The sequence below is a fragment of the Flavobacterium profundi genome (assembly GCF_006491645.1).
GTDB classification, from domain to species: Bacteria; Bacteroidota; Bacteroidia; order Flavobacteriales; family Flavobacteriaceae; genus Flavobacterium; species Flavobacterium profundi.
Map to the genome: position 1 here is coordinate 1 of NZ_VDCZ01000017.1, position 57,671 is coordinate 57,671.

Genomic DNA, 57,671 nt, shown 5'->3' on the forward strand with positions numbered 1-57,671 from the left:
TTGTCGTTTAAATGCTTCACTATAAAATTGTGGAGCTCTCTTTAATTTTTGAGAATCTTTTAATGTTGACATAATTCTATTTTTGTAGTCAACTTTTTTCAGGACAAGACACCTAATTAAAAAAGCCGATTCATTGTAATCGGCTTTTTAATATCTTTTTTCGACTTCTATTCGATAACCGTGTTTGCTTTCGAGCCAAGTCCAATTTCTACCTTTTACATGCGAAAGAGCATCTTTTAAAGCGCTACTGCTTTCTTTTCCAAAACCCACACCATATGTAACTCTTTGGCATCCTTTTGAATCTGTAGTAACGGTGGAAATAATTACCAAGTAATTCCCCATGTAGCTACCCCAATCGATATTGTCTTTGCTTTCTACACTTTGCCAATCGGGATTATTTCGTTTTAATTCGGTAACCGCTTTCCTTTCCAATTCAGAGGAACTCGAAGCACCATAATACACTTGGTAACCTAAGTCGGTTGAATTACAACTGGTTGCTTTTTTTGCAATGGATACCACAATATTGGTTTGTTGCGCTTTCACAGTCAATCCTAATAATAGTGAGATGACACTCATAAAAATCAATTTTTTCATACTTTTACAATTTAAGTTTTGCCTTAGTTCATTTTTGGTTTTGTAATATTTCGATCTTAACCCAAAAGAGAAGGTGCAAATGTTAGTATATCATACTCAAATTTAGTCTTTTGGACTGCGGTCTACAATACAAACTTTTTGGTATTTTTTGAATATAGATTGTTTGTAGTTTAACACCTTAGTTTGGAATTTTCGAGTTGCTTTTATAATGAAAAGCAGCAATAATACGAACACATAAGAAGTAGAATAGGAGATAGATGAGATAAATACTTGTTTGTTTAAGAGTTTAATTTATATTCCTTTTATTCTTAATTATAATTAGCAAAACAATAAGTAAAAGATAAAGAATCGTTTCTCTTAAAAAAACAGTTGATGTGATTGTATTATTAATATAGGTATAAATTGACCACATAAATAGAAGCAATATTCCAAGAATTAGTATAAAAAAATATTTTTTCATAAACTGTTTAGGTTTATTAATAATAAATTTTAGTGTTGAGGTTTTATTTCTTTGAAAAGTTGTTATTCAAAATCAATGATACGAATTGAATTTCTACAAATATAACGAAAGTATAATTTTATGGCTAAGGTTACTAGCACGGATTACATGGAATAATTGAAATACACTATTTTTAGTAGTGGTTTAGAGATTTAAACAGCTAAATCACATTTGTCCATTTTTGTTTTAATTTCTTTTCTTTTAGCTAGAATTGCCAATCCAAAAGTTAAAACACCTAATCGACCGATAAACATGACCATTATTAAATTTATTTTTCCAAATGTGGTTAAGCTGCTTGTTATTCCGGTACTCAAACCAACTGTTCCTATGGCAGAAGTAGTTTCAAATAAAATTTTATCAAGAGGTAAATTTTCGGTAAGAGCTAGGAAGAAAGTAGATACAAATAATACGGAAGCATACAGTATGAATACCGAGGTAGCTACATAAAGCCTTTCAATTGGAATTACTTTTCCAAAGAAAGTAACTTGTTTGTTGTTTCGTATTCTATTCCACATTATCGCAATAAGTGCTGTCAATGTTGTAGATTTCATTCCACCACCTGTCCCTGATGGGGAAGCACCTACATACATTAGAAATATGAGTACAAGCTGAATTACTAAAGATAGTTTTCCAATAGGTATGGTATTGAAACCAACAGTAGTTAGAGCTGACATAGATTGGAAAAATGAAGCCATTAGTTTACTATCTTGTAAATTATTTATTGAAGGTTCAAAAAAATAAAACATGATAGTCCCAAAAGTAAGCAGCAAAGTAATTACTCCAAAAATTATTTTTGTGGTGTAGGTAATTGTTTTGTTTTTTCCTGAAAAACGATTCCAAAAATCGGTAACAACAATAAAACCTAATGAACCACAAATAGATAATACAGAAATTATAGTATTAATAGATGTATTGTCTGCAAATTGCTCGAAACTATCATTATAGAGTCCAAAACCAGCTGTACAGAATGAAGAAACACTGTGAAAAATACTACTCCACATTGCAAAATTATGTTCAACTCCTTCTTGAGTGAAAGCAATATAGAAGCATAATGCACCAAGAGTTTCAATTACTATTGTAAAGATAATTACAGATTTTAAAAAATCCTTTATTTCAAAGCCTTTTGGCATAGAAAACTCTGCATTTAAGACTCTTTGATGCCAATGTGTTAATGGACTTTTTTTAGATAATAAGACAAAAGAGGTAAAGGTCATATAACCAATACCACCAATTTGAATCAACAACATTACAATGAATTGACCCAACCAGTTATAAGAATCAAAAACACTTACAGTAACTAAACCTGTGGTTGAAATTGCCGAAGTTGCAGTAAAAAGGTTATCTGTTGGATTGACAAATTGTTTGTGACAAATGGGTAAACAAAGTAATATGCAACCAATAAAAGTGTATGTTAAAAAGCCATAAAGTAAGTTTTGTTGTGGAGATAACGATAATTGAAATTTTCTATATCTTTTAGTTATATTTTTCATGATTTTACTTAGTTGAAAATTCTTTTTTAAGATTTGAAAGATGGAGTTGTAATTGAGTAAGTTGAAGTATTATTTTGTCTTTGTTTTTTATTACAACATTTGAATCCTGGTATAACTCCAATGCTTTGTTAACGGAATGGATATATTCATTTGTTTTCAAATACATTTCATTCTCACTATCGATATTAATAAACCATTTGAATCCTTTTTTTATTTCTTCACTAATTTCAGATAGTTTTGAAGGGTTTTTTGGATGCTCTAGATCATAAAGTTTTGAAAATTCTGAGACATCAAAGCAGATTTTTACAATTTCACCTGCTATTTTTTCGGTCATGGGTATTTTATTATTCATTATTTAGAAGTCTAAAAATGAAATGTTTGGAAGGGATAAATGGATTTTTTTATTCAATCACCCTTTAACATCTCTTTGTTTTTGATACTACAAAGTTCCGTTGAAAGTGATAAATAAAAAATCAAGGTTTAATAGGGTTATATAAAGATTTTATAAAGATTATTCAAAACGATATCCAACACCGCTTTCAGTAATAATATGCTGTGGGTTATTATAGTTTTCTTCTATTTTTTTTCGCAATGTGCCTACAAATACTCTCAAATATTGTGTTTCAGTTTGATAGCCATATCCCCAAATTTCTTTTAGAATAAATTGATGCGTTAGAACTTTACCTTCATTTTTAGCAAATAAGATTAATAAGTTATATTCTGTAGAAGTAAGTTTTACTATTTCTCCTTTTCTTTTTACAATTCTAGCAACAAAATCAATTTCGATATCACCACAAACTATACTTGAATTATTAGTAGTGTTTTGACTTCTACGAATTGCAGAACGAATTCTAGCCAGTAATTCACCTGTTCTAAAAGGTTTGGTAAGATAGTCGGTTGCACCGTTGTCAAGCGCTGAAATGATATCCGTTTCATTATCTTGTACAGACAAGATAATAATTGGTTTGTTGTACCACTCTCTTAATTCTTTTAGAACTTCATGACCACTTTTATCAGGCAAACCTATATCAAGTAATATTACTTCAGGAGGATGATTTGCAGCTAATATTAAACCTTCTTTTCCATTGCTTGCTTGAATTACTTTATAATCATTACTTTCTAAGTTTATTTGAAGTAATTTTCTAATTTGAGGTTCATCGTCAATGATTAATATCTCTGCTTTATTCATTTTCTAATTCTGTATTTATTGAAAAATCACAAGGTATTTGAATTGTAAATTTGGCACCACCTTTAGATAAATTTTCTAATTGTATCTCTCCATTCATTGCTTCAACAAAACCTTTGACTATTGAAAGACCTAAACCAGTTCCTCCAGCAGCGGTATTATTTAAACGATAGAATTTATCAAAGACAAAAGCAATTTCATTTTCTGGGAATCCTTTGCCATTATCGAAAATTGTAATAAAACAATTGTCTTTGTTATAATCTAATTTAATTTTTATAGTTGAATTTGTTGGAGTGTACTGAAGTGCGTTATAAATTAAATTATAAACTATTTGTTCTGTTAAACCGGAGTCTATTTTAGCTAATGGAATTTCTTCATTAGGAGTAAATTTAATTATATGATACATTGACTCGTCTTTTAAAGTTCTTAAAACTGTAAAAATAAGCTCATTCAAATCACACCAATCTTTTCTAAGTTGAATAAAACCAGCTTCAAGTCGACTCATATTTAAAAGATTTTCAACTTGTCTATTTAATCTATTACTAGCAATTTCAATTTCAGTATATAATTCGTTTTTATTGTTTTCTGATATTTTGGTTTGATTATCTTTTATGGTATCAATTGCTCCAATAATTGTAGATATTGGGGTTTTTAATTCGTGCGAAAGTGAATTAAATAAGGTGTTGTATAATTGTATTGCTTTTACTTTTTCTTCTTCGTCTCTCTCTTTTCTTTCCACGTCTCTAACTTTATTCGTTAAAACCACATTTATCAAAGCAATTACAAAATACATAAGAAACATTAACCCATCTTCAGGAGAGCCAATATGTAAGGTTAATATAGGGGGTATAAAAAAAAAGTTCCAAATTAATGCGCTTAACAGGGCGGAAAGCATAACTGGAAAAATATCGAACAAAATTGCATTAAGCGAAACTGCTAAAAGTAAAATCAAAGCTACGGTTCTGAAGCCTATCATATCTACAGAAAGATAGCAAGCAATTGAGGTTAAAACAATAAGAAGAATACTTATAAAGTACTGATTCTTTTTACTGTAGGTTCTTGTTTTTAGTAATTCCAATTTTTTATTTCAAAGTTAATTATTCCAATATAAATATTTTATAAAAATTTAGATTTGAAAATAGAATTGTGAATTAATAATTAATTCTATTTAAGCTTCATAAACAAGTGGATAATTTTTACAGAATAGGGTGGAAGGCTCTTTAATCAAAAAGATATAATAAATTATAATTTATGGCTAAATGTTGGTTAAAGTAAAAATTAAAAAACCCTTACATATTGATTTTCAAGAGATAAGGGTTTTTATTCGTGACCTCGACAGAAAAAAAACTTGAAGCGTGAGCCCTTTAAAATCAAGGGTTTTATTCTTTATTGGGCAGTTTTTGGAAAGTTTTTATAAAAATAATTTAAATATATCTCCTTGAGCAGCTCCAACAACTTCCTTAGTATTTGACCCATCCCTATGATACATTTTATCATTATAATAAATCGGTGAATTTCCACATTGGATTTCAATCATAAGGATTGTTCTATTATGGTAAGTAATAGGAGTTATTGTTTTAGAAACTCTTTTTAATAACTCTTGTGGTAATGCTGATTTTGAAATTTTATCAGTTATCATGGTTATGTAATTGTCTAAAGTAACTCCTCTTAATTTTGCCTCTCTTTCTAAACCTACAACTCCAAAACCTTGATATCTAAAAACATTGTCTATTTTATCCAGTTTTTCAATTTGAGCAGTATCCTCTTCTTTATCACTAACACCTATAAAAAGGTAACCTTTTTTATCTTTACCTAGATTAGATAGTGCTGCTATACTCTTTATGATTTTATCTTCAAATGTTTTTTCAGAAAATTCTCTCTTTTTTGGGTTTAAAGTATATAAACCTTGTTTAAAATCATATATTGCTGATTCAACTTTAGATCTCATTAAATAATTTTGAAAGTCTAATGATAATGAAGTTCTACTTCTAAATGTATTCTTAGATTCTTTAAAATGAGGTTCTAGAAAGCTCTTACAAAGTGTTATGTTTTTAATTCTTCCGGCTGTTGTTGTATATTTTCTATCTCTTGTTAAACGTTTATGTATATTACTTAATGCTTTTTTAATTTCTAAATTATCAAAAGGGAACTTGTTATCATTAATAATTAATTGATAAAAAGCCATAAAAATTGTATAGAAATCTTCTTTAATTGGATTTCCTCCTGCCTTTGGATTTACAATTTTTTTTAAATTTTCATTTGTTAAGTAGTTATCGCAAAAACTTTTAATTTCAGAAAAAACTAATTTTATATCTTTTGCTAGATTATCTCTTCCTAATGCATTAATTTTAATTTCTATTTCGTTAGATTTATCATTATCTCCTGTACCATAATAATTATTAAATTCTATTTTACTTGAAGGAAAGGGTTTTTCTAAAGCAATTGAAAGAATAATATCTGCTATAAATTGTTCATCTTCACTTTCTCTTAAGTCAGTTATTCTTAAAATCCCATGTTTACACCAGATTGTATCTAGTGCGCTAATACCATATCCTAAAGGTTCTCTTGTATCAATACTGATACTTGGCATATTTGATAAAAGTAAAATGTTATTTGATGAATCACCTCTAATTTCAGCAGATATTTCTCTAACTAAATCTGCAAATTTTGTAATATTACCTGCTTGTCTTACTTCTTGAGGAGAAAGATGTCTGCCTCCTGAGTTAATTCGCCTAAAAGTTTCATTTATATCATCAATTTTTGTTGATTTAAAAACTGTTAGTGGAAATTGATATGAAATAAAATCTGAAACCTGTTCTTGAGTAATATATTTAGCTTCTGTTATTGGTTGAAATTTTCCTTCAGAAATTTGAGTTCTAGAGAAAGTGTAATCATTAGTATTGAAATATTTTTCTTCACCGTCGATTATAATTGGAAATTCATTTTCTATGAAACCAAAGAAAGCATTAAGCCTTTGCATTCCATCAATTATTTCAAAACCTTTATTTGTTTTTGTTAATAATATTAAAGGCACAGGATATTTTAATAAAATTGAATCTATTAAATTTTGTTTTTCTTTTAATGTCCATACAAGTTTTCTTTGATACCTTCTGTTTACAAATACTTGATCTTTTCTATAGTGTTCGTAAATTTGCATTATACTCATTCCGGTTGGAGATTCAATCATACTTTTCCTTTTTAAATTTAAATCTAATAAATATAAATAATTATAGTTTAATTAATATAAAGATGACAATAAAAATGTTTTTTAGCTGGTAATTTGTGGGCAGTTTTTGGGTAGTTATTGGGAATTTTGTTATTTTTTTAAAAACATAAAACATTGAAAAACAGATGTTTAAAAAAATAATTGATGTAAGTTTGAATTCCCAAAATATTAAACATAAAACCCTGTAAATCAATAATTTACAGGGTTTTGTAAGAATACTCTTGTGACCTCGACAGGATTCAAACCTGTAACCTTCTGAGCCGTAATCAGATGCGCTATTCAGTTGCGCCACGAGGCCTATTTGAGGGTGCAAATATAGGTATATTTGATTAATTTGCAAATCAAAAAATAAAAAAAATCAAAAAATATTAGGATCGCTTTTGTAGCCTTTTTTTGGTTTTAATCTAAACTCCTGATAGTGATGTAATAACGATATGCTAATAAGGCTTTTTGCCATTTGCTGGCTTTGGTAACATCTAGTTTTTGTTTGGTTAAACTAGGTAAAATTAGTTTGTTCAGTTTGGCCAAAAATTTATACATGTGTTTGTTTTTGACAAAGATACATAAAAAAACATCCTGTGTGTACAGGATGTTTTGATTGGCATATTATATTTTTTTTAATTCTTCCGCTCTTCTTTTTTGTTCGGCTTTGCTGCGTTCCATTTCTGCTTTCATTCTCATTTTCTCCGCTTCTAATTGCTGTTTCAATGCTTCTTTATGTGCTTTCATTTCCATTTTATGTGCTTCCATCGCTTCTTTATGCGCTTTCATCATGGCTTCCTGATGCGCTTTGTCTTGCACTCGGTACGCTTCTTTATCTTTCATTTTTTCTATCTTTTCTACGTAGACATAACGATTTTTCATCATTTTCTCTTGATAGGCCTCCATTTCTTTTTCAAACTTTTCCATTTGCTTTTCGAAAGCTTTCATGTCAGGTTCAAAACCTTCCATTTCCATTTCGTACTTTTCCATTTCTTTTTCGAATTGTTCCATTTGAGGTTGCATTTTTTTCATGCTCATTTCAAAAGCAGCCATTTTTTCTTCAAATTCTTTCATGGCTTTTTCACTAGTTAAGTCGGAAGGAACTGCTGGTGGAGCAGGAAAATTAGGTGGACTTGGTGGAGCAGGTAGGGCTTTCATTTTTCCTAATGCGGGTGGAGCTGGTGGAGCAGGAGGCGCTGGTATATTTTCGTCATCAAAAGCATAGGCCACAACGTCTTCTTCCTCTTCATTCTCATCGTTGTTTCGGTACACGTATACAGCGGGTTTATTTCCTGAATTACTTAAACTTTGGAACCCCATATTTCTTTTGCCATTGTGGTTGTTCATAAAAAAAACAAAAGGTTTGATAGGTTCGTCTCCAGAAATTTGAGAAGATCCAGAATTTCCTTTACCATCTTTGTAATCTACTTTTAAACCTACAATTTCATTAGCAGCATTTCTTTTAATTTTAGAAACTTTAACCGTTACATCATATTTTTCTTGTAGGTAAGTTGTTTCTTTTTTGATTTGTTCATCGGTCGAATTTTTGTCAATACGAAGCTCCACTTTTTCTTGTGATTGTTGTGCTTTTTGAGGAGTTTGTTTTTGATTTTCTTTTACCTGAGCGATAGTTTCAATTTGGAAACAGAAAATAAAACCTAGTATTAGCGGTAAAGCAATACTGTATTTCCAAAGTTGTTTCTTTGAAGAAGGATTGGTGTTTAACATAACGATTCGTTTTTTGATTAATGATTGATAAAATTGATTAGTAATTGATAATTGATTCGCACAAATAACCGCTTTCAATAAAGTTTTTTGGTATTCGTACGTTTTATTGGTTCGTGCAGAAGTTTGTTGGTCTGCAATAAATTCTAAATTTTCCAAAATAGCTTTTCGGTAACGCCAAACCATTGGGTTGACCCAAAAAATCAAACACAAGAGTTTACTGATTAAGACATCTATAGAGTGTTTTTGTAGAATATGGATTTTTTCATGTACCAAAATCAATTCCAATTCTTCAGGTGAGAAGTTTTGTTTGTTGATTACGAGGTAATTAAAAAAGGAAAAAGGATTCTGACTTTCATTGGTTTCTACCAAAACAATTTTCTCCGATTTAATTTTAGTTCCTTTTTTGATGATTCTAAAGAAAGAGAAGAGCTCTATCAAGAGTTTGCCCAAAAAGAAAATACAGACTAAAAGATAACAACTAAATAAGAACTGATTCCAGTTGAAGGGTTCTGCTTCTATCTGATTTTCGAAGGAACCTAATGGTAAGGTTTCATAAGTATAACTAGTAGCAAGAGGTTCTGGGTCTACCCAAATGATTGTAGTAAATGAAAGGAGTGGTAAAACGAATGAAGTAGCAATACCTAAAAGTAAAAAAATGCGATTACTTTGAAAAAAAGTCTCTTTTCTTAATAAAAAATGATAAGCGAAATAGAAAACCAATAGTAATCCATTTACTTTTAGAATATATAACATCAGGTTTTCCATATTACTTTTTCTTTTCTATGATTTCTAAAATTTCACGAAGCTCGTCTGCTGAGATTTTTTCTTCTTCAGCAAAAAAGGAAACTAAATTTTTGTACGAACTATTGAAATACGTATCAATAGCCGTATTCATGAATTTTTTTCTGTAGTTTTCAATACTTACAATAGGAAAATATTGATGTGTTTTTCCATAAGCCGTATAACCTACATAGCCTTTTTCTTCTAAATTTCGTACTATAGTAGATAGCGTATTGTAATGGGGTTTATCTTCAATAATTTCTTCCATGATGTCTTTTACAAAAGCTTTCTTCAGCTTCCATAAAATCTGCATGATTTCTTCTTCTTTATTCGTTAATTTTTGCATAACTCTTTTTTTGTTACACAAACCTATAACTATTTTTTTAGTTTAACAACTATTTTTTTAGTTATTTAACTATTTTTTTAGTTTTTAAAGTAATTGCTTTTTCTTTTCGAAGTAATACTAAGGTGAAGTAGCCTAATAGTGTTCCTATAATACCAAGGCTTCCCATAAAAAACCAATTGTATTGATAGCTATTGTAAAATTCAATAATAAAGAAACCAGTTTTGGCAGATAGAATATGCGCAAAACTATAACTCATGGTAAAAATAGCCATATAGCGACCTTCATGTCCTTTTGGGGCACGACTCATTGCAAAGGAATTGGAAAAAGGAAAAGCGAGCATTTCTCCAAAGGTCATAATGAACATCATTATCCAAAGCACTATTTCCCATTGATTAATTAAAAGGAGGTACATACACAATCCCATGATAAAAGTACCAATAGTCACTACTTTTACTTTATCAAATTTTTTACGTTCAATATAGCTTACAATTGGCATTTCCATAAAGAAAATAAGAATTCCGTTAAAAGCTAAGAGTAACCCTGTACGCAACTCGGTTAAGTTGAATTGTTCTTTATGATAAATAGGTAAGGTAGAGAATAATTGGAAAAAGATAATCCCATTAATCAAACACATAATCAAGAACGTCCAAAACGGACCATCTTTAAAAACAGATGCCGTCAAAATTTCTCCTGGATTTTCTTTGTTTAAATAAGAGGAATGTTGTTTTTCTTTTACCATAATCCAAAAGATAAGAATGGCAGCCACACAGGTAAAACCATCTACCCAAAACAATCCTTCGTAACCAATATTCATAATAATCAAACCGCCCAATGCAGGTCCGGCTGCGAAACCTAAGTTAACAGCCAAACGAACTAAGGTAAGGGCGCGTGTGCGATTTTCTGGTTTAGCATAAGCCGCCAAAGAAACGAACATAGCGGGTCGAAACATATCCGCTATGGTCATGATTAAAAAAATAGCAACTAATAACCCTTCATAAGTGGTAATGTGTTGTAAACCAAAAAACATGAGTCCGCTTGTAAGCAAACTGAAAATCATTATTTTATAGAAACCAATTTTATCTGATAATTTTCCACCTAACCATGAGCCTAACATCGAACCACAACCAAAACTAACCATAATCCATCCTACTTGATCTAGAGTGAAATTCAGGTCTTCTTTTAAATATTTGGATAAGAACGGTAACACCATAGTTCCAGCTCTATTAATGAAGGTAATTAAGGTTAAAATCCAGATTTCTCTAGAAAAACCTTTAAAGTTCTCGATGTACTTGAAAAATGCTTTTTGTATCATGATTGGGATTGATTTTCAAAGGTACGAAATCGGTTTTTTAAAATTATATAAGTCAAAATATATATTTTTGCAAAAAAAAGAGATGTTGAGAATTGGGATAGTTTTGTTATGGATAAGTTTTTCTTTCGCACAAAATAGTGAAGTAGAAGCTGTATATGAATTTCAAAAAAAGATGAATGCTGAATTTGCAGATGCTGAAGAGAGTCCGTTAACAGAAGAAGATAGAGCGCAGTTTAAAGGGTTGGATTTTTATCCGATTAACGAAAAACTAATTGTTGAAGCGACCTTTAAAAAAGCAAAAAAAGAAAAACCTTTCAAAATGAAAACGTCTACCGATAGAACACCGATGTATGTGAAGTTTGGTACGTTGTATTTTGAATTGGAAGGGAAAGCATTTCAATTGAATGTGTATCAAAATATGGAGTTGTCTAAAAGACCTGGTTTTAAGGATTATTTGTTTTTGCCTTTTTCAGATGCAACATGCGGTAAAGAGAGTTATATAGGTGGACGTTACATAGACATGCGAATTCCAACCACAGATAAAGTTATGATTAACTTTAATAAAGCGTATAATCCGTATTGTGCTTACAATCATAAATATTCCTGTCCGATTGTTCCTTTAGAAAATGATTTGAATATAGCTATCGAAGCTGGAGTAAAAAAATTTCATGACTAATGCAATTTATTAACTTACATACACATTCCTTTACAAATGATACTTCTGTTTATGAAGTAGTCAATCAATATCCTTGGGAATTTCAAGAAAGTATTCCTAACTATTCCATCGGGATACATCCTTGGTATATTGATGAAAATAGAATCGAAACAGATTTAGCTTGCATTGAAGAGAAATTGGCTTCAGCAAGTTGTATTGCTTTAGGAGAGTGCGGTTTAGACAAACGCATCGAAATTCCTCTGGAAAAACAATTAGAGGTTTTTAAAGACCAATTAGCATTGGTACAAAAAACAAATAAACCTGTAATTTTGCACTGTGTAGCTGCCTATCAGGAAGTAATTGCCGTGAAAAAGGAAATGAATATTCAAAATCCAATGATTATTCACGGTTTTTCCAAAAATGAGCAAGTCGCGCAATCGCTTTTAGATAATGGATTTTATTTGTCTTTTGGTAAATATTTATTACGAAATCCAGAATTAGAAAGTGTGTTTCAAAAAGTACCCATGGATCGATTTTTTTTAGAAACCGATACTATTGAAGAAACCATTGCTCAAGTGTATGAAAAAGCTTCAGAAATGAAAAATATACCTATCAATGAACTCAAACAAATAGTGAAGAACAATTTTGAAGCAACATTTAAAAGAGAATTTTAAACCTTTAAACAATTAAAAAATTTAAACAGAAAGATAAATGGCAAAGTGGCAAGAACGAGCAGTTTTATTATTTAAAGAAGAAGGAATGCATAAGTTAACCCATGCAAATGTATTGGTAGTAGGTTTAGGTGGTGTTGGTAGTTTTGCTGCCGAATTTTTAGCACGTGCAGGAGTAGGAAGCATGACTATAGTGGATGGTGATACAGTTGATATTACCAATATAAATCGTCAGTTACCTGCTTTACACTCTACAGTGGGTGAACCCAAAGTGAAAATAGTAGGTGATCGTTTATTAGATATTAATCCAGAATTGAAATTGACGCGTATTCAAGAGTTTTTATCTCCAGAAAGAGCTTTTGAATTAGTTACACCAGAATTTGACTATGTTTTAGACTGTATTGACAGTGTAACTCCAAAGCTAAACTTAATTATTGCTTGTAAAAGGAAAAAAGTAAAAGTGATTAGCAATATGGGAGCAGGAGGGAAATACAATGCAGAGAATGTAAAGGTCAGAGATATTAGTAAGACCGAATATTGTCCGTTAGCTAAAAACGTGAGAAAGCGTTTAAAAGCTGAAGGAATTTCAAAAGGAGTAAAAGTGGTATATTCAGACGAACGTCCGGATTATACAAGTATTAAAACTACCGATGGAACCAATTTTAAAAAGTCTTTTTATGGAACCAATAGTTGGATGCCTGCTTTATTTGGTTTGTATGCTGCTGAAACTGTAGTTAAAAATTTAATCAAGTAATTAAGAAGTTTCTATCTGAGCAGATAAATGTTCAGATAGAAACCTATTTTATTTAAATAAATCCATACCAGGAATATCTGGCATGCCTTCCTTCGCTACTGCTGCTAACTCCGCTTCGTTTACATTAGTCGCTTTTTCAATGGCTTTGTTTAAAACCGTTACTAAATAATCTTCAAGCATTTCTTTGTCTTCTAATAAAGTATCGTTAATTTGTATCGATTTAATACTGCGATTAGCAGTTAACGTTACTTCAAGTAGTCCGTCGCTACTTTTTTCATCAATTAAAACGGTATCCAAACGTTTTTTTGTGGCTTCTACTTTGGCTTGGGTTTCTTTAATTTTACCCATCATTCCCATAAGGTCTCCAAACATAATTTTTAATTTTTTTATTAGTACAAAAATACTAAATTAGCTGTTAACTTTAAATGTATAACTTCATGAAAAAAATCTCTTTTTTTGTTGCCATTTCTATTATTTTTGCCACTTCATGTAAAGACAAACAGGAAGAAATGAAAACAGAAATTCAACCACCTATTGCAAAAATAGTTCCGCATACGTTAGAAAAACACGGTGACATTCGTACAGATAATTATTTTTGGTTAAACCAAAGAGAAGACAAAGAAGTTATTGATTACCTGAATAAAGAAAATGAATACTATGAAGCTATGACAGCTCATACCAAGCAACTTCAGGACGATTTATTCAAGGAAATGAAAGCTAGAATTAAGGAAGATGACACTTCGGTTCCTTATTTTTATAATGGATATTATTATATTACACGTTTTGAAACAGGTAAAGATTATCCTATTTATGCTCGTAAAAAAGGAAGTTTAGAAGCCAAAGAAGAAATCATGTTCGATTGTAATGAATTGGCTAAAGGACAAGCGTATTTCAACTTAAGCGGCTTGAGCGTGAGTGAAGATAATAAATGGGTGACTTTTGGAGTGGACTTGGTTTCTAGAAGACAATATATGATTCAAGTTAAAAACTTAGAAACAGGTGAAGTTTTATCTGAATTAATTGAAAATACAACTGGAGGAACTACTTGGTCAAGTGATAATAAAACTTTTTTCTACACGAAAAAAGATCCGAAAACCTTGCGTTCGGACATGATTTACAAACATGTATTACATACAGATGTGAAACAAGACGAATTGGTTTATCATGAAAAAGACGATACATTTTATTGTTTTGTTTACAAAGAAAAATCAAAAAAATATATTGTAATTGGTTCTTCAAGTACGTTAACTTCGGAGTATCAATTTTTAGAAGCCGACAAACCGAATGGTACTTTTACAATGTTTCAAAAAAGAACGAGAGGTTTAGAATACAGTATTTCTCACTTTGGTGATAGCTTTTATATTGTAACCAATAAAGATAAAGCAACCAATTTCAAACTGATGAAAACTCCTGAAAATGCTACTGGGATGGAAAATTGGGTAGATGTAATTGAACATAGAGAAGATGTGCTTTTAGAAGGAATTGATATTTTTAGAGATTTCCTAGTGGTAGAAGAACGTTCTAATGGATTAAATAAAATTCAAATTAGACCATGGAAAGGGGAAGGCGCTTATTATTTACCTTTTGAAAGTGAAACCTATACCGCTTACACAACTACCAATCCAGATTTTGATACGGATATATTACGTTATGCTTACCAATCCTTAACAACTCCTTCTTCGGTAATTGATTTTAATATGAAAACCAAAGAGAAAGTGGTTTTAAAAGAACAAGAAGTTTTAGGAGGTAAGTTTGATAAAAATAACTATGTAGAAGAACGAATTTGGGCTACAGCAACCGACGGTACCAAAGTGCCTATTTCTATGGTGTACCGAAAAGGAATGAAAAAAGACGGGTCTAATCCATTCTTATTATATGCGTATGGTTCGTATGGAGCGTCTATGGATCCTTATTTTTCAACTACACGTTTAAGCTTATTAGATAGAGGCTTTATTTATGCCATTGCTCATATTAGAGGTGGAGAAGATTTAGGAAGACAATGGTATGAAGATGGTAAATTATTGAAAAAGAAAAATACATTTACTGATTTTATAGATTGTTCTAAATATGTCATCGCTGAAAAATATACATCACCTGAGCATCTATATGCAGAAGGTGGTTCTGCTGGAGGACTTTTAATGGGGGCTATTGTAAATATGGCGCCACAATTGTATCATGGAGTAATCGCCCAAGTACCTTTTGTGGATGTAGTGACCACCATGTTAGATGATAGTATTCCTTTGACAACTGGTGAATATGATGAATGGGGAAATCCAAATGAAAAAGAATATTACGACTATATGAAGTCCTATTCACCTTATGATAATGTAGTGGCTCAAGCGTATCCAAATATGTATGTTTCCACAGGTTTACATGATTCACAAGTGCAATACTGGGAACCAGCAAAATGGGTTGCCAAATTAAGAGTTACAAAAACTGATAAAAATTTATTATTCTTGCATACTAATATGGATGCTGGGCATGGTGGTGCTTCAGGACGTTTTGAGGCCCTTAAAGAAGTGGCTAAAGAATTTAGTTTTTTGTTAGATTTAGAGAATATTAAGAAGTAGTTAATTTTTTTTTGTTAAATTTGCAGGGTTTTGGGGTTGTTAAAACACGATAATTTACCTCAAATATAATTTAGTTTTTATGAGAGAAGAAATAAATGCCTACAACAATGTTTTAGAGTTAATCGGTAATACACCTCTAATTAAATTAAATAGAGTAACTGAAAATATAGAGGGCAATTTCTATGCGAAAGTAGAGGCTTTTAATCCAGGTCATTCTACAAAAGATAGAATCGCATTATATATTATTAATGAAGCAGAACGAAGAGGTATTTTAAAACCAGGCGATACCATCATTGAAACGACTTCTGGTAATACAGGATTTAGTTTAGCAATGGTTAGTATTATCAAAGGATACGATTGTATTTTAGCGGTAAGTTCCAAATCATCTAAAGATAAAATAGACATGCTTCGTACAATGGGAGCTAAAGTATATGTTTGCCCAGCGAATGTTTCTGCAGATGATAAAAGATCATATTATAGTGTTGCAAAGCGCTTACATGAAGAAACCAAAGGTTCTATTTATATCAATCAGTATTTTAATGACTTAAATATTGATGCTCATTATAATACTACAGGGCCAGAAATTTGGGAACAAACCAAAGGTCAAATTACACACTTAGTAGCCTGTAGTGGAACAGGAGGAACTATTTCAGGAACAGCTCGTTTCTTAAAAGAAAAGAATCCGAATATCAGAATCTTAGGCGTAGATGCTTACGGTTCAGTATTGAAAAAATACCATGAAACCAAAGAATTTGATAGTGAAGAAATTTACCCATACCGAATTGAAGGTTTAGGAAAGAATTTAATTCCTACAGCTACTGATTTTGATATGATTGATAAATTCATCAAAGTTTCTGATGAAGAAAGTGCGCACACCGCTAGAGAGATTTCAAGAAAAGAAGGGCTTTTTGTAGGATATACTTCAGGTGCTGCGATGCAAGCTGTAAAACAATTTGCAGAAGAAGGTGAATTTACAAAAGATAGTAATATTGTAGTAATCTTCCCAGATCACGGTTCAAGATACATGAGTAAAATCTATAGTGATGAATGGATGGGAGAACAAGGTTTCTTTGATAGTGTAAATATTGAAGAAGCTCAAAAAATTGAAATTATTAAATAGTACAATTACTTTTTCAACATAATAAAAAACTCCGAGAACATTCTCGGAGTTTTTTATTTTATAAATTATATAAGGTTATTTCTTGAAGTATTTTTTATATTTTATTGAAGCTAATATACCAATAACAATCACTCCAGCGAATATGTATAAATAATAGGTAACATTTTGTCTCTCACCCGAAGCATAAGAGTGTAACCCACTTAAGTGAAAGTTCACTCCTACATAGGTCATTACAATTGAAGCAAAAGCCAAAACACTGGCAAAGTTGTAGAACCATTTGCCTCTTAATCCTGGTACTAATCTAGCATGAATGACAAATGCATATACAAAAATACTAATTAATGCCCAGGTTTCTTTTGGGTCCCAACCCCAATAGCGTCCCCAACTCTCATTGGCCCATTGACCACCTAAAAAGTTACCAATTGTTAACATAACTAAACCTACAGTTAAGGCCATTTCATTGATGTAACTTAATTCGTCTATTGCTAATTTTGTTTTTTTGGTGTTATTTTTATTGGTAAAAATCATTAAAAACAAGGCAACTAAACCTAATATCATTCCTAAAGTAAAAGGTCCATAACTCGCCACAATAACGGCAACATGTATCATTAACCAATATGAATTTAAAACGGGTTGTAAATTTCCAATTTCTGGATCCATCCAACTCCAGTGTGCAACCATAAGCAACATCGAAGTAACAAAAGCTGTTGCAGATAATGTTAATTTGGACTTTCTACTGAAAGCTACACCAAAAAACATAGTTGACCAAGCTACATAAATCATACTTTCATACGCATTACTCCAAGGTGCATGACCCGACACATACCAACGTGCTATTAAACCTAAAGTGTGTAATGAAAATAAGAGTACTATAGTTACATGAAAAAAGTTTACCGTATAATGAATCCATTTAGCAGATGTGAATAATTGATAAATCGCAAAACCTAACATTAAAACTCCGGCTAGCATGTAGAGGTAGAATAATCTTTTGAAAATATCATATTTATTATACATTACCTCCGCATCAATTTTTTGATCAGAAAGCATTACAGCGCTACCATATTTTTTTTGATAGGCTTTTAATCCTTTTAAAATAGAATTAGGAAGTTTGTAATCTTTACTTTGGCTTGCTTTGGAAACGGCATCTAAATAAAAAGGAACAATATTTTTGATGCTATCTAAAGCTGTTTTAGTAGAATCATTCACTTCTAAATAGGAAATCCATTTGTTGTTTTTATCATTTGGTATAGGGAAAACACGTAAAATTTTGCCACTTAACGCATCATACAAAAGATTTACTTTTTTATCTGCTTCTATAAAATCTTTTTGAAAATTATTAGGAACTTGCGCTTCATACGCATCATCTAAATAAGGAGCTAATTTATAATTTCCTTTAGCATCAAAAAAGTCAATTAAAGCAGCAAATTTTGCTGCTTTATCAATGCCTGCAATTTTTCGAATACTGTCATTCCCTCTTTTTAAATAAATAATGGGAACAGTATACCAATATTGCGGAAATTGTGTCATGGAAATAAATGCCTGATCCGAATTCATTCCATTATATGTATCACTTTTAGATACTTTTCTTAGAAGTTCAGATGAAAAAGTATTAATAGGCTTCATTCGACCACCTTGATCTTGAATGACCATTTTTCCAAATTCTGTGGCATGTTCTTCAGAAACTTTATACTTTGAAAGAAATTCAAATGCTTTTTTAGCATCAGTTGTTTCGGTTTCATGAGTATGTTCTTGGGAAAAACCTAAAGCACTAATAAAGAATAAAAGCACTGTCATTAAACTGTTTTTCTTTTCTTTAATTTTATTTATTTTCTTTTTTAAATCTCCAAATCGTGTGTTTTTATCAAATAAAATCACCATTAAACCAATGTATAATAAGAAGTAACCAATGTAAGTAGTCCAAGTTCCCAATTGATCGTGGTTCACTGATAAATGAGTACCTTTTTCATCTCTATCATAACTCGCTTGGAAAAGGCGATATCCTCTATAATCTAAAACATTATTCATGTAGATGCTGTCTCTAAAAATGTTATTTTTTTCTGTATCTTGAATTTCAACTTTACTTTTAAAAGCAGAAAAACTTTTCTCACTTCCAGGGTATTTGTCAGCAATAAAATCTTCAAGCTTAACTGCAAAAGGGGTTTCATAGATTTTACTTCCATAAAACAAAGTAAAGTCTAAATCTCCAATAGTAACGGTTTGTGGAACACCTTGTCTTCCTTTGGAACCTAATAAAGTAACTTTTTCTTCTTTACCTTGACTAATAACTTTAACAACTAAAGCGTCTTGAGTTTGTTTGTCGCTATAATTATTATTAGATTGATATGTGATGGTACCTTTTTTAGGTGCTTCTGGAAAAACAAATTGGCTGCCTGCAAGATTGTATAAAGATCGAAGTTGCAAAGATTGAATGGTGTCTTTGCTTACGATACCTTGTGATTGGTCGGCCATTTTCATATAATTACCAGCAAATGGAGTTTTCAAAGTCAAGCTATCATTCGCATAGAAGATATTAATAGCTCCATCTGTAGGTTGGTTGAAAGCATATAAAATGTTATGAATATTTTGAACTTGACCTTCTTTTAGGTAATGTTCGTGTCTTGAGCCATCACTAGATTCTACTAATTTTAGATAATACATTCCTTTAGTATCTTCTTTAATAGATTCACTAGCATTCATAATGAATTGTTCGTATTCTATTTTAAATGGAATTTGATTAAAATCTCCTTTAATAGTAAAATCATTTGAGAACAAAGGTTTTAAATACGAAGCTACATCTTCTGGAGCAAAATAATTACTTTTCTCAAAAGAACGTCTCCTCATTTCACCATTGTATTTACCGTCTACGAAACCATATACAAAAGTTTTGTCAGAATAAAATTTATTTTCGGTTTCACCTTCACGAATTAACATCATGCCTTCAAAACTCACATAGCGTGTAATAAAAGCTCCAATTAAAATAAATAAGAATGAAAGATGTAAGAGAAAAGTAGCCCATTTTTCTCTTTTGTACAATTGATATCTTTTTATGTTTCCAGCAAAATTAATGACAAAAAATGCCATAATAACCTCAAACCACCAAGCGTTGTAAACTATAATTCGAGCGGTTTCCGTATTGTAGGCATCTTCTATAAAAGTTCCAGCGGCCATTGCTGCTGCAAATACTATAAATAAAACAGCCATTAAACGTGTAGAGAATAAAAAAGAGAATATTTTTTTGTCCATTTCTGTTGTAGTAATTTAAAACGTTTGCAAAAGTACTTAAAAACAAAAACTTTATTGCAATGTTTAACAAGTCTTTGTTAAGTTTTAAGAATTTGGATTAGTACAACATTTTTATTTCTTTAATATCGTATTCATTAATGATGTCATCTTCAAGTAATACGATTAGTTTTCCAAAACTAGAAACGCCTTGAATGATTCCCATAAATTGTTTTTTTGAAGTATCTTCAAAAGCAACAGGTGTCCCTTTTTTATAGAGGTACAAATGATATTTTTTCCAAAGTAAATCGGAATGTTGTAATTGATGATAATGTTGTTTTAAAGATGTTAAAACTTCATTTAAAAGAACCTCTTTATCAAAAATCGTATTTTTTAAAATTGCCATGGAGGATGCTTTTGGTAAATTTTCAAAAGCCATTTGATTCACATTTAAGCCTATACCAATAATGCAATGAATACTTCCGTCTGATTTAATTGTATTTTCGATTAAAATGCCACAAATTTTTTTATTTTCTGACAAAATGTCGTTTGGCCATTTGATATGCAATTGTGTCAATTGATGTTTTTTTAAAACTTCTACTATTGCTATTGATGCCACAATGTTGAAGGTGAATAGTTCGTTTGTAGATGCCGAAGTGTGATTTATAAATGTGCTAAATGTTAGGTTTTTACCATCTTCAGAGCTCCAAGTGGCTCCTCGTTGACCTTTTCCTTTTAGTTGGTTTTCGGTTACAACAGTAGTGAAGTTATCTAAGATTTGAGTAGCTGACAATTCTTTTAAAAAATTGTTTGTGGAGTCTATGGCATTGAGTTTGATAATATTCATTTACAAAAAATGTAAAGTTTTATTTTTAATCTTATGTTAAGGTTCAAAAATAAAGACAAAAATTGGTAACTTTGCATAAACTTATAAAATTTAAATGGCAAAAAATAATAGTAACGACGATTTAGTAGTAAATATCATTAAGGGAATTGAAGATGTAAAAGGAGCTGATATAGATATTTTAGATCTTAGAGAAATTGATAACACAGTATGCGATTATTTCATTGTTTGTAATGGTAACTCTAATACCCAAGTAGTTGCAATCGCAAATTCCATTCAAAAAGTGGTGTCTAAAGAACTGAAAGAAAAACCGTGGCATGTGGAAGGTTTAGAAAATGGGGAATGGGTGTTGATGGATTTTGTAAATGTAGTAGTGCACGTTTTCCAAACACATATCCGCGAATATTATAATATAGAGAGCCTTTGGGGTGACGCAAAAATAACTTCAATAGAAAGTAAATATTAGAAAGAAATTATGTCTGAAAATAAAAGTCCAAAAGTAAAAATTAGTCCGTGGTTGATATACGGACTTATTCTTGGTGTGTTCTTATTAATCAATGTATTTGGTAATGGATTTAACTTTAGTAATCCAAAACCAACCACTTTATCTAAATTCTATGAGTTTTTAGATTCGGGTCAAGTGGATAAAGTTGTTTTTAGTAATACCAAAGCTCAAGTATTTCTGAAAAAAGAAGCTTTAGGAAATAAAGAGCACAAAGATGCTAAAAACGATGTGATGGGTAACCTAAATGAAAAAGGGCCTCATTATTATTTTGAAATTGGTGATTTAAAGACTTTTCAAGAAAGTTTAAAAGCAGCTTACGATAAAAAATTATTAAATACTTATGCTAAAGAACCCGAAGGTATTTGGGGTGATATTTTGTCTTTGTTGCTTCCTTTCCTTTTGTTAGCAGGTCTTTGGATTTTCATGATGCGAAGAATGTCAGGTGGTTCTGGAAGTGGAGGCGGTCAAATATTTAGTATTGGAAAATCCAAAGCAAAACTATTTGATGAAAAGAATGATGTTAAAGTAACTTTTGAAAATGTTGCTGGATTAGAAGGGGCAAAAGAAGAGATACAAGAAATTGTTGAATTTTTAAAAAATCCTGAAAAATATACATCAATTGGTGGTAAAATACCTAAGGGTGCATTATTAGTTGGTCCTCCAGGAACTGGAAAAACATTATTGGCTAAAGCAGTAGCAGGAGAAGCAAAAGTGCCTTTCTTTTCTTTATCTGGTTCAGATTTTGTGGAAATGTTTGTAGGTGTTGGAGCGTCACGCGTGAGAGACTTGTTCAAACAAGCAAAGGAGAAATCACCAGCGATTATTTTTATTGATGAGATTGATGCGGTTGGTAGAGCCCGTGGGAAAAATAATATGTCTGGTTCGAATGATGAAAGAGAGAATACGTTGAATCAGTTATTAACTGAAATGGATGGTTTTGGTACCAATACTAATGTTATTGTTTTAGCAGCTACCAATAGGGCAGATGTGTTGGATAAAGCGTTGATGCGCGCTGGACGTTTTGATAGACAAATTTATGTTGATTTACCTGATATTAGAGAGCGTAAGGAAATATTTGAAGTACATTTAAAGCCAATAAAAAAATCAGAAGAATTAGATACGGAATTTTTAGCAAAACAAACTCCTGGATTTTCTGGAGCTGATATTGCAAATGTATGTAATGAAGCTGCTTTAATTGCGGCTAGAAAAGATAAAAAAGCTGTAGATAAACAAGATTTCTTAGATGCTGTAGATCGAATTGTAGGTGGTTTAGAGAAAAAGAATAAGATTGTTACTCCAGAAGAAAAAAGAGCTATTGCTATTCATGAAGCGGGTCACGCAACGGTAAGTTGGATGTTAGAACATGCGGCACCTTTAGTGAAAGTAACGATTGTTCCAAGAGGGCAAAGTTTAGGAGCAGCTTGGTATTTGCCAGAGGAGCGATTAATTGTGCGTCCAGAACAAATGTTAGACGAAATGTGTGCTACTATGGGTGGTCGTGCGGCTGAAAAAGTCATATTTAATAAGATTTCAACTGGAGCTTTGAGTGATTTAGAAAAAGTTACCAAACAAGCTCGTGCTATGGTTACAATTTATGGATTAAATGATAAGTTAGGAAATATAACGTATTATGATTCTTCAGGTCAAAGCGAATATAATTTTTCGAAACCCTATTCTGAAGAAACTGCAAGAGTAATCGATGATGAAATTTCATTATTAATTGAAACACAATATAAGAGAGCGATTCAATTATTAGAGGAAAATAAAGATAAATTAATTCAGTTAGCTGATATTTTAATTGAAAAAGAAGTTATTTTTAAAGATGATTTAGAAACCATATTTGGAAATAGACCACACGAAAAAACGATTGAAATCACTACAGAATAGGTTGTTATAAATTACAGACGAGTCGATTTTAAAAAAACTTGGTTCTTTATCCGTAAAGAACTAAGTTTTTTTTTATCTTTGGTTCGCGCAAGAATCAATCACCTACTAAAAATACATGAGTCTTTTTAGAAAAATTTTTGGAAACTCTGGCCATACATCAAAGGGCAATAAAGATGATGAAAAAAGCCCATATGCACCAGAAGTTAAATTACCCATTGATGAAATGTTTACCCACCACTTTAAAAAAAATGGTGGGAAGTTTATATATTGTGAAAATTTAAATGAAGTAAGTGAAAATTTTATCAATATTTTAGAAGAAAATGATTGGTTTGAAAGTGAAGTCATGTGCTATGAACCTCAATTATTTCATTTGTTAGAGGAAAATAAGTTGACTTACAAAAACCCTTCAAATGGGGCAAAATTTTATTTTTCAACTTGTGAAAACTTAATTGCTGATGAAGGATCTGTACTTTTTTCTTCCAATCAATTAAAGCATTATAGACCTGCAGATTTACCTACTAATATGGTTGTTTTAGCTACTACGAGTCAATTAGTGGCTAATAAAAGCGAAGGATTGCGTCATATTAAGAAAAAGTATGATAAAGAATATCCAACTAATATTACTACAATAAAATACTTCGAAAAAGTAAAGGAAGAAGATTTTTTACACTATGGCAGTAGTCATAAAAATTTATACTTGCTTTTATTAGAAGATCTTTAATATGAATGAAACATTAAAGAGGGCAATTTCAGGTACTGTTTATATTGTCTTGTTATTAAGCTGTATCCTATATTCTAAAGAGAGTTTAGCTATTCTTTTTGGTGTTTTTTTGATTATTGCAGTATATGAATTCTGCAAATTAGCTAACTTAAATTATTTTATAAGTGTACCAATAGCTTTGTTGCTGTATTATTTCTTATGGAATAAAAATAAAATTGATATATGGATTTGGACCGCAATTAGCTTATTTTCTATAATTATGGCAGTAAAGCTATTGCTGTATCTTTATGATGCTCAGAAAACCAATTTTAAAATAGGTACGCGTTATGTATTGTTGTTGGGCTATGTGATTATTCCATTTATATTGACAAATTATATTTGCATTGGAAAAGGCAATAAATACAACGAAAAAATTTTAATTACTATTTTTATTTGTATTTGGACAAATGATACTTTTGCTTATTTAGTAGGTAAAAATTTTGGTAAAAGAAAATTATTCCCTAGTGTTTCTCCTAAAAAGACAATTGAAGGTTTTGTTGGGGGAATGCTTTTTACAATTATTTGTAGTGTAATCTTATCTAAATATTATATTGAAACAAAAAATATATACATTTGGATAATAATTGCTATAATTGTTAGTATTTTTAGTACACTTGGAGATTTAATAGAATCAAAATTGAAGCGTGTTGCTCAAATCAAAGATTCTGGAAATATTATGCCAGGTCACGGTGGAATTTTAGATCGTTTAGATAGTATTATATTTGTAGTGCCATTTATTAATTTGTTTTATTTAATTTTATATTATGTTTCATAAAGAAGGAGCCAAAATTATTTTAATAACGCTTATTTTAGTTGTAGCGGTTATTTTTGCATCAGATTTGATAACAATCCAATGGTTGAGAATTGGTTTGATTGTTCTTGCTCTTGTTTTTTTAGTGTTGATTCTTCAATTTTTTAGAAACCCAAAAAGAGAGGCAGACAATAGTGATAACCATATTTTGGCACCAGTGGATGGTAAAGTGGTAGTTATTGAAGAAGTGTACGAACCTGAATATTTTCAAGACAAACGATTAATGGTTTCTATTTTTATGTCTCCTATAAATGTACATGTTACCCGTTATCCTGTTAATGGAGTAGTAAAGTATAGTAAATACCATCCTGGTAAATATTTGGTGGCTTGGCACCCAAAAGCGAGTGAAGAAAATGAACGTACGACCGTTGTGATCAATAATCGCATATATGGAGAAATTATGTACCGTCAAATTGCTGGTGCTTTAGCAAGACGAATTATTAATTATGCGAAAGAAGGAATGCGAGCAGTTCAAGGAAAAGATGCTGGATTTATTAAGTTTGGTTCAAGAGTTGATATTTACTTACCACTTGGAACAGAAGTTAATGTGAAATTAGGAGAAAAAGCAATAGGTGCTAAAACCGTTATTTGTAAAAAAATAAATGAGTAACAAAGATTTAGATACTTTATTTAAAGAAGCATTTGCAAATGCACAATTGGTACCACAGGAATCGGTGCCTCAAGATATACAATTGGTTTTATATGGATTGTATAAACAAGCAACAAGCGGTGAGTCTAATATTTCTATTCAAAATCCACAAGATTTAATCAATGCCTTTAAGTTGAATGCTTGGATTCAAGTCAAGCATCTTACAATTGATGAAGCAAAACAAAAATATATCGATATTATTAACGAATTAATGAGAGAACGTAATTTATGAGAAAACTTTACTCTTGTATAATTCTTGTTTTATTTATTTTTTCCTGTAAGGATAAAAGCAATCTAGTAGAAGTACAACTTCCAGAACCAGAAGCAACAGTTTCTGTTTCATTTGGTAATCCAAATGAGGTAAAAGCAAAAGGTAAAAGCTTTCAAATGATGCCTTTGACATATGCTTATGATGCATTAAAACCAGCTATTGATGGAAGAACTATGCAATTGCATTATTCAAAACATTATTTAGGATATACTTCCATTTTGAACAAGCAAGTAGATGGTAATAAACAATGGGAAGGAAAAACAATAGAGGAAATCTTGTCAAAAGTTGGTCCAGATGAAATAATTCTTAAAAATAATGCTGGAGGTTATTATAACCATTCTTTGTTTTTTGAAATTCTAAAACCAAAAGGAGCTAAATCACCATCTGGTGAAATTTTGGAAGCTATCAATGCAAACTATAGTTCTTTTACGAATTTTAAAACTAAATTTCTAGCAGAAGGAAACAATCATTTTGGTTCAGGTTGGGTATGGTTGATAGTGACTAAAAATAAAGAATTGAAAATCGTTACAACATCCAATCAAGATAATCCATTAATGAATGATGCTAAAAGTAAAGGAACTCCTATTTTAGGTATTGATTTATGGGAACATGCTTATTATTTGCAGTATCAAAATAATAGGAAAGAGTATTTAGAAACTATTTTTGACAATATTAATTGGACAGTAGTATCAAAAAAATATAGCGAAGCTTTAGAAAATCAGATGAAGCAACCTGTGTTTGTTACTCCTGTTAAAAATGAAAATAGCGTAAATACTGCTGTGATTGTTACAGAACCCAAAAAGATAGAACCTGCAAAAGAAACGAAAGAATAAATTTATATAAATAAATACTAAAAAGGGGTTGTGAATTACAACCCCTTTTTAGTAGTATCTTATTAACTAATTTATTTTTCAAAATCTTTTAAAGTGTTAATAATGATTCCTACACAATCTAACAATTGGTATTCTGTCATTACTAATGGAGGTGCAAAACGAATAATGTTGCCATGCGTTGGTTTTGCCAATAAACCATTTTCAGCAAGTTTCACACAAATGTTCCATGCAGTTTCGCTTTCTTCACTATCATTTATAACGATTGCATTTAATAATCCTTTTCCTCTTACCAAAGAACAAATAGAACTGTTAGCAATGTATTTGTTTAATTCTGATCTGAATAATTGTCCTAAAGCTTCAGCATTAGACGCTAAATTTTCCTCTTTAACGACTTCTAGAGCAGCTATCGCAACTGCTGCAGCAACTGGATTTCCACCAAAAGTAGAACCATGTTGGCCTGGTTTGATCACATCCATGATGGAATCATTGGTTAAAACTGCTGATACTGGATAAGCACCTCCTGATAAAGCTTTACCTAAGATTAAAATGTCAGGTTGAACATTTTCATGTTGTACCGCTAATAATTTACCAGTTCTAGCAACTCCAGTTTGTACTTCATCCGCAATGAATAAAACATTATTGGCTTCACATAATGCTTTGGCTTTGCTTAAATAACCTTCGTCTGGGACATACACACCAGCTTCTCCTTGTATAGGTTCAACAAGAAAACCAGCTATGTTTTTTGAAGAAGTTATTGCCTTTTCTAATGCATCAATATCGTTATACGCTATTTTGATAAAACCAGCAGTGTAAGGTCCAAAGTTTTTACGTGCATTTTCATCATTAGAAAACGAAATAATTGTTGTGGTTCTTCCGTGGAAATTGTTTTCGCAAACAATAATTTGAGCTTCATTTTCAGGAATTCCTTTCTTTTCATAAGCCCATTTTCTACAAATTTTCAGGGCAGTTTCAACAGCTTCTGCACCAGTATTCATTGGTAATACTTTGTCAAAGCCAAAATATTCGGTAATGTATTTTTCGTAAACGCCTAATTTGTCATTATAAAACGCTCTAGAAGTTAAAGTTAATGTTTGTGCTTGCAAAGTCATTGCGTCTATAATTTTTGGATGGCAATGTCCTTGATTTACTGCAGAGTATGCAGATAAGAAATCATAATATTTCTTTCCTTCTACATCCCAAACAAATACTCCTTTTCCTTTACTTAAAACCACAGGTAGTGGATGATAATTGTGTGCACCAAATTTGTCTTCTAGTGCAATAGCTTCTGCCGAGCTCATTTTTTGTAAAACTGACATGATAAATTTATTAGATTATTAATCTTCAATTCCTTCTTAAAAGTGGAGAGAAATCATCCGTATTACAAATGTAAAAATTTTACTGCATCTAATCTTGTTTTATGCTTTTTTCTTCGCTTTTATAAAGCAAACAACCTCCATTTATCAAATAAATAGAGGTTGTTCTATGATTTGGGTTAATTGGGTTTTATACCAAAGTAGCCGATGATGAAATTTCAGTATCAAATAATTTTGAAATGGGACAATTTTCTTCTGCTTTTGTGACCAATTCTTGAAATTCAGTATCGGAAATGTCTTTTATTTTAGCTTCTACAGTTAAATGGGATTGAACAATTGTACCCTCTGTTAGTGTAATATCACATTTGGTTTTAATTTCATCAATAGTAAATCCTTTTTCACCAATGAAGGCAGATAATTGCATAGTAAAACATCCAGCATGAGCAGCAGCTACTAACTCTTCAGGATTAGTGCCTATGCCGTCTTCAAATCGAGTTTTAAAAGAATATTGGGTATTGTCTAAAGTTTTGCTTTGTGTTGAAATTGTTCCTTTTCCAGTTTTGACATCACCGTTCCAAACGGCTGTTGCATTTCTTTTCATGTTAATTTTTTTTATGTTATTCCTTAAAGTTACTCAAAATAACCCAATATCTATTGTGATTAACATTCTTATATGCTACATTTAAAAAACAATTAACTTTTGTGTAAGCTAAATTTCCATTTCTTTATATAATTCTAACAATTTAGTAACGGTATTCCAATTACGAACGGTAGCAGTCACTTGTAATTTCTTTTCAATATATTTTTGATCAAATTTGGTTCTTCCAGCTCCTTTATCATATTTAATAAAAATCTTATTACCATCAATTATACATTCATCGGGTTTTACTTGACTCATTTTTAAATCATTTATCGCTTCTTTGGTTAGTGTTTTTGAAACAAAAGCAACATACAATTTTTTCGAATCGATATCTTTTTCTTGTAAAAACAAATTATTGGAAAAGCAGTCTTCTAAATCTTTTTTTTGAATGACAATTACTGGGACTTCATATCCGAAGGATTTAAAAATTTCTTGCTTAATTTGAAACCCTACTGCTGATGCATTTGTTTCTTCACTCTTTACAAATACATTTCCAGATTGAATGTATGTTTGAACCTCTTTAAAACCAATGTCTGTTAATGCTTTTTTTAGAGTATCCATTTTAATCATATTATGTCCTGAAACATTAATGCCTCTTAAAAGCGCTAAATGAGTTGTCATCTTTTCTTGTTCTAATTAATTTATGATATAATATAGGTATTAAATTTAAATAATTTTCTTCATATCATAAAAAATAGGTTTTAATTAATTGTTTTCAATGGATTTGAATTATAGAGTGTTTTTATTTTTTTGAAGTCGTATTTTCTTTCAAAAGAAATATAATTAGTAACGGTCCTAAACCATGACACAAACGAACCACTGTTTCAAAACCATATTGATGGAGTGTTTCTTGAGGAAAATCTGTTGAAAAATTTGCAACAACTCTAGCAAAAGCAGTTAGAAATCCCCAAAAAACAGCATAAATAGCAGTAGCTTTTGCTATTTTTTTAAGAAATAAGAAAGGAAGAATGAATAGGTCAATGATACCTGCAACCCATAGAAATGATCGGGCTTGCTTTTCTGTCACTCCTAAAATGGAAATGGTCATGTCTATAAAATTTCCAGGTACAGGATAAAAGCCTAAGGCATACAAACCATGACATAAAAAGGTGAGTCCAACTATCACTTTTAAAAAGACCAATGCTTTTGATATGGAAAAAGACTTAGAATAAGTATATAATAATAGAATAGGCATTCCTAATTGCAAACTGTGTTCAAAATATTGCCCTATTTGAAAAAAGGATTCTTTGGTAAACAAAAACACAACAAGAAATTGCCAAATTGAAATTATAGTTAGGACTACTTTAATCCATTTTTTAGAATTTTGGTTATATACAAGTACTAAGATTGAAGCTATAAAATAGAGTATTCCAATTCCTTTAATAATCCATTGAATTTTGGTGTCTGTTTCAGTATTACTAACAAAGTTTTCCCAATCAATCTGAAACCAACTGAGAATCGGACGCATGAGGTTTTCATACCATAAAATAGCTCTGTAAGGAACATCCCAAAAAAAATGTTGATACGCTCTTGCTATGAAAATGGTTACTACAGATAGTTTAAGAACAAAAATACTTTTAGAATTCATTGTTTTTTTGAAAGCAATGATACACTTTTGATTTTTCTAAAACATTATTGAAATATGTCTATTTTGTTAAATAATTTTTAAGATTATTATAAAATCATTAAGTTTTTTTCAATGCATATTTAGTTCTCTCAATCCAACTATTTTTACGTTGCAAACAAATAGAACAGTCATGAAAAAAAGTTACCTTTTATTTTTATTGTTAAGCTATCTTACGGGGTTTAGTAGCAATGACAAGTACCGTATTATCTTATCGGATAACCCAAGTTCCACCATTACAATTGCATGGAATCAAATTTCTGGTACTAATCCAACGGTGTATTATGGTACAACCGATTTTGGAACCAATTGGAATTCCTATCCTAATACTAAAACCGTAAATCGCTCCATTTCTTATAGAGGTATGAATAATCAATTTGCTAGAATAACAGGTTTATCTGCAAATACAGCTTATTATTTTGTAATCAAAGACAGTCAGGGAACAAGTCAGCGTTTTTGGTTTAAAACAGCACCTAATGATTTGAGTCGTTTGTCTTTTATTGCAGGTGGTGATTCTAGAAACAATAGAACACCTCGTCAAAAAGCAAATAAATTAGTAGCCAAATTAAAACCACATGCTGTTTTTTTTGGTGGTGACATGACAGATAGTGATAATGATGCACAATGGAAAGAATGGTTTGACGATTGGCAATTAACCATCGCTTCAGACGGGAGAATGTTTCCTATTATTCCTGCTAGAGGAAACCATGAAGGTGCTTCTACCATTTATAATTTATTCGATACTCCTACTTCCGATTCGTATTATGCCATCACATTTGGTGCTAATTTAATACGTATGTATTCTTTAAACTCTGAAATTTCAGTAACGGGAAATCAAAATACTTGGTTAAACAACGATTTGCAAAATCATAGCAATGTGATTTGGAAAGGTGCACAATACCATAAACCGATGCGACCTCATAATGCTGCGAAATCGGAAGGTACAAGCGTGTACAATGCTTGGGCACAAACTTTTTACAATAATGAAGTACGAATGGTGATTGATTGCGACTCGCATACAGTAAAATCCACTTGGCCTTTAAAACCATCCACACAATCGGGTAATGACGAAGGTTTTGTAAGAGATGATAATAACGGAACCGTTTATCTTGGTGAAGGGTGTTGGGGTGCACCTTTAAGAGCTAATGACGACAATAAAAGTTGGACTAGAAATTCTGGGTCTTTCAACCAATTCAAATTGATTTTTGTTGACCAAAATAAAATTGAAGCTAGAACGATTAAAATTGACAATGCAGATACGGTTGGGTCAGTGTCCAATTCTAATCCGTTTGTGTTACCAGCCAATTTAGATGTGTGGAATCCTAGTAATGGAGCTGTAGTCGAAATTTTTAAGAATACCTATCAAGCAGCACCTGAAATTGCATTGTCATCGATTACTAACGGACAATGTTATGATGACGGAAATAATATTGCTATAAATGTCAATGTAATTGAAGATGGAGGAGGAATTGTAGATGCAAAATTGTATATAAATGGAAATTATGTAGCTTCTGATGTTACTGCTCCTTATGCTTTTAACTATAATTTTGCAGCAGGTACACAAACGATAACCGTTGTAGTTACTGATACAACGAATAGAACAGCATCAATAGAAAAGTATATTTATGTAGAAAACTTTACCAACACGGAAACTTTCTCTATTCTTACAGGAGATGATGATGTGGAAGAAGCCCAAGATGGAAGGTTGTATACTGATAGTTCTGATTTGGAATTAACGTATGACAGTTATAACGGATTGTTATATCAAAATATCGGATTGCGATTTGTAAATATTCGTATTCCTCAAGGAGCAATTATCAATAGTGCTTACATTCAATTTACGGTAGACGAAGCCAATAGTGCTACTTGTGAATTAGAAATTGCAGTTGAAAATACAAGCGATGCAGCAGAATATGTAGAAGCTTTATCGTATGGAGTAAGTTCGAGAAACTACTATGGAACAACGGTGAGTTGGTCTCCCGTAGCTTGGCCAACAACCAATCAAAGTGGAGCCGGACAACGTACCCCTTCTTTGAAGAATTTAGTACAATATTGTGTCAATAAATCCAATTGGCAAAATGGTAATGCCATTGCTTTTAAAATAAAAGGAAAGGGGGTTAGTTTGACCAATACTGCTGCCAAACGTGTCGCAGATTCTTTTGAAGGAGGTTCTGCCAAAGCACCAAAACTAGTAGTAAGTTATACCTATGGTTGTAATACTTTGGCTAAAAGCCAATTTGAAAACCAACCAGAATTAAATGTGAAAACAAATCCTAATGATCTAATACTTGATTATGCTGACGAAATGGAATCGGTAGCGGTGTATGAAATTACAGGAAAATTAGTATGGCAAAAAGAAAGTATTCGTCAAACTTCGGTTGTAATTGAAGGCATTCCAAGGAAAAATCAAGTTTTATTGATTAAAGCACAAACTAAAGAAGGCAAAAGCATCACCAAGAAAATTATATTCTAAATAGAAAATTCTCTTTTTACTTTAAAACCCGATAGGTACTCTTACTTGTCGGGTTTTATTTTTTAATTCAGTTTTGGAAAATGTAGTTTTCCTTATAATCTATTTTTAAACAGTATTATTTATTCTAACTTTTTTAAAAATTTTAAAGAGTAATAGTTTTGGTTTAAACCAAATTAAATAAGTAATAAACCAAACTCGATTACTAATAAACCAAACTTAATACATAGTAAGCATCATCTAATTCATAGTAAACGAAACTCAATTACTAATAAGCATTATCTAATTCATAGTAAGCAAAACTTAATACATAGTATGCATTATCTAATTCATAGTAAACGAAACTCGATTCATAGTTAGCATCATTTATTACATAGTAAACGAAACTCGATTCATAATAAGCAAAACGTAATTTGTAGTAAGCATACTTAAATTTGGTTTATACCTTATTTCGTTAAAAGGAATCTCTTTAAAGATGCTATTTGGATAAAATAATAAAAAACGATATTTTTTTCTTAAACTATATCTATAAATGTACGCAATACTTTATTTTTGCGCTATGGGAAAAAAGAGAACAGAACGAATCGTATTCGAAAACGTAAAAGTCCTTGATGCAGGTGCAAAAGGCGTATCGGTAGCAAAAGCTCCAGATGGTAAGGTAATTTTTATACCTAATGTAGTTCCAGGTGATGTGGTAGATGTGCAAACCATGAAGAAAAGAAAAGCCTATTATGAAGGTAAAGCAACAGTCATTCATCAATTTTCTGAAGATAGAGTGGAAGCGGTTTGCCAACATTTTGGGGCTTGTGGTGGTTGCAAATGGCAAAATATGAACTACGACAAACAATTGTTCTATAAAAATCAAGAAGTATACAACAATCTCAAACGCATTGGTAAAATTGAAATGCCAGAATTCGAACCTATCTTAGGTTCTGAAAAGCAATTTTTCTATCGCAATAAAATGGAATTTGGTTTTTCTAATTCGCGTTGGATGACAGATGAAGAGGTGAGAAGTGGTGCTACTTTTGAACATAAAAATGCTTTAGGTTTTCATATTCCACGAATGTGGGATAAAATTTTAGATATTGAAAAATGTCATTTACAACAAGATCCTTCTAATGCCATTCGAAATGAAATTAAAGCATTTGCAGTGGCGAATGATTTAGAGTTTTATAATCCAAGAGCGCAAGAAGGTTTGTTACGTACGTTAATGATTCGTACCGCTTCTACGGGTGAAATCATGGTCTTGATTCAGTTTTTTAAAGAAGATAAAGCACAAAGAGAATTAGTATTAGACTTTTTAGCCGAACGTTTTCCCGAAATTACGTCCTTATTGTATGTAATAAATGGCAAACCAAATGATACCATTTACGATCAGGATATTAAGCTTTACAAAGGAAGAGACTACATTTTAGAAGAAATGGAAGGGTTGCATTTTAGTATTAATGCCAAATCTTTTTACCAAACCAATTCCGAACAAGCTTACGAATTGTATAAAATTACTAGAGATTTTGCTGGTTTAACTGGAGAAGAACTAGTGTATGACTTATATACAGGAACAGGAACGATTGCCCAATTTGTTTCCAAAAAAGCGAAAAAAGTTATTGGAGTAGAAGCTGTTCCTGAAGCCATTGCAGATGCCAAAGAAAATGCGAAACGCAATCAAATTACAAATTGCGAGTTCTTTGTGGGTGATATGAAAAATGTATTTAATGATACATTTATTGCAACTCACGGTCATCCAGATGTTATTATTACTGATCCACCTCGAGATGGAATGCATAAAGATGTAGTAGCACAAATTTTAAAAATTGCTCCAAGACGTGTGGTGTATGTGAGTTGTAATAGTGCTACTCAAGCGAGAGATTTAGCGTTGCTAGATGAGTTGTACAAAGTAGTACGTGTACGACCTGTGGATATGTTCCCGCAAACACATCATGTTGAGAATGTTGTACTTTTGGAAAAAAGATAATAAAAGACTAAATTGATGCCATGAAAAAAATAAGCGTAATAGTACTTATAATATTGGTTTTACTTTCTTTTTGGAATTGTGAAAAAGATGATTTATGTGCAGAAAGTACCCCTACAACTCCTAGAGTAGTAATTGAATTTTATGATGCTGTAAATCCTGATGTAGCTAAAAGTGTGACAAATTTAAAATATTTTGAAGTTAATGATGCAGATGAAGGAATTAGTGATACTTTAACAACTGCTTCAGGTACTAAAATTTTGATTCCATTAAAAACATTTCAAAATGAAAATACAGTAAGATTTAAACTTATTTTGAATGGTTCTGATGATGATGTATCTAATGATATAACTGACTTTGTTAGGTTTAATTATTCTAAGGAAGATATTTATATTTCAAGAGCTTGTGGTTATAAAACTATTTTTGAATTAAATGCTACGGATGGTTTTGAAAAAACAACAAATTGGATTCAAGTAGGAGGGATTGTAGATTACTCAGTAACTAATGAAAACGAAACTCATGTTAAAATATATTTTTAGTCTTACGATTCTTTGTGTTTCAATGCAAATGAGTGCACAAGATACTATTCAAAAATATCCTGAACGATATGGTTTGCGTGTGGGTGTCGATTTGCATCGTTTGGCAAAGTCTTTTTATGATGATAATTATAAAGGATTGGAAGTAGAAGCAGCATATCGTTTGACGAAGAAATTTTACATTGCTGGTGAAATTGGGAATGAAGAAAAAACGGTAGACGACGACCGATTTAATTTTACCGCTAGTGGTACCTATTTTAAAGCCGGTTTTGATTTTAATTCTTATGAAAACTGGCTAGATATGGAGAATTTAATTCACATTGGACTACGTTATGGAGTTAGTACTTTTAGTCAACAATTGAATTCGTATAAAATTTACGACCCAACAAATTTTTACGGAATGAATACGGTATATCCCAATCAAAAATTTAGTGGACTAAATGCGAGTTGGATTGAAGTGGTAGGAGGCGTAAAAGCGAAGATGTTTAATAATGTGTATTTAGGTTTTTCTTTACGATTAAACTATTTGGTATCGAATAAGAAACCAGAAAATTTTGATAATCTTTATATTCCTGGATTTAACAGAACCTATGACGGAAAGTTTGGTGCAGGATTTAATTATACCTTAAGTTATTTTATTCCGATTTATAAAAAGAATAAAACCACAATAAAAAAGACAACAAACCAATGATAGTTTGTTGTCTTTTTTAGTACTATTTTAATTAGTTACAGACTAAAATGACAGCTTACATCGACTGTCTTAGCTACTTTCTGACTTACCACACTTGGTATTTTAATATCAAAGTCTTCCGGTTTAACAGTAAATGTATTGTCTATAATAATCGTGTTTCCCGATTTTTTTATCATAGCAATAGAAACAATATTTTTGGTTTTACCATGTAATTCTAAAGTTCCGTTGATTGTAAATTTTTGTTCCTTTTCAGTTAATTTAGACACATCAAAGTTTTCAATTTTTCCTTTAAAAATAGCTTTTGGATATTTACTACTTTCAATGTAATTTTCATTAAAGTGTTCTTCCATTAAAGCTACTTTAAAACGAAATCCTTTCACTAAAGCCAATGAAGCAATGTCACCAGTTTGCGTATTTAAAATACAAGAAACTCCTTTGTTTGTAGCTTTTACTTCTTCAAAAGAAGGAACAGAGGCTTCAAAAGTAATTTCACCTGTTTTGGTCGATTTTTTTTCTTGAGAAAAGCCTAATAATGTGATACATAATAAGTATGCAATTAGAATTGTTTTTTTCATATCAGTTGTTTTTTATTGTTCAAGCAATCCATCGGTATACCATTTTTTCATAGCATCTATAGTGGTTTGAGGTAATCTTGGTCCTCCAAAAGGCATTGAAAAGTTAGGGTCAAAACTAGATATTCTGTCTAATAAACCTCTATTTATAACGGCATTTTTTACATCTTCATAAGTAGTAAGTTGCATCGGTGCTCCATTTTGAGGCGGACTTGTATGACAAAATAAGCAGTTTTCACTAACCACATTTTTTACATAATTATCATAAGTGACAACTTCTAGTTTTACAGGTTCACTTAAATCGGATTCAGAATCATTGGCACAGCTTAAAAGAAGAACTGTCAATACAGACAGTAATAAAACTGATTTTTTTTTCATAGCATTTGAAATTTATTATAGTAAAAATAGTTTTTTTAAGATAGAGATAAAAATTTTATTCTATTTTTGTTAAAAACAAATAACATTATGAAAAGAAATAAATGGATTTTAATACTTGTAATCCTCGTTTTAGCAGGTGTTTTTGGATACAATTATATTTACAAAAGTCATAGAGATATTAGTAAAGAAGAAGCAAGTTTTTCCATTACAGTGGGAACATTAATGACTGAGTTTGCTGCAGATGAAACTCAAGCTAATGAAAAATATTTGGATAAAACAATTGCTATTAATGGTAAAGTTACTTCTATTGACACGGAATCGAACTTGATAGTAATGGATGAGGTTTTATCGGCTACACTTTTGGAAAAAACCAATCAAGAAATTGAGAAAGGTCAAACGATTACAATAAAAGGGAGATTTATTGGTTATGATGAGCTTTTAGATGAGTTCAAAATGGATCAAGCCTCTTTAATTAAATAAATTGCTAAAAATCTATGAAAAAGTTTTTATTTGTTCTGCTGTTGCCGTTTTGTTTACAGGCACAAGATGATTTACTTTCTGAAATTGATACCGATTCTACTGAGGTACAAGTAACATCTGCTTTCAAATCTCTAAAAATTGTTAATTTAGAATCTACCAAATTAGCTGCAAAAGGAGATTTTTACTTTATTGTTTCGCATCGTTTTGGAACAATTAAGAATGGAATTGACACCTTTTTTGGGTTGGACGATGCCAATACACAAATTAAGTTTTTATACGGAGTAAATGATTGGTTAACGGTTCATGCTTCGAGAAGTGGGTTTCAAAAATCGTATGAAGGAGCTGTGAAATATAGATTACAGTCACAGATTGAGAATGGTTTTCCAGTAACTATTGTTGGTTTTAGTAGTGTGGTTGTAAATACAGAATTAGATAAGGAGTTATTACCTAAATTGACGTTTACAAATCGTTTGAATTATACTACGCAACTTTTAATTTCTAGAAAGTTTTCGGATCGCTTGTCACTTGAATTAGCACCAACTTTTTTTCATGAAAATTATGTTGTGAGCGATTATCAAGATAACAGTCAATATGCTATTGGAGCAGGAGGAAGGTATAAAATTTCCAATCGTGTTGCATTGACTATGGATTATGCAGCGCATTTGAATAGATCGGCAAGTTCATTGGCACATAACCCTATTTCTGTTGGTGTAGATATCGAAACCGGTGGACATATTTTTCAATTGCATTTTACCAATGCACAAGCAATGAATGAAACAGGTTATTTAGCGCATGGTTTAGGAAATTGGTCGAAAGGAGATATTTACTTTGGATTTAATCTCGTAAGAGTTTTTTAAATTATATGAACATAAAAAAAGTCCAATTTTAAATTGGACTTTTTTTACGCGTTTAAATATTCAATTAAAATCGGATCAGCATTTTTAAATGTTGGAGGCTGTTCTATAATACTGGCTACTTTTTTCTTATTAATTTTCATCGTAACGTCCTCTTCTATAGTAAACAGTAAGGCAGTTAGAAATGGATTTGTTAAATAAGGTGTTACTTCACTTTCTAAATTTTCCAAATCATGTACAGAAGTAATTTCTTTTTTTTCTCCATCATAGATTTTTTTTGTTAAAATAAATTTTAAAGTATTTTCTTCTACGATTAATTTTATATAAATATTTTGTAATTCGGGTTTACCAATGGTTTTAGCTAACGTTAATTTAGCGAAAGTTCCTTCAGCAATACTATCTTTAACTTTTTTAAAGAAACTGGAATACGTAATCTCGTTTGTCATATTATAAACCTAATTCTGTTTTTATTTTTTCATCAAAAATCATATTAAATAGTTGATTTTCTTTGTCTTTATTTAAAAATTTCCATTGATTACCAGTTAATTCGTCAGAAACAGCTATAAGGGTTGATCGCATTTCAATTTTAAATTCGTTTTTCTCCTTATCAAAGGTTACATTCATAGCATCCATAGATTTTTTAAAAATATCAGTCATTGCTTCTGCATCTTCCATAGGAGTTTTAAACTTCATCATCATCACGTTGTCATGGTCTATTAGACAGAATTTTTGTGTACCAATCGTTTTAATTTCACCAAATGAAAAATTAGGTTCAACTTCAACCAGTTGAATTGTGAACTGTTCATTATCCATCATCTGCTCAAACATTTCTTTCATTGACTCTTTAGGAATAATGTCAAATACTTTTGGATATGTTGTGTCAAATATTGCATCATAGTCCATGGAAGTCGTTGCTGTGTATGTTTTGAATACTTCTTTTTTTAAACTTTTCATGTCTTGTGAAAAGTTTGAAAAAGAGATAAAAAATAAAACAATAAATAATGTTATTTTGGTTTTCATTTTATATGATTTTCTCAAAGATAAAAAAATCCTCAACTCTGAATGGAATTGAGGATGTTTTTAACTTAGTTTTAAAGAATTATTGTGCTAAAACCCACTCACCAGAAGCGATTAAGTTTTCTGCTTTTTTAAATTTCATGGTTTCCGTTTTGCCACTCATAACGTGTTTGATAGTAACAGTGTCATTACGGTTGATTTTTGGAGTTTCTCTCACAATAGTTTCCGTAACTTGAGGACGATTTTGAGTTTGTTGACCCGCTTCTCTATTTCTAGCAGCCAATTCATCACTGTTCAAAACTTCTTCTTTACTTTCAGTGTAATTTTCTTTTCTTTTTACTTCTTTCGCTTCACTAATAGTATTGGCATTTTGAGAAGGTAAATCCGCTTTAAATAAGAATGAAATTACTTCTTTATTTACTTCATCCATCATACGTTTGAATAAATTAAATGCTTCAAATTTATAGATAAGTAAAGGATCTTTTTGCTCGTGAACAGCTAATTGAACGGACTGTTTTAGTTCGTCCATTTTGCGTAAGTGTTTTTTCCAAGCCTCATCAATAATAGCAAGTGATACATTTTTTTCAAAATCTGTTAATAAGGATTTTGCTTCAGAAGTATATGCTTTTTCTAAATTGGTAACCACATTTAAAGATTTAATACCATCTGTAAAAGGTACTACAATTCTTTCGTACTGACCGTTGTTGTTTTCATACACATTTTTAATCACAGGGAAAGCTTCTTTCGTATTGCGCTCTGTTTTATCTGTGTAGTGGTCTAAAACTGCTTTATAGGTTTTACCAATGATATCACGTTCTTGTAATTTTGTAAATTCTTCAGCAGTAATAGGTGCGCTAATTGAGAAATAACGAATTAATTCAAATTCATAATTTTTAAAATCACCAGCAGCTTTATTGTTTTGTACAATCACTTCACAAGTGTCATACATCATGTTTGCAATATCTACTTTCAAACGTTCTCCTTCAAGAGCGTGGCGACGGCGTTTGTAAACTACTTCACGTTGTGCGTTCATAACATCATCATATTCTAATAAACGTTTACGAACACCAAAATTGTTTTCTTCTACTTTTTTCTGAGCTCTTTCGATAGATTTGGTCATCATAGAATGTTGAATCACTTCACCTTCTTTTAATCCCATTCTATCCATTACTTTGGCTACTCTTTCAGAACCAAATAAACGCATTAAATTGTCTTCTAAAGATACATAGAATTGAGAACTACCAACATCTCCTTGACGACCAGCACGACCTCTTAACTGACGGTCTACACGTCTTGAATCATGACGTTCTGTACCAATAATCGCCAAACCACCCGCTTTTTTAACTTCATCAGATAATTTAATATCGGTACCACGACCCGCCATGTTGGTTGCAATGGTTACTACACCTGGTTTTCCAGCTTCTGCAACAATTTCAGCCTCACTTTTATGCATTTTAGCATTCAATACATTGTGCGGAATATTTCTGATTTTTAACATTCGGCTTAATAATTCCGAAATTTCAACAGAAGTTGTACCTATTAATACTGGGCGACCTGCTTGTGATAAACCAACTACATCTTCAATTACGGCATTGAATTTTTCACGAACAGTTCTATAAATTAAATCTTCTTTGTCTTTTCTGGCAATAGGCCTGTTTGTTGGGATTTCAACTACGTCTAATTTATAAATTTCCCAAAACTCACCCGCTTCTGTAACTGCAGTACCTGTCATACCAGCAAGTTTGCTATACATACGGAAATAATTCTGTAAGGTTACTGTTGCAAAAGTTTGTGTTGCGGCTTCAATTTTTACGTTTTCTTTGGCTTCAATTGCTTGGTGTAATCCATCAGAATAACGACGGCCATCCATGATACGGCCCGTTTGCTCGTCAACAATCATAACTTTATTATCCATGATTACATATTCTGTATCTCTTTCAAATAAAGTATACGCTTTTAGCAATTGAGTTAACGTATGAATACGTTCTGATTTAACAGAAAAGTCTTTATATAATTCCTCTCTTTTTTCTGCTTCTTCTTCGGTAGATAAGTTTTGTTTTTCAATTTTTGCAATTTCAGTACCAATATCCGGTAAAACAAAGAAATGTTCATCTGTATCTTGAGAAAGGAATTTAATACCGTTATCAGTTAATTCTACTTGATTGTTTTTCTCTTCAATTACAAAATATAATGCTTCGTCTACTTTTGGCATTTCACGATTGTTATCTGCCATGTAATGATTTTCCGTTTTTTGAAGCAATTGTTTGATTCCTTCTTCCGATAAGAATTTAATTAATGCTTTGTTTTTTGGAATCGCTCTATAGGAACGTAATAAGTAGAAACCACCATCTTTGGTATTGCCTTCTTTTATTAGTTTTTTAGCCTCTGTAAGACAGTCTGTAGCTAATTTTCTTTGTAAAGAAACTAAGTTGTCAACTTTTGGTTTTAATTCGTTAAATTCATGACGATCTCCTTGTGGTACGGGTCCTGAAATAATTAAAGGTGTACGCGCGTCATCGATTAATACAGAATCCACCTCATCTACAATAGCATAATTGTGCTTTCTTTGTACTAAATCTTCAGGTGAATGCGCCATATTATCTCTTAAATAATCGAATCCAAATTCGTTATTTGTTCCATAAGTAATATCTGCATTGTAAGCTTTTCTTCTTGCTGCTGTATTGGGTTGGTGATTGTCAATACAATCTACAGTTAATCCATGGAACTCAAAAAGAGGTGCTTTCCAAGTACTATCACGTTTTGCTAAGTAATCATTTACGGTAACCAAATGAACCCCATTACCAGTTAATGCATTTAAATAAAGTGGCAAAGTAGCTACTAAAGTTTTCCCTTCACCCGTTTGCATTTCGGCAATTTTACCTTGATGTAACACCACACCACCAATGAGCTGAACATCATAATGAATCATGTCCCAAGTAATGGCTTTTCCAGCTGCATCCCATGAGTTTGCCCAACTAGCATGCTCTCCTTCTATACTAATGTAAGGTTTTGTAGCAGATAATTCTCTGTCTTTTGCGGTTGCTGTTACAGTAATAGAAGTATTATCTTTAAAACGTTTTGCAGTTTCTTTCAATACAGCAAAAGCCTCTGGAAGTAACTCATTTAATACATTTTCAGAAATTTCATAGGCTTCTTTTTCTAGAGCATCAATTTCAGTATAAATGTCTTCTCTTTTATCAATATCTGTAGTGTTTTCAGCTTCTACTTTTAAAGCTTCAATTTTACTGTCTTTTTCAGCGCGAGCAACTTTTATCTTTTCTTTGAATTCAGTGGTTTTAGCTCTCAATTCATCGTGCGATAAAGAAGCTAGTGCAGTTTCAAAGGTTTTAACTTTGTTAATAAGTGGTTGTATGGCTTTTACGTCTTTTTGAGATTTATCTCCCACAAAAGTTTTTAATATAGAATTAATTAAACTCATAATAATTTTTATTCAAAAATTAGGTGTGTAAATTTACAAAAAAAAGCCTCAATGTGAGACTTTTTAAATGTTGTTATTTTATTTTTTAATACTCATCCTCGTTCCAAAGATAATCCTCGTCAGTTGGATAATCAGGCCAAATTTCCTCCATAGATTCATAGATTTCGCCCTCATCTTCAATTGATTGAAGGTTCTCCACAACTTCAAGAGGAGCACCTGTTCTGATTGCGTAGTCGATAAGTTCGTCTTTGGTAGCAGGCCAAGGAGCATCACTTAAATAGGATGCTAGTTCTAATGTCCAATACATTTTTCTATCGATTTAAATTTATGCAAAAATAATTTTTTAACTTAAAAAATCAAGTTTTTTTTGATTTATTTTTTATTATTTATAAGAACGTCTTTTTTTTAAGTAATTCGTAAGTCTTTTTTACTATTTTTTAATTCGTTTTTTAAACTACGAATTGTATAGTAGCGTTACGGTTTATCAGAGACTGAATACTAAAAAACTACTTCCTAGGTATCCATTTTACTTCCTCAGCCTTTACATCGTAGGACAACTTTCGTGCCAGTACAAAAAGATAGTCAGAAAGTCGGTTTAAGTATTTCATAACATAGGTATCTGTTGGTTCTATGTCATTCAAATGCGTCACTAAACGTTCCGCTCGACGGCAAACACATCTCGCAATATGACAATATGACACAGTAGTGTGTCCGCCTGGTAATACAAAGTGTGTCATAGGAGGAAGATTTTCTTCCATGGTGTCTATTTCTTTTTCCAAATATTCGATATCGCTTTCTTCGATACCTAATTGTTGCAAACGAGGTTGGCCATTCTTTAAGGTTTCTTTTTCCGGTGGTGTTGCTAAAATAGCTCCCAAAGTAAAAAGACGGTCTTGAATTTCAATTAAAACAGTTTTGTAGTGTGACTGTATCTCTTGATCACGGATTAATCCAATGTGAGAATTTAATTCATCAACTGTACCATAACTTTCAATACGAATATGGTGTTTAGGCACTCGTGTGCCACCGAAAAGTGCTGTTGTTCCTTTATCTCCTGTTTTAGTATATACTTTCATAAGAATTTAGAATTTAGAAACCTGATTTTTAAAGTTGAAATTAAGATTCTAGTTTTTTTGTTTGTCTTTGTTTTTGTTATAAGCAATTTGAAACGGCTTTCTATGATTTAAATTTTTTGATTTCTTTTTTTGTATCAATCGTAATACAATGTACAAAAATGCTAAAATTCCAACTAAGTAAAATAGTTTCATTTTATTTTCAAATTTACTGAATTAATTGCACTATTGCCTGAGTGAATTTTTGCAATGCGTTTGGAGCATAATCAAAATACAAATCGGGTTCGATGCATTCTACTTCCATTAAGTGAATGGTGTTGTTTTTTACAATTCCATCAACACGTGCATATAGTAATGGTTCTGGAAATTGATTGACAATTTCTTGCGCTTGCTGTATCAAAGATTCTGAAGGCTGTACTAAAGTGTATTGGCCCCCAAATTGTACTTGTATTCTAAAATCATTTGCAGCTGGTTTTTTATTGACCGCATGAGAAAATTCTTTGTTAAAAAAAATAAAAGAGGTTTCACCTAAGGAAGTAATTTCAGGTTGAAATTCCTGTAACAATAATTCTTTTTCTTGAGCAATTATTTGATATTCTTCTTCGATTTGTTCTATTTCACTTGGTTCGAATACTTTGGTTAAATAAGAACCCGCAGAAAAAGCAGGTTTGATAACTATTTTTTCCCAATGTGTTGGAATGGTATTTCTTAAATCGAGATGAACTGTTTTATTCTGAAAAAAGGTGGGTAAAATAGTAATTCCTTTTTGTTCCAATTCTTGTAAGTAGAACTTGTGCTTGTTTTGTTGAATAACTTCCAATGAATTAAGTGTAGGAATACCTAGATGTTCTATTTTAGTAAGCCATTGATTGAATGCTTCTTCTTTTTCATAATAATCCCATGTATTTCTAAAAACGAGATAAGCATACTGCGTCCAATCTTCTTTTGGATTATCCCAAATAGCAGCACGGGCTTCTATATTATGCTTTTTTAATTCAGGAATAAGTTGTTGGTCGGATGGTTTTAAGTCAGGTAATTTATCGCAAGTGAGCAGTGCAATTGTTGTCATGGATTAATTTTTGTTTTCCAAAGATAAGAGAATGTTATGATATAATTAAAAAAGGCTATTCAATGAATAGCCTTTTTTAATTATAAATTGAATGAAAACTTTAAAATCCAAAAATTTCATTTAAAGTTAGAATTTTTACTTCTCCTAACTTATTCATTTCTTCCATAGAAATATTTTTTTCTGATGCAACAATGGCATATGTATAAGGTTTGTTAGCAAGGAGATTTTTTTCAAAAGTAACTAAATCATCCATATTAATTTTAGTAACAGTTTGATAGATATCTTTTCTTATGTCTTTATCAACCCCTAAATCTTTTGCATTTAAATAAGTAAAAATGATATCATCTTGTGTTATTCTTTGTGTTTCAATATCTTTTCTCACTTGATTTTTTGCTAATTCCAAATTACCACTTATTTGAGGGGTGTTATTTAACAATTCATTCATACTAGAAGTGGCTTCTTTAAATTTGTCAACTTGGCTTCCTACATATCCAATGTAATAATAGTCTTCATTGCTTTTTTGAGGAGTAACGTAATATCCATATGTGCTGTATGCTAAGGCTTTACTTTCTCTTATCGTTTGGAAAACTAGTGAACCCATACCGCCACCAAAATAATTATTAAATACGTTAACTAAAGCTTCTTTATTTAAATTGTATTTTTCTGTATTTCTAATCCATCTCGTTTCAGATTGAACCATGTCATAATTTGTAAATAATACTTGATTTTTATTTTGTTGGATTTGTACAAATTCTTTTTTAGGATTAGGAGTTGAAAATTGGGTTGGCACCTTATGAAGTTTTTTTAACTGACTTGCAATTGTATTAATTTCAATTGGGCCGTAATATATAATAGTTTGTTCGTAATTATTTATTTTTTTAATACGTTCAATTAATTCTTTTGAAGTAATTTGTGTCAATTCTTCATTAGAAAGGTTGTAATTAAATTTATTTTCGGGTCCATACATTGCATAACTCGTTAATCCTTGAAGAATAGATCTTTTATTGGATTTGCTATCGTTTCTAGCTTTAAGATTTCTGGCAATTAACCCTTTTAAAGCTTCTTCATCGGCTTGTAAATTAGCAATAGTTTCTTCGTAAAGTTTTACCGCTTTTTCAAAATTTTCTTGTAATCCTTCAATATAGACAGTTGTATATTCTTCACCAGTTCTTACATAAAAATTACAAGCAATATTATAAAAAGCTTTTGCGATTTCTTCTGACGACATAGTATTTGTTCCTAAAAATTGAATATACTGAGAAGCTAATGCTAGTTTTAAATCATTTAGAGTTCCTATTTTATAACGATATCTTAAACGAAAAATCTGATTGTCTTTGTTTTGTACAGTAAGCAATTCGGCAGCACCTATTTTAGATTTTTGAATGTCTTTATTAAAGTCTAAAAAAACAGGTTTTGAATTATTACTAGCTATATTATCTATGCTTTTAACAAATTCAGATTGTTTATCTGCGTTAGTTTCAACTGGAGTTATTTGTGGTTTTTCGATTTTTTCAGTAAGTTGACTTTCTCCTTTTTTCTTTAAAATGGCAACATAATTATCTTTTAAATACTTATTTGCAAAATTTACAATATCTTCCTTTTTAATTGTTGATAAGTTATTGATGTAGGCAACTTGATTTTTCCAATCTAATTCAGAAGTAAAGGCATCCATTAATACACTTGCTCGATTAGAATATTTTTCACTTTCGTAAATTTTTTCTTTTTTAATGTTGTTAATAATAGCAGTAATTAGATTGTCATCAAATTTTCCATTTTTTAAGTTTTCAATTTCATTTAAAACTAATTTTTTTACTTCATCAAGTGACTGTCCTTCAGTAGGAGCAGCGTAGAAATATAAAATACCGTGATCAATTAAAGTGTAAGTAAAAGCACTTGCTCTTAATAAGCGTTGTTTTTTTACCAAATTAAGATCTAGTAAACCTGTTTTACCATTCGTTAATATTTTACCTACTAAATCGGCTAAAAGAACATCTTTGTCTTTATTTCCAGGTAATCTAAAACCAATTGTTACGCTTTCAGCATCTGGACCAACCACTTCTTTTATGATAGGATGGGTAAGAGGCTCTTCTTGTTGAAAAGTATATTTTTCAAATGCTTTTGGTTGCATATATGAAAAAGCTTTGTCTATTTTGACAATAAGTTCATCCGGATTAAAATCACCTGAAATAATTATTCCCATGTTATTAGGGACATAATATTTGTTAAAATATTTTCTGATTTCAATCAAAGATGGATTTTTTAAATGCTCAATCGTTCCAATAGTTGTTTGTAAACCATAATTGTGTTTTTTGAATAAATTACTGAATAATTCATCAAAGACTTTTTCAGAATCACTATCTAAGCTTCTGTTTTTTTCTTCGTATACAGCCTCTAATTCGGTATGAAAAATTCTAAAAACAGGATTTCTAAATCGTTCCGCTTGAACTGCTAAATATTTATCGATAGCACTACTTGGTACATCATCTGTATAAACAGTTTGTTCAAAAGAAGTAAATGCATTTGTTCCTTGCGCACCCATAGCAGACATCATTTTGTCATATTCATTTGCAATGGCATATTTACTAGCTACACCAGAAATTGAATCTATTTTTTTATAAATTTCTTTTCTTACTGTATCATCTTTCGATTTATTATACTGCTCATATAATGCATCAATTTTTTCTAATTCAATTTTTTCTTTTTCCCAATCCAGACTACCATATTTGTCTGTTCCTTTAAATAGCATGTGTTCTAAATAATGTGCTAAACCTGTATTAGTAGCAGGGTCAGTTTTACTCCCAGCTTTTATAGCAACATAGGCTTGAATTCTAGGATCTTTCTTCGTTGGGCTTAAAATTACGGTCAACCCGTTTTTTAAAGTATAAAATCTTGCTTTAACGGGATCGTTGGTAACATATTTGTATGTATAACCATTTTTTGATTCTTGTTTCCATTCAAATTGATTTTGCGCAATGGAAATGAAACTAATTAAAAAAAATAATGCTGATAAAGATTTTTTTTTCATGTGTTCTAACTAGAGATTTATAAAATTATATATATAGGTAAGATGTTTGTTATTGCAAGTAAGTTGCGCAATTTTTGTCATGGATTTATTTTTGTTTTCCAAAGATAAGGAGTTCCTGACAAATGAAGAAATGGAAAAATAACTAGCCCTGACAGTAGAAAGTAGCTCCCGATTTTTTCGGGACTACTTGGAATGGCAGGAAAAAGGATAGTCGATATAAACCAAGCCATTCGCTTCTAAAATTAACTTTTTGCGGTTTTGTTTTTTTGCAATAGCGCTAACAATAAAAGTCCTAATCCCGTTCCTATTAACAAACCATTGGTAAAGTCGTTTAATTGAAAATAATGCGTAAGAATTTGTGAAATGCTAACAGTTAAAATTCCTATTATAAAAAAAGCTTTGAATTTCATATTTCTATTTATTTAGATTGTCACTTTCAATAAGTCCGTCTCGTAAACGAATGATTCGGTGTGCATACGCAGCAATATCTTCTTCGTGTGTTACCAAAATAACGGTATTTCCTTTGGCATGAATTTCATTGAAAAGATTCATTATTTCTACCGAAGTTTTACTGTCTAAGTTTCCAGTGGGTTCATCGGCTAAAATAATGGCAGGTTTGTTTACCAAAGCACGACCTACGGCTACACGTTGTCTTTGACCACCAGATAACTGATTGGGTTTGTGATCCATACGATCAGCAAGGCCTACTTGCGTTAGAACTTCAGTAGCTCTTTCGTTTCTTTCCGATTTTGAAAAACCAGCATACACCATAGGTAATGCTACATTATCTAAAGCTGTGGTTCTAGGCATTAAATTGAAAGTTTGGAAAACGAAGCCAATTTCTTTGTTACGAATTTCTGCCAATTCATCATCGTGCATTTGACTCACTAATTTTCCATTCAGTACATAACTTCCTGAAGTAGGTGTGTCTAAGCAACCTAAAAGATTCATTAAGGTAGATTTTCCTGAACCTGATGGCCCCATTAATGCTACATATTCCCCTTTGTTAATAGTTAAATCAATTCCTTTTAACACATGAATGGTTTCATCACCTAATGGAAAATCTCTTGTAATGCCTTTTATTTCAATGATTGGTTGTGCCATCTTAAATTTGAATTTAGAATTTTGAACTCAGAAAGTTGAATTCTTAACTACACATAAGTAGAAAAAGCAAGTAATTTGTTACAATTAGATTTTAATTTTTTTAAATAGGTAGGAACTAAGGCTTCTTTTGGGATTAATTATGAAATGTTCTTTCAATTGTTCTTGTCTAAAGAAAACCATTCCCCATTGAAAGGTGTCTATGGTTACGGTTACTTTGGGATGTTTTTGTATTATTCTCCAGGCTTCTTCCATGTCTTTCGACCAATGAATGTCGTCAAAAATCCAAACACTGTCATTGGTAACGGTTGAGAGCAATGTTTCGAAATAAGCTAAGGTTGCTGTTTTAGAATGATTGCCATCGAAATAAATGAGTTTCCAATTTTGTTGTTTTCCTTGAGTATTCAAATAATTTGAAAATTCTGTAGGAATAAGTTGCACCGAATCAAGATTGAAATTTTCAAGTTGGGTTTTAGCTATGTTTAAAGTATTGGAACAACCCTCTAAAGAAGTTATTTTTGATGGTGTATCTAAAGATTGAGCTCCCAAAGCGAGGGCAGAAGTAGCTAATCCTAAAGAAGTGCCAATTTCTAAAATGGTTTCGGGTTGAAAATACTGGACAATACGAAATAATAATTGCGCATTTTTAGAACTAATTCCTGCATTTTTAGCAATAGCTGAGATGAACCTTGTGTTGGATTTAAAAACTCGTGAACCCGCTCCAAAGTCGGTTACTTCGATAGTGTTTTTATTTTCTAAAAGTGTTTTTCGATAGTTTTTTAAGGTTGCATATTCTGGATAATTTGAATTATTATAAAAGCATTTGGTTACCAAATCAAATACAAATGGAGAATGAATCCCATGTTCGCTTTTGGAATGGAATAAAAATTTTAGATAGGCTTTAACTAAATGATTCATTCAAACATTATTTATCTGACAAAATAGAGCAATTAATACATGTTTTTTTATTAAACTAAAAAATCACTCCATTTTAGAACTCAATTCAAACCATCTTTCTTCTTTTTGTTCTAACAATTGAATTACTTTTTGGAGTTCATTGGCTTTGGCTTCAATCTTATCATCAGCTACTTTTCCATCCTCAAATTCCTTTTCGATTTTAGCTTTTTCAATTTCTAAATCTTTTATTTCTCGTTCAATTTTATTGAATTCTTTTTGTTCATTAAAAGATAAACCCGAAGTAGTGGCATTTTTTTCTTTCCAATTGACTTTTTCGGTGCTTACGGCATTCAGTTCTTTGGGTTCAGCAGAATCTTCATATGTTCTAAAATCGGAATAATTTCCTGGGAAATCTTCTACTTTTCCTTCCCCTCTAAAAACAAATAAGTGATCTACAATTTTATCCATAAAATAACGATCGTGACTTACTACTAAAAGGCAACCAGGATAGTCTAATAGGAAACTTTCTAGTACATTTAAAGTTACAATATCCAAGTCATTGGTAGGTTCATCGAGAATTAAAAAATTCGGATTTTGAATCAAAACGGTACATAAGTATAATCTCTTTAATTCGCCTCCACTTAATTTTTCTACAAAATCGTATTGCTTTTTGGCATCAAATAGAAAACGCTCTAAGAGTTGAGATGCGGAAATAATTTTTCCTTTAGTTAATGGAATGTATTCTCCATATTCTTTAATGATGTCGATTACTTTTTGCCCTGGTTTTGGATTGATGCCACTTTGGGTGTAATATCCTAATTTGATAGTGTCTCCAATAATTACTTTTCCTGAATCGGGTGGCGCAGTTTGCGTTAGAATATTTAGAAAGGTAGATTTTCCTGTTCCATTTTTACCAATAATTCCAATACGTTCTCCTCGTTGAAAAGAATAGGAGAAATCATCCAGTATGGTTTTTTCAGGGAATTTTTTAGTCACTTTTACCATTTCAATGATTTTGCTCCCCATTCGCTCCATGTTGATTTCCAGTTCCACTACATTTTCTTTTCTACGACTTTCGGCTTTTTCTTTAATTTTATAAAAGTCATCCTGACGCGATTTGGATTTGGTAGTTCTTGCTTTGGGTTGGCGACGCATCCAAGCCAATTCCTTAACAAAAAGGTTTTGTGCTTTATCGATACTTGCATTTTCAGAAGCAATTCGCTCTTCCTTCTTTTCTAAATAATACGAATAATTTCCTTTGTATTGGTATACTTTATTATTGTCTAATTCAATGATTTCATTACACACACGCTCTAAGAAAAAGCGATCGTGCGTGACCATGAATAAAGTGATATTTTCTTTAGCAAAATAATCTTCTAACCATTCAATCATTTCTAAATCTAAATGATTGGTCGGCTCATCTAAAATTAATAAATCGGGACGATTGATAAGAATGATGGCTAATGATAAACGTTTTTTTTGACCACCCGAAAGATTTTTAACTTTCAGTTTTAAATCGTCTAATTTTAATTTGGATAAAATTTGTTTGTATTGAGTTTCAAAATCCCAAGCATTGTAGCGATCCATGTCGTCAAAAGCCCTTTGGTACAATTCTTCATCTTCTGGGTTTTCCAATGCTTTTTCGTAGGCTTCAATTATTTTTAGCGTGTCATTATCTGATGCAAAAATGCTTTCTTCAATCGTTAATTCATCTTGTAAATTATTATTTTGAGATAAAAAAGCCATATTAATACCTTTTCGAAGTACAATCTGACCTGAATCAGGTTCGTCTAAACCGTTAATCATATTCATGATGGTAGTTTTTCCCGAACCATTTTTGGCAATGAATGCAATTTTTTGGTCTTTATTAATCCCAAAAGAGACGTTGTCAAATAAAACACGTTCTCCGTAGGCTTTCGATATATTTTCGACTGAAAGATAATTCATAAATGTAAGGTGTCAATTTTCAATAAAGGCAATATGCCATTTGTTTTGCAAAAGTAATTTTTTTGTTGAAGCTTTAAAGTTTAAAATCTAAAAGTTTTGAATTTTAAGTCATGTTGTAATTTGTCGATTTTATCAATAAAAAAAGCTGTCTTAAGACAGCTTTTTTTATTGATAAAATTATTTTAAAACATCTACTTCAATCGAACTATCGCTATACACTTTCATAAAGGCTTTGGTATAATCGTCTTTGGTAGCTAAATACGGATTTTCTAAGAAATTTTGAGGGTTTACCATCATTAAAGGATACCAAGTACTTTGAATTTGAATTTGAATTTTATGTCCTTTTTTAAAGGTATGTAATACATCTTGTAATCTAAATTCAATATCGGTTTTGGTATTTGGTTGTAATGCTTCAGGTTTTTCAAAACTATTTCTAAAACGAGCAGGCATAATTTCGCTTCGCACCATTTGATGATAGTTTGCATAAAGTACCTCTGGTTTGTCTTTGTTTTCAGGTTCGTCTAAAGGATAAATGTCAATTAATTTTACGATAAAATCAGCATCAGTAGCTTCGGTTGCAATTTTAAGTTTCGCCATGATTTCACCTGCAAGAGTAATATCTTCTTCTAAATATTCGGTTGTAAAAGTTAACACATCGGGGCGACTTGTAGCAAATCGTTGGTCTTCACTCATATAATTTCTAGGTGTAAAACCATTAAAGTCACCATAACTTTCACTACTTGGAACAGGTTTGTTTGGGTCACTAAAATATTCGCTAAAGTATATTTTTTGAGGTTTTCGTTGTACTAATTCTCCTGAAGCATATAAATAAAAATTAAGTTTAGTTGCTTCTTTTGGAGGCCAAGTTGTAAATTCTTGCCATTCTTTTTTTCCAGTATTATACATATAGGCTTCTGGTAAATCGACAGCTGTTTTAGTATCTCCTTTTAAGTAATGATTGAAGAATTTATATTCTATATTTTTTTGATAAAAAGTAGCAATACTATCTCCAAAATAGATGTCGTTATGATAATGTTTCCCATTTTCACGAGCCCAAGCACCGTGTGAAAAAGGTCCCATTACTATAGTGTTTTTAGCATTCGGACTTGTTTTTTCTATGGTTTTGTAAATATTTAAAGGCCCTGCTAAATCTTCTGCATCAAACCAACCACCCACAACCATTACGGCATGATTGATGCTTTTTAAATGAGGTAATAAATTTCTTTTTTGCCAAAAAGAATCATAATTAGGGTGTGTAACAATTTCCTGCATGAAAAAATTATCTGCATAATATTTGTCGGTTGCTTCTTTTATAGTTCCTAATTCATTATAAAAAACAGAACCGTCTTTTGAAGTAGGTTTAATATATTGATCCATATACCAAGCTTTATCTTCTGCTTTTGACTTTTGGACTCCAAAAACAGGAAAAGTCCTGAAATAACCCGTTACGAAAGCACCATTATGGTGAAAATCATCAAAAAAGAAATCAGAAATTGGAGCTTGAGGAGAAGAAGCTACTAAGGCAGGGTGATTGGCTAACGTTCCTACAGCCGTGTAAAAACCAGGATAAGAGGTACCGTATTGTCCCACTTTTCCATTATTGTTCTTGATGTTTTTTAACAGCCAATCTATAGTGTCGTAGGTGTCGGTACTTTCATCAACATTGGTTTTTGCAGTATGTTCTACTTGAGGCGTCATATTGGTAAAAGTACCTTCACTCATATAACGCCCTCTAACATCTTGGTACACAAAAATATATTTGTCTTTTAAAAGAAAAGCGTTAGGACCTAATGATTTTTTAAAGTTTTCTTCTCCATATGGAGCCACACTGTAGCAAGTGCGTTGCATTAAAAATGGATATTTATTGCTTTTGGAAATGTCTTTTGGAGTGTAAATTGCGGTAAATAATTTCACCCCATCACGCATGGGAATATACACTTCTTTTTTATCATATAATGAGGAAAGATCTTCTTGTGCAAAGGAACAAAAAGCGAGAAATAGAAAGAAAAATTGAATTATTTTTTTCATTTTTTATTGAGATTTTATTTTGCTGTTCGAAGATAGAGAGATTTTTAAATATGTCAAAAACTAATAGAGAATAGTTTTTTTAAATTTTATAAGAATATTTATATTCGCAGCATGCAACTCTCTGTTATTATTTTAAATTATAATGTCCGCTATTTTTTGGAGCAATGTGTGCGTAGTGTTCAAAAGGCATTGAATCACATGAGTCCCGAATTTTCTGGAGAAATTATTGTTATTGACAATCATTCATCGGATGATAGTTGTACTATGATGAAAGCGCTTTTTCCAGAGATTCTTCTTATAGAGAACCATCAGAATGTTGGATTTACAAAAGGAAATAATATTGGTGTTGCTAAAGCTAAAGGAGAATATATTTGTATTTTAAATCCAGATACTGTAGTAGCGGAAGATACTTTTTCTAAATTATTACAAAAAGAAAATTGGATTTCCAATACAGGTATAATTGGTTGTAAATTAATTGATGGTGTTGGAAAGTTTCTTCCAGAAAGTAAAAGAGGCGTTCCTACACCTTGGGTGTCATTTACAAAAATTTTTGGTTTATATCATTTTTTTCCCAAATCCAAATGGTTTAATCAATATTATGCTCAGCATATTTCCGAAAATGAATCTGGCCAAATAGCTATTTTGGTAGGTGCGTTTATGATGATGAAACGTGATTTATATTTGAATATAGGTGGCTTTGATGAAGATTGCTTTATGTATTCCGATGATATTGATTTAAGTTATAGAGTGCTTCAAGAAGGATTTAAGAATAAGTATATTTCTTCTACTACAATCATTCATTACAAAGGAGAAAGTACAGTAAGGGATGGAACATATTTCAAACGGTTCAGTAAATCCATGCAGTTTTTTTATAAAAAACATTTTAAAAAATCGCTTTTTTTTGATGTTTTTATGAAGTTAGGAAGCGTGGCTTTTACCGTTTTAAAAATGAAGCAACAAAAGAAAACTATTCGAAAAATAGAGGCTTATATTGTTTTTAGTAAAGAAGAGTTGAATTTAAAATTAGATGCAAGCGTTACGTATCTATCTTCAATTGAATTGTTTAAGGGTTTGATTGAAAAAGAAAATAAAAATGTTGAAATTATATTTAATACCAATGATTTCGATAATCGAGAAATTATTAATTTTATGCAGTCAAATAGAAACTCGAATTTTACGTATAAAAATTATATAAATCCTTCGGGTTATCTTATTGGAAGTAATGATTCTAATGATAGAGGCGAAGTTAAATTAGTTTAAAATAATATTAAATTCTTGATAAAAACATCTTATTTTTATTATTTTTGCAAAACAAATAAAGAAAAACAACTTTAGTTTAAAAATATGGCAAAGTTTGAATTGAAATTACCTAAAATGGGTGAAAGTGTTGCTGAAGCAACAGTGACTAACTGGTTAAAACAAGTTGGCGATACAATTGAAATGGACGAGGCAGTACTAGAAATAGCTACTGATAAAGTAGACAGCGAAGTACCTTCAGAAGTTGCAGGAACACTAGTTGAAATCTTATTTAATGTAGATGATGTAGTTCAAGTGGGTCAAACAATTGCAATAATTGAAACTGAAGGTGGTGCAACTGAAGCACAAAAAGAAAGTGTTACAGAAACTACAGTTGAAGAAACGGTTGCTGCAGAAATTACAAAATCCATTGATGCTGCGAAAGAATCTGTAACAACTATTGATTTTTCTGACTCAGCTAAATTTTATTCTCCTTTAGTACGAAATATAGCTAAAGAAGAAGGAGTCTCTATTGAAGAATTAGAGGTTTTGGAAGGTTCAGGAAAAGATGGTAGAATTAATAAAGAAGATATTTTAAATTATATAAAAGAGAGAAAAGCTAAATTCACTGTTCCTCAAAAGGAAACAAAAACAGAGGAAGTGGTTTCTCAATCAAAAGCAAGTGCTTCTGAAAATCAAATGGTTGCTACTGTAGCTCCTGTTTCCGTTAATGGAGCAGATGAAATAGTAGAAATGGATAGAATGCGAAAACTGATTTCTAAATACATGGTAGAATCTGTTCAAACTTCTGCACATGTTCAATCTTTTATTGAAGTAGATGTTACGAATATTGTAAAATGGAGAGATAAAGTCAAAGGCGCTTTCGAAAAGAGAGAAGGAGAGAAGTTAACTTTTACACCTATTTTTATGGAAGTAGTGGCAAAAGCTTTAAAAGATTTTCCAGGAATGAATATTTCTGTAGATGGTGATTACATCATTAAAAAGAAGAATATTAATTTAGGAATGGCTGCTGCTTTACCTAATGGGAACTTAATTGTTCCGGTTATTAAAAATGCAGATCAATTAAACTTGGTTGGTATGGCTAAAACGGTTAACGATTTAGCAAACAGAGCTAGAATTGGTAAATTAAAACCAGACGATACTCAAGGAGGTACTTATACTGTAACTAATGTGGGTACTTTTGGTTCTGTTTTTGGAACGCCAATTATTAATCAGCCACAAGTTGGTATTCTTGCTTTGGGAGCTATTCGAAAAGTGCCTGCAGTTATTGAAACACCAGAAGGAGATTTTATTGGAATTCGTCAAAAGATGTTTTTATCTCACTCTTACGATCATAGGGTTGTGGATGGAGCTTTAGGAGGTAGTTTCGTAAAAAGAGTAGCTGAATATTTAGAAGCTTGGGATAGTAATAGAGATATTTAAGAAAATAAAATTTGAATTTACCCGACAAGCTTACTAGGTTGTCGGGTTTTTATTTTTAAATTTTATCTTTGCAAAATAAAAACAAAACAAACAATGGAATTAAAACTCAATAGGCCCATTTGCTTTTTTGATCTTGAAACGACTGGAATTGATGTAGCAAGAGATAGAATTGTGGAAATTTCAATCTTTAAAGTATATCCTAATGGAAATAAAGAAAGCAAAACGTGGTTGGTTAATCCTACTATTCCTATTCCACCACAAACCACAGCAGTTCATGGAATAACAGATGAAAAAGTAGCTAATGAACCTACATTTAGTGAATTAGCTCCACACGTTTACAATATGATTAAAGATTCTGATTTGGCGGGATTCAATTCAGATCGTTTCGATATTCCTTTGTTGGCTGAAGAATTATTACGTGCAGGAGTTGATTTTGATATGAAGAATAGGGTTTCGGTTGACATACAAACTATTTTTCATAAGAAGGAAGAACGAACGCTAAGCGCAGCTTATAAATTTTATTGTAATCAAAGTCTTGAAAATGCGCATAGTGCTGAAGCCGACACGATGGCAACCTATGAAATTTTAAAAGCGCAGTTGGATCGCTATGAAGATTTAGAAAATGATATTAAATCTTTATCGGAATTTACAACACGAAAGAAAACAGTTGATTTTGCAGGTTTTATTGTTTTAAATAAAGATGATAAAGAAGTTTTTTCTTTCGGAAAACACAAAGGAGTATTAGTTGAAGAAGTTTTGGAAAAAGAACCGGGTTATTTCAGCTGGTTGCAAAATGCCGATTTTCCTCTATATACCAAAAAAGTCCTAACTGGAATTAAGCTTAGAAAGTTAAACACTAAATAAAACTTTCAAAAAAGTAAACAGTATTTTATTTAATGAATCAATAGAACAATGAAGATAATTTGTATTGGTCGCAATTATGTGGATCATATTTCAGAATTGAATAATGAAAGACCAACTGAGCCTGTTATTTTTTTAAAACCAGAAACGGCAGTCTTGCCTAAAAAGACCCCTTTTTATATACCTGATTTCACACAAGATGTACATCATGAAGTTGAGGTTTTAGTTAAAATCTGTAAAGTTGGTAAATATATAAGTCCGAAATTTGCTGGTAATTATTATGAAGAAATTGGACTAGGAATTGATTTTACAGCAC

53 protein-coding genes and 1 tRNA gene (1 of these 54 running past the window's edge) are annotated in these 57,671 nt (G+C 31.2%); 22 read left to right on the plus strand and 32 right to left on the minus strand.

The window, feature by feature from the left end; genetic code table 11:
- Nucleotides 1–147: 147 nt before the first annotated feature.
- From FHG05_RS16940 to FHG05_RS16990, 11 genes are all read right to left on the minus strand, one after another.
- Nucleotides 148–594: a hypothetical protein gene (locus FHG05_RS16940; protein ID WP_140999299.1), complete on the minus strand. Its 447-nt coding sequence runs from the start codon at nucleotides 592–594 to the stop codon at nucleotides 148–150.
- Nucleotides 595–1,245: 651 nt separating this feature from the next.
- The gene (locus tag FHG05_RS16945; RefSeq protein WP_140999300.1) at nucleotides 1,246–2,583 is read right to left on the minus strand and encodes a TrkH family potassium uptake protein; all 1,338 of its coding nucleotides are present in this window, start codon (nucleotides 2,581–2,583) and stop codon (nucleotides 1,246–1,248) included.
- A gap of 4 nt (nucleotides 2,584–2,587) precedes the next feature.
- Nucleotides 2,588–2,935, minus strand: coding sequence for a hypothetical protein (locus FHG05_RS16950; RefSeq protein ID WP_140999301.1), 348 nt, complete (start codon nucleotides 2,933–2,935; stop codon nucleotides 2,588–2,590).
- 159 nt (nucleotides 2,936–3,094) lie between these two features.
- The gene (locus FHG05_RS16955) at nucleotides 3,095–3,772 is read right to left on the minus strand and encodes a response regulator (protein WP_140999302.1); all 678 of its coding nucleotides are present in this window, start codon (nucleotides 3,770–3,772) and stop codon (nucleotides 3,095–3,097) included.
- Complete coding sequence (locus FHG05_RS16960) at nucleotides 3,765–4,847, minus strand: sensor histidine kinase (RefSeq protein WP_140999303.1); 1,083 nt, start codon at nucleotides 4,845–4,847, stop codon at nucleotides 3,765–3,767. Before FHG05_RS16960 ends, FHG05_RS16955 begins: the two co-directional genes overlap by 8 nt.
- 333 nt (nucleotides 4,848–5,180) lie before the next feature.
- Entirely contained in the window at nucleotides 5,181–6,956 is a 1,776-nt protein-coding gene (locus FHG05_RS16965; RefSeq protein WP_140999304.1) for a GmrSD restriction endonuclease domain-containing protein, read from the minus strand.
- 263 nt (nucleotides 6,957–7,219) lie between these two features.
- Nucleotides 7,220–7,293: transfer RNA gene (locus tag FHG05_RS16970), tRNA-Arg, on the minus strand.
- A 101-nt stretch (nucleotides 7,294–7,394) separates the two neighbouring features.
- Nucleotides 7,395–7,535, minus strand: a complete 141-nt coding sequence (locus FHG05_RS16975; RefSeq protein ID WP_140999305.1) for an SsrA-binding protein — start codon at nucleotides 7,533–7,535, stop codon at nucleotides 7,395–7,397.
- Between the two features lie 66 nt (nucleotides 7,536–7,601).
- Nucleotides 7,602–9,470 (minus strand): M56 family metallopeptidase, encoded by a 1,869-nt coding sequence (locus FHG05_RS18650; protein WP_140999306.1) that lies wholly within the window; start codon nucleotides 9,468–9,470, stop codon nucleotides 7,602–7,604.
- A gap of 1 nt (nucleotide 9,471) precedes the next feature.
- Complete coding sequence (locus FHG05_RS16985) at nucleotides 9,472–9,831, minus strand: BlaI/MecI/CopY family transcriptional regulator (protein ID WP_140999307.1); 360 nt, start codon at nucleotides 9,829–9,831, stop codon at nucleotides 9,472–9,474.
- A gap of 61 nt (nucleotides 9,832–9,892) precedes the next feature.
- Nucleotides 9,893–11,143: an MFS transporter gene (locus FHG05_RS16990; protein ID WP_140999308.1), complete on the minus strand. Its 1,251-nt coding sequence runs from the start codon at nucleotides 11,141–11,143 to the stop codon at nucleotides 9,893–9,895.
- A gap of 82 nt (nucleotides 11,144–11,225) precedes the next feature.
- Here FHG05_RS16990 and FHG05_RS16995 point away from each other — a divergent pair, with 82 nt between their 5' ends.
- The 3 genes from FHG05_RS16995 to FHG05_RS17005 are packed head-to-tail and all read left to right on the plus strand — an operon-like array spanning nucleotide 11,226 to nucleotide 13,223.
- A complete protein-coding gene (locus FHG05_RS16995; protein WP_140999354.1) occupies nucleotides 11,226–11,819 on the plus strand; it encodes a DUF1684 domain-containing protein in 594 nt (197 codons plus the stop codon).
- Entirely contained in the window at nucleotides 11,819–12,472 is a 654-nt protein-coding gene (locus FHG05_RS17000) for a TatD family hydrolase (RefSeq protein ID WP_140999309.1), read from the plus strand. Before FHG05_RS16995 ends, FHG05_RS17000 begins: the two co-directional genes overlap by 1 nt.
- 37 nt (nucleotides 12,473–12,509) lie before the next feature.
- Complete coding sequence (locus FHG05_RS17005; protein ID WP_140999310.1) at nucleotides 12,510–13,223, plus strand: tRNA threonylcarbamoyladenosine dehydratase; 714 nt, start codon at nucleotides 12,510–12,512, stop codon at nucleotides 13,221–13,223.
- A gap of 48 nt (nucleotides 13,224–13,271) precedes the next feature.
- On the opposite strand, the gene FHG05_RS17010 is transcribed toward FHG05_RS17005, so the two are convergent.
- The gene (locus FHG05_RS17010; protein ID WP_140999311.1) at nucleotides 13,272–13,595 is read right to left on the minus strand and encodes a YbaB/EbfC family nucleoid-associated protein; all 324 of its coding nucleotides are present in this window, start codon (nucleotides 13,593–13,595) and stop codon (nucleotides 13,272–13,274) included.
- Nucleotides 13,596–13,660: 65 nt separating this feature from the next.
- Between FHG05_RS17010 and FHG05_RS17015 the strand changes: the two genes are divergently transcribed.
- A complete protein-coding gene (locus tag FHG05_RS17015; RefSeq protein WP_140999312.1) occupies nucleotides 13,661–15,793 on the plus strand; it encodes a S9 family peptidase in 2,133 nt (710 codons plus the stop codon).
- Between the two features lie 79 nt (nucleotides 15,794–15,872).
- On the plus strand, nucleotides 15,873–16,913 hold the full coding sequence (locus FHG05_RS17020; protein ID WP_140999313.1) for a PLP-dependent cysteine synthase family protein: 1,041 nt from the start codon (nucleotides 15,873–15,875) through the stop codon (nucleotides 16,911–16,913).
- Between the two features lie 75 nt (nucleotides 16,914–16,988).
- Here the strand turns inward: FHG05_RS17020 and ccsA are convergent, their stop codons facing one another.
- Both ccsA and FHG05_RS17030 read right to left on the minus strand, forming a co-directional pair.
- Nucleotides 16,989–20,156 carry a cytochrome c biogenesis protein CcsA gene (gene ccsA / locus FHG05_RS17025; RefSeq protein WP_140999314.1) on the minus strand — a complete coding sequence of 1,056 codons (3,168 nt, stop codon included), beginning with the start codon at nucleotides 20,154–20,156 and terminating at the stop codon, nucleotides 16,989–16,991.
- Nucleotides 20,157–20,253: 97 nt separating this feature from the next.
- On the minus strand, nucleotides 20,254–20,979 hold the full coding sequence (locus tag FHG05_RS17030) for a biotin--[acetyl-CoA-carboxylase] ligase (protein ID WP_140999315.1): 726 nt from the start codon (nucleotides 20,977–20,979) through the stop codon (nucleotides 20,254–20,256).
- A gap of 94 nt (nucleotides 20,980–21,073) precedes the next feature.
- Between FHG05_RS17030 and rsfS the strand changes: the two genes are divergently transcribed.
- The 7 genes from rsfS to FHG05_RS17065 all read left to right on the plus strand — a co-directional run bounded on the left by rsfS (nucleotide 21,074) and on the right by FHG05_RS17065 (nucleotide 26,692).
- The gene (gene rsfS, locus FHG05_RS17035; RefSeq protein ID WP_140999316.1) at nucleotides 21,074–21,442 is read left to right on the plus strand and encodes a ribosome silencing factor; all 369 of its coding nucleotides are present in this window, start codon (nucleotides 21,074–21,076) and stop codon (nucleotides 21,440–21,442) included.
- Nucleotides 21,443–21,451: 9 nt separating this feature from the next.
- The gene (gene ftsH / locus FHG05_RS17040; protein ID WP_140999317.1) at nucleotides 21,452–23,368 is read left to right on the plus strand and encodes an ATP-dependent zinc metalloprotease FtsH; all 1,917 of its coding nucleotides are present in this window, start codon (nucleotides 21,452–21,454) and stop codon (nucleotides 23,366–23,368) included.
- Nucleotides 23,369–23,483: 115 nt separating this feature from the next.
- Nucleotides 23,484–24,089, plus strand: a complete 606-nt coding sequence (locus tag FHG05_RS17045) for an LUD domain-containing protein (RefSeq protein ID WP_140999318.1) — start codon at nucleotides 23,484–23,486, stop codon at nucleotides 24,087–24,089.
- A 1-nt stretch (nucleotide 24,090) separates the two neighbouring features.
- On the plus strand, nucleotides 24,091–24,903 hold the full coding sequence (locus FHG05_RS17050) for a phosphatidate cytidylyltransferase (protein WP_140999319.1): 813 nt from the start codon (nucleotides 24,091–24,093) through the stop codon (nucleotides 24,901–24,903).
- Complete coding sequence (locus FHG05_RS17055; protein WP_140999320.1) at nucleotides 24,893–25,549, plus strand: phosphatidylserine decarboxylase family protein; 657 nt, start codon at nucleotides 24,893–24,895, stop codon at nucleotides 25,547–25,549. The genes FHG05_RS17050 and FHG05_RS17055 overlap by 11 nt, the downstream gene beginning before the upstream one ends.
- The gene (locus FHG05_RS17060) at nucleotides 25,542–25,820 is read left to right on the plus strand and encodes an acyl-CoA-binding protein (protein ID WP_140999321.1); all 279 of its coding nucleotides are present in this window, start codon (nucleotides 25,542–25,544) and stop codon (nucleotides 25,818–25,820) included. Before FHG05_RS17055 ends, FHG05_RS17060 begins: the two co-directional genes overlap by 8 nt.
- Nucleotides 25,817–26,692 (plus strand): superoxide dismutase, encoded by an 876-nt coding sequence (locus tag FHG05_RS17065; protein ID WP_157504297.1) that lies wholly within the window; start codon nucleotides 25,817–25,819, stop codon nucleotides 26,690–26,692. The genes FHG05_RS17060 and FHG05_RS17065 overlap by 4 nt, the downstream gene beginning before the upstream one ends.
- Before the next feature lie 71 nt (nucleotides 26,693–26,763).
- On the opposite strand, the gene rocD is transcribed toward FHG05_RS17065, so the two are convergent.
- The 4 genes from rocD to FHG05_RS17085 all read right to left on the minus strand — a co-directional run bounded on the left by rocD (nucleotide 26,764) and on the right by FHG05_RS17085 (nucleotide 30,233).
- On the minus strand, nucleotides 26,764–28,008 hold the full coding sequence (gene rocD / locus FHG05_RS17070) for an ornithine--oxo-acid transaminase (protein WP_140999322.1): 1,245 nt from the start codon (nucleotides 28,006–28,008) through the stop codon (nucleotides 26,764–26,766).
- Between the two features lie 187 nt (nucleotides 28,009–28,195).
- Complete coding sequence (locus tag FHG05_RS17075; RefSeq protein ID WP_140999323.1) at nucleotides 28,196–28,606, minus strand: OsmC family protein; 411 nt, start codon at nucleotides 28,604–28,606, stop codon at nucleotides 28,196–28,198.
- Between the two features lie 108 nt (nucleotides 28,607–28,714).
- Complete coding sequence (locus tag FHG05_RS17080; RefSeq protein WP_140999324.1) at nucleotides 28,715–29,266, minus strand: DUF1697 domain-containing protein; 552 nt, start codon at nucleotides 29,264–29,266, stop codon at nucleotides 28,715–28,717.
- A gap of 121 nt (nucleotides 29,267–29,387) precedes the next feature.
- The gene (locus FHG05_RS17085) at nucleotides 29,388–30,233 is read right to left on the minus strand and encodes a hypothetical protein (protein ID WP_140999325.1); all 846 of its coding nucleotides are present in this window, start codon (nucleotides 30,231–30,233) and stop codon (nucleotides 29,388–29,390) included.
- A gap of 169 nt (nucleotides 30,234–30,402) precedes the next feature.
- Here FHG05_RS17085 and FHG05_RS17090 point away from each other — a divergent pair, with 169 nt between their 5' ends.
- The 4 genes from FHG05_RS17090 to FHG05_RS17105 all read left to right on the plus strand — a co-directional run bounded on the left by FHG05_RS17090 (nucleotide 30,403) and on the right by FHG05_RS17105 (nucleotide 35,935).
- Complete coding sequence (locus FHG05_RS17090) at nucleotides 30,403–32,742, plus strand: T9SS sorting signal type C domain-containing protein (protein WP_140999326.1); 2,340 nt, start codon at nucleotides 30,403–30,405, stop codon at nucleotides 32,740–32,742.
- A 556-nt stretch (nucleotides 32,743–33,298) separates the two neighbouring features.
- Complete coding sequence (gene rlmD / locus FHG05_RS17095; protein ID WP_140999327.1) at nucleotides 33,299–34,711, plus strand: 23S rRNA (uracil(1939)-C(5))-methyltransferase RlmD; 1,413 nt, start codon at nucleotides 33,299–33,301, stop codon at nucleotides 34,709–34,711.
- 20 nt (nucleotides 34,712–34,731) lie between these two features.
- A complete protein-coding gene (locus FHG05_RS17100; protein ID WP_140999328.1) occupies nucleotides 34,732–35,247 on the plus strand; it encodes a DUF6452 family protein in 516 nt (171 codons plus the stop codon).
- Nucleotides 35,228–35,935 (plus strand): DUF6048 family protein, encoded by a 708-nt coding sequence (locus tag FHG05_RS17105; RefSeq protein WP_140999329.1) that lies wholly within the window; start codon nucleotides 35,228–35,230, stop codon nucleotides 35,933–35,935. Before FHG05_RS17100 ends, FHG05_RS17105 begins: the two co-directional genes overlap by 20 nt.
- A gap of 35 nt (nucleotides 35,936–35,970) precedes the next feature.
- Here FHG05_RS17105 and FHG05_RS17110 read toward each other — a convergent pair whose 3' ends face one another.
- On the minus strand, nucleotides 35,971–36,510 hold the full coding sequence (locus FHG05_RS17110) for a YceI family protein (RefSeq protein ID WP_140999330.1): 540 nt from the start codon (nucleotides 36,508–36,510) through the stop codon (nucleotides 35,971–35,973).
- 12 nt (nucleotides 36,511–36,522) lie between these two features.
- Nucleotides 36,523–36,885, minus strand: a complete 363-nt coding sequence (locus FHG05_RS17115) for a hypothetical protein (RefSeq protein WP_140999331.1) — start codon at nucleotides 36,883–36,885, stop codon at nucleotides 36,523–36,525.
- An 87-nt stretch (nucleotides 36,886–36,972) separates the two neighbouring features.
- Here FHG05_RS17115 and FHG05_RS17120 point away from each other — a divergent pair, with 87 nt between their 5' ends.
- Both FHG05_RS17120 and FHG05_RS17125 read left to right on the plus strand, forming a co-directional pair.
- Nucleotides 36,973–37,365: an OB-fold protein gene (locus FHG05_RS17120; RefSeq protein WP_140999332.1), complete on the plus strand. Its 393-nt coding sequence runs from the start codon at nucleotides 36,973–36,975 to the stop codon at nucleotides 37,363–37,365.
- Between the two features lie 14 nt (nucleotides 37,366–37,379).
- Entirely contained in the window at nucleotides 37,380–38,222 is an 843-nt protein-coding gene (locus FHG05_RS17125; protein WP_140999333.1) for a DUF5777 family beta-barrel protein, read from the plus strand.
- A 44-nt stretch (nucleotides 38,223–38,266) separates the two neighbouring features.
- Here FHG05_RS17125 and FHG05_RS17130 read toward each other — a convergent pair whose 3' ends face one another.
- The 12 genes from FHG05_RS17130 to FHG05_RS17180 all read right to left on the minus strand — a co-directional run bounded on the left by FHG05_RS17130 (nucleotide 38,267) and on the right by FHG05_RS17180 (nucleotide 53,815).
- Nucleotides 38,267–38,665 (minus strand): hypothetical protein, encoded by a 399-nt coding sequence (locus FHG05_RS17130; RefSeq protein ID WP_140999334.1) that lies wholly within the window; start codon nucleotides 38,663–38,665, stop codon nucleotides 38,267–38,269.
- Between the two features lies 1 nt (nucleotide 38,666).
- Nucleotides 38,667–39,239, minus strand: coding sequence for a hypothetical protein (locus FHG05_RS17135; protein WP_140999335.1), 573 nt, complete (start codon nucleotides 39,237–39,239; stop codon nucleotides 38,667–38,669).
- A 79-nt stretch (nucleotides 39,240–39,318) separates the two neighbouring features.
- Nucleotides 39,319–42,675 (minus strand): preprotein translocase subunit SecA, encoded by a 3,357-nt coding sequence (secA, locus tag FHG05_RS17140; RefSeq protein WP_140999336.1) that lies wholly within the window; start codon nucleotides 42,673–42,675, stop codon nucleotides 39,319–39,321.
- A gap of 85 nt (nucleotides 42,676–42,760) precedes the next feature.
- On the minus strand, nucleotides 42,761–42,982 hold the full coding sequence (locus FHG05_RS17145; protein WP_002986941.1) for a DUF2795 domain-containing protein: 222 nt from the start codon (nucleotides 42,980–42,982) through the stop codon (nucleotides 42,761–42,763).
- Nucleotides 42,983–43,181: 199 nt separating this feature from the next.
- Complete coding sequence (locus FHG05_RS17150) at nucleotides 43,182–43,751, minus strand: cob(I)yrinic acid a,c-diamide adenosyltransferase (protein ID WP_140999337.1); 570 nt, start codon at nucleotides 43,749–43,751, stop codon at nucleotides 43,182–43,184.
- A gap of 205 nt (nucleotides 43,752–43,956) precedes the next feature.
- Nucleotides 43,957–44,817: an ATP-grasp domain-containing protein gene (locus FHG05_RS17155; RefSeq protein WP_140999338.1), complete on the minus strand. Its 861-nt coding sequence runs from the start codon at nucleotides 44,815–44,817 to the stop codon at nucleotides 43,957–43,959.
- A 100-nt stretch (nucleotides 44,818–44,917) separates the two neighbouring features.
- Nucleotides 44,918–47,842 carry a M16 family metallopeptidase gene (locus FHG05_RS17160; RefSeq protein ID WP_140999339.1) on the minus strand — a complete coding sequence of 975 codons (2,925 nt, stop codon included), beginning with the start codon at nucleotides 47,840–47,842 and terminating at the stop codon, nucleotides 44,918–44,920.
- A gap of 242 nt (nucleotides 47,843–48,084) precedes the next feature.
- Nucleotides 48,085–48,252, minus strand: coding sequence for a hypothetical protein (locus FHG05_RS18470; protein ID WP_157504299.1), 168 nt, complete (start codon nucleotides 48,250–48,252; stop codon nucleotides 48,085–48,087).
- 4 nt (nucleotides 48,253–48,256) lie between these two features.
- Nucleotides 48,257–48,946, minus strand: a complete 690-nt coding sequence (locus FHG05_RS17165; RefSeq protein WP_140999340.1) for an ABC transporter ATP-binding protein — start codon at nucleotides 48,944–48,946, stop codon at nucleotides 48,257–48,259.
- An 84-nt stretch (nucleotides 48,947–49,030) separates the two neighbouring features.
- Nucleotides 49,031–49,861, minus strand: coding sequence for an O-methyltransferase (locus FHG05_RS17170; protein ID WP_140999341.1), 831 nt, complete (start codon nucleotides 49,859–49,861; stop codon nucleotides 49,031–49,033).
- A 63-nt stretch (nucleotides 49,862–49,924) separates the two neighbouring features.
- On the minus strand, nucleotides 49,925–51,787 hold the full coding sequence (locus FHG05_RS17175) for an ABC-F family ATP-binding cassette domain-containing protein (RefSeq protein WP_140999342.1): 1,863 nt from the start codon (nucleotides 51,785–51,787) through the stop codon (nucleotides 49,925–49,927).
- Nucleotides 51,788–51,964: 177 nt separating this feature from the next.
- Nucleotides 51,965–53,815 (minus strand): CocE/NonD family hydrolase, encoded by a 1,851-nt coding sequence (locus FHG05_RS17180; protein WP_140999343.1) that lies wholly within the window; start codon nucleotides 53,813–53,815, stop codon nucleotides 51,965–51,967.
- 111 nt (nucleotides 53,816–53,926) lie between these two features.
- Here FHG05_RS17180 and FHG05_RS17185 point away from each other — a divergent pair, with 111 nt between their 5' ends.
- The 4 genes from FHG05_RS17185 to FHG05_RS17200 form a co-directional block, all read left to right on the plus strand.
- A complete protein-coding gene (locus FHG05_RS17185) occupies nucleotides 53,927–55,075 on the plus strand; it encodes a glycosyltransferase family 2 protein (protein ID WP_140999344.1) in 1,149 nt (382 codons plus the stop codon).
- An 84-nt stretch (nucleotides 55,076–55,159) separates the two neighbouring features.
- Complete coding sequence (locus tag FHG05_RS17190) at nucleotides 55,160–56,494, plus strand: dihydrolipoamide acetyltransferase family protein (RefSeq protein WP_140999345.1); 1,335 nt, start codon at nucleotides 55,160–55,162, stop codon at nucleotides 56,492–56,494.
- A 93-nt stretch (nucleotides 56,495–56,587) separates the two neighbouring features.
- Nucleotides 56,588–57,358 (plus strand): 3'-5' exonuclease, encoded by a 771-nt coding sequence (locus FHG05_RS17195; RefSeq protein ID WP_140999346.1) that lies wholly within the window; start codon nucleotides 56,588–56,590, stop codon nucleotides 57,356–57,358.
- Nucleotides 57,359–57,406: 48 nt separating this feature from the next.
- On the plus strand, nucleotides 57,407–57,671 hold the start of the coding sequence (locus FHG05_RS17200; RefSeq protein ID WP_140999347.1) for a fumarylacetoacetate hydrolase family protein. 347 nt of this gene lie beyond the right edge of the window; the window shows 265 of its 612 coding nt (coding positions 1–265); its start codon is at nucleotides 57,407–57,409; its stop codon lies beyond the right edge, outside the window.

Bases quoted from the DNA above. Each gene is read 5' to 3' on its own strand.
- FHG05_RS16940 (WP_140999299.1), bottom strand. From the start codon at position 594: ATGAAAAAATTGATTTTTATGAGTGTCATCTCACTATTATTAGGATTG.
- FHG05_RS16945 (WP_140999300.1), bottom strand. From the start codon at position 2,583: ATGAAAAATATAACTAAAAGATATAGAAAATTTCAATTATCGTTATCT.
- FHG05_RS16950 (WP_140999301.1), bottom strand. From the start codon at position 2,935: ATGAATAATAAAATACCCATGACCGAAAAAATAGCAGGTGAAATTGTA.
- FHG05_RS16955 (WP_140999302.1), bottom strand. From the start codon at position 3,772: ATGAATAAAGCAGAGATATTAATCATTGACGATGAACCTCAAATTAGA.
- FHG05_RS16965 (WP_140999304.1), bottom strand. From the start codon at position 6,956: ATGATTGAATCTCCAACCGGAATGAGTATAATGCAAATTTACGAACAC.
- FHG05_RS16975 (WP_140999305.1), bottom strand. From the start codon at position 7,535: ATGTATAAATTTTTGGCCAAACTGAACAAACTAATTTTACCTAGTTTA.
- FHG05_RS18650 (WP_140999306.1), bottom strand. From the start codon at position 9,470: ATGGAAAACCTGATGTTATATATTCTAAAAGTAAATGGATTACTATTG.
- FHG05_RS16985 (WP_140999307.1), bottom strand. From the start codon at position 9,831: ATGCAAAAATTAACGAATAAAGAAGAAGAAATCATGCAGATTTTATGG.
- FHG05_RS16990 (WP_140999308.1), bottom strand. From the start codon at position 11,143: ATGATACAAAAAGCATTTTTCAAGTACATCGAGAACTTTAAAGGTTTT.
- FHG05_RS16995 (WP_140999354.1), top strand. From the start codon at position 11,226: ATGTTGAGAATTGGGATAGTTTTGTTATGGATAAGTTTTTCTTTCGCA.
- FHG05_RS17000 (WP_140999309.1), top strand. From the start codon at position 11,819: ATGCAATTTATTAACTTACATACACATTCCTTTACAAATGATACTTCT.
- FHG05_RS17005 (WP_140999310.1), top strand. From the start codon at position 12,510: ATGGCAAAGTGGCAAGAACGAGCAGTTTTATTATTTAAAGAAGAAGGA.
- FHG05_RS17010 (WP_140999311.1), bottom strand. From the start codon at position 13,595: ATGTTTGGAGACCTTATGGGAATGATGGGTAAAATTAAAGAAACCCAA.
- FHG05_RS17015 (WP_140999312.1), top strand. From the start codon at position 13,661: ATGAAAAAAATCTCTTTTTTTGTTGCCATTTCTATTATTTTTGCCACT.
- FHG05_RS17020 (WP_140999313.1), top strand. From the start codon at position 15,873: ATGAGAGAAGAAATAAATGCCTACAACAATGTTTTAGAGTTAATCGGT.
- ccsA (WP_140999314.1), bottom strand. From the start codon at position 20,156: ATGGACAAAAAAATATTCTCTTTTTTATTCTCTACACGTTTAATGGCT.
- FHG05_RS17030 (WP_140999315.1), bottom strand. From the start codon at position 20,979: ATGAATATTATCAAACTCAATGCCATAGACTCCACAAACAATTTTTTA.
- rsfS (WP_140999316.1), top strand. From the start codon at position 21,074: ATGGCAAAAAATAATAGTAACGACGATTTAGTAGTAAATATCATTAAG.
- ftsH (WP_140999317.1), top strand. From the start codon at position 21,452: ATGTCTGAAAATAAAAGTCCAAAAGTAAAAATTAGTCCGTGGTTGATA.
- FHG05_RS17045 (WP_140999318.1), top strand. From the start codon at position 23,484: ATGAGTCTTTTTAGAAAAATTTTTGGAAACTCTGGCCATACATCAAAG.
- FHG05_RS17050 (WP_140999319.1), top strand. From the start codon at position 24,091: ATGAATGAAACATTAAAGAGGGCAATTTCAGGTACTGTTTATATTGTC.
- FHG05_RS17055 (WP_140999320.1), top strand. From the start codon at position 24,893: ATGTTTCATAAAGAAGGAGCCAAAATTATTTTAATAACGCTTATTTTA.
- FHG05_RS17060 (WP_140999321.1), top strand. From the start codon at position 25,542: ATGAGTAACAAAGATTTAGATACTTTATTTAAAGAAGCATTTGCAAAT.
- FHG05_RS17065 (WP_157504297.1), top strand. From the start codon at position 25,817: ATGAGAAAACTTTACTCTTGTATAATTCTTGTTTTATTTATTTTTTCC.
- rocD (WP_140999322.1), bottom strand. From the start codon at position 28,008: ATGTCAGTTTTACAAAAAATGAGCTCGGCAGAAGCTATTGCACTAGAA.
- FHG05_RS17075 (WP_140999323.1), bottom strand. From the start codon at position 28,606: ATGAAAAGAAATGCAACAGCCGTTTGGAACGGTGATGTCAAAACTGGA.
- FHG05_RS17080 (WP_140999324.1), bottom strand. From the start codon at position 29,266: ATGACAACTCATTTAGCGCTTTTAAGAGGCATTAATGTTTCAGGACAT.
- FHG05_RS17085 (WP_140999325.1), bottom strand. From the start codon at position 30,233: ATGAATTCTAAAAGTATTTTTGTTCTTAAACTATCTGTAGTAACCATT.
- FHG05_RS17090 (WP_140999326.1), top strand. From the start codon at position 30,403: ATGAAAAAAAGTTACCTTTTATTTTTATTGTTAAGCTATCTTACGGGG.
- rlmD (WP_140999327.1), top strand. From the start codon at position 33,299: ATGGGAAAAAAGAGAACAGAACGAATCGTATTCGAAAACGTAAAAGTC.
- FHG05_RS17100 (WP_140999328.1), top strand. From the start codon at position 34,732: ATGAAAAAAATAAGCGTAATAGTACTTATAATATTGGTTTTACTTTCT.
- FHG05_RS17105 (WP_140999329.1), top strand. From the start codon at position 35,228: ATGTTAAAATATATTTTTAGTCTTACGATTCTTTGTGTTTCAATGCAA.
- FHG05_RS17110 (WP_140999330.1), bottom strand. From the start codon at position 36,510: ATGAAAAAAACAATTCTAATTGCATACTTATTATGTATCACATTATTA.
- FHG05_RS17115 (WP_140999331.1), bottom strand. From the start codon at position 36,885: ATGAAAAAAAAATCAGTTTTATTACTGTCTGTATTGACAGTTCTTCTT.
- FHG05_RS17120 (WP_140999332.1), top strand. From the start codon at position 36,973: ATGAAAAGAAATAAATGGATTTTAATACTTGTAATCCTCGTTTTAGCA.
- FHG05_RS17125 (WP_140999333.1), top strand. From the start codon at position 37,380: ATGAAAAAGTTTTTATTTGTTCTGCTGTTGCCGTTTTGTTTACAGGCA.
- FHG05_RS17130 (WP_140999334.1), bottom strand. From the start codon at position 38,665: ATGACAAACGAGATTACGTATTCCAGTTTCTTTAAAAAAGTTAAAGAT.
- FHG05_RS17135 (WP_140999335.1), bottom strand. From the start codon at position 39,239: ATGAAAACCAAAATAACATTATTTATTGTTTTATTTTTTATCTCTTTT.
- secA (WP_140999336.1), bottom strand. From the start codon at position 42,675: ATGAGTTTAATTAATTCTATATTAAAAACTTTTGTGGGAGATAAATCT.
- FHG05_RS17145 (WP_002986941.1), bottom strand. From the start codon at position 42,982: ATGTATTGGACATTAGAACTAGCATCCTATTTAAGTGATGCTCCTTGG.
- FHG05_RS17150 (WP_140999337.1), bottom strand. From the start codon at position 43,751: ATGAAAGTATATACTAAAACAGGAGATAAAGGAACAACAGCACTTTTC.
- FHG05_RS17155 (WP_140999338.1), bottom strand. From the start codon at position 44,817: ATGACAACAATTGCACTGCTCACTTGCGATAAATTACCTGACTTAAAA.
- FHG05_RS17160 (WP_140999339.1), bottom strand. From the start codon at position 47,842: ATGAAAAAAAAATCTTTATCAGCATTATTTTTTTTAATTAGTTTCATT.
- FHG05_RS18470 (WP_157504299.1), bottom strand. From the start codon at position 48,252: ATGAAATTCAAAGCTTTTTTTATAATAGGAATTTTAACTGTTAGCATT.
- FHG05_RS17165 (WP_140999340.1), bottom strand. From the start codon at position 48,946: ATGGCACAACCAATCATTGAAATAAAAGGCATTACAAGAGATTTTCCA.
- FHG05_RS17170 (WP_140999341.1), bottom strand. From the start codon at position 49,861: ATGAATCATTTAGTTAAAGCCTATCTAAAATTTTTATTCCATTCCAAA.
- FHG05_RS17175 (WP_140999342.1), bottom strand. From the start codon at position 51,787: ATGAATTATCTTTCAGTCGAAAATATATCGAAAGCCTACGGAGAACGT.
- FHG05_RS17180 (WP_140999343.1), bottom strand. From the start codon at position 53,815: ATGAAAAAAATAATTCAATTTTTCTTTCTATTTCTCGCTTTTTGTTCC.
- FHG05_RS17185 (WP_140999344.1), top strand. From the start codon at position 53,927: ATGCAACTCTCTGTTATTATTTTAAATTATAATGTCCGCTATTTTTTG.
- FHG05_RS17190 (WP_140999345.1), top strand. From the start codon at position 55,160: ATGGCAAAGTTTGAATTGAAATTACCTAAAATGGGTGAAAGTGTTGCT.
- FHG05_RS17195 (WP_140999346.1), top strand. From the start codon at position 56,588: ATGGAATTAAAACTCAATAGGCCCATTTGCTTTTTTGATCTTGAAACG.